Below are 55,968 nucleotides of genomic sequence, written 5' to 3'. Positions count from 1 at the left end.
CGACATCTGCCGTCCCATTTTGCCCTGGTTTCACTGCTGTTCCGCCGTTGCCGCCCACCTCTCCGGAGGCGAGGCGGCGGGTGGCCGGAGGGATAGAGGGCGGTTACGGGGCGTCCGCGTGGCAGGGGGCGGACGCAGAATGGGCCGGGAGGAGGGGAACGTGAGCAGACGATCTCGCAGACGCCGTGCCTTGCCCAGCGGGGCTCTCGCCTGGCCGCCCGGATACGGGCCAGGGGAGCCGCACTGGCCCGGAGAGGGTGAGCTCCCGCCCGACGATCCCCCGGGGACCGGCGAGGGCGGCGTGCGGGAGCCGCGCCGGCCCAAGCCCGCCCCGCCGTCGCTGTCGGCCGAGGCGCTCCCGCCCGAGCCGCCCGTCCACGTCCGCAACCGTCTCGAACCACCGCCCGGCGAGGTGACCGAGCTCCTCGCGACCCGGGGCGGGGCCTGACCCGGCATTCCCGCCGGTACGCGGGGCGTGCGCGCCCGTCCCGCGTACCGGGACCGGGTGGAGAGGTGGCAGCGTAAATTCGTCCTTTCGGAGGGCACCATCCGCCGCTCCGGATGGGACCATCTATGAAGGGATTTATCCCAACATGGTGTGATGTATCCCAGCAGGACGGATATCAATGTCAGACAACGAGTTCCCTCTGGTCCAGTTCATGCGCGACGGGTTCGACCCCGTCGGTGAGCTCGGACGCATCCGGGCCGAGCACCCGGTCTTCCCCATGGAGATCCCCGGCGACCAGACCGTGTACCTGGTCACCCGCTGGGAGGACGTGCGCAGCGTCCTCGGCGATCACGAGCGCTTCAGCAACGACTTCGCCGGCGTGATCGGCCTGGGCTCCAACCAGGAGGACCCGGGCGGCCTGGGGTTCCGTGACCCGCCCGAGCACACGCGGCTGCGCAAGTACCTGACCCCCGAGTTCACCATGCGCCGCCTGCGCCGGCTGGAGCCGCGCATCGAGGCGATGGTCGAGGAGCACCTGGACCGGATCGAGGCCAAGGGCTCCCCGGTGGATCTGGTCGAGGAGTTCGCGCTGCCGATCCCGTCGCTGGTGGTGTGCGAGCTGCTCGGCGTCCCGTACGACGAGCGCGCCGACTTCGTCAAGATCAGCAAGGACCGGTTCGACTTCACGGCGGGCCCCGAGGCCTCGCTGCAGGCGATCAACGACGCCATGACGTACCTGACCGGCCTGGTCGCCCGGGAGCGGGAGAACCCCGGCGACGGACTGCTGGGCCAGCTGCTGCGCGAGCACGGCGACGAGCTCGACGACCGCACCCTCGCCAGCATGGCCGACGGCCTGCTGACCGGCGGGCACGACACCAGCACCAGCATGCTCGCGCTGGGCACCCTGTGGCTGCTGCGCAACCCCGAGCAGGCCGCCAAGGTGCGCGAGGTCGACGGCTACATCAACGACGTCGTGGAGGAGCTGCTGCGCTACATGACGGTCGTGCAGGTGGCCTTCCCCCGCTTCGCCCGCCACGACCTGGAGCTGCACGGCGTGCCGATCAAGAAGGGCGAGATGGTGCTCTGCTCGCTCACCGGCGCCAACCGCGACCCGGCCCTGGGCGAGGACATGGACCAGGTGCTGCCCGGCCGGGAGACGGCCGGCTCCCACATGGCGTTCGGCCACGGCATCCACCGCTGCATCGGCGCGCCGCTGGCGCAGATGGAGATGCGCATCGCCTTCCCGGCCCTGCTGCGCCGCTTCCCGGGGCTGCGGGTCGCGGGCGAGGTGCCGTTCAGGGAGCTCGCCATCGTCTACGGCGTCAAAGAGCTACCCGTCGCCTGGTAGAGCGGTTACGTTCACTGTGTGAACGAGCCTGTCATCGACCTCACCTCGGTCAGCGCCGTCGTGTTCGACACCGACGGCGTGGTCACCGACACCGCTCGGGGGCACGCGGCCGCCTGGAAACACGTCTTCGACGCGTTCCTGCGCGGCCGCCCGTCGGCGCCGTTCGACATCCGCGACGACTACCTGCGGCACGTGGACGGCCGCCCGCGTCTCGACGGCATCCGCACCTTCCTGGGCGCGCGCGGCATCACGCTGCCGGAGGGCTCGCCCGACGACGAGCCGGGCGCGGCCACCGTCCACGGGCTGGGCGCGGCCAAGGACCGCATCTTCATGGCCCAGGTCGACAAGTACGGCGTGGCGGCGTTCCCGTCCACCGTGGCGCTGCTGCACGAGTTGCGCCATCGCGGCGCCCGTACGGCGGCCGTCTCCGCCAGCCTGCACGGCCGCCGGCTGGTCGCCTCGGCGGGGGTGACGCACCTGTTCGACCTGCTGATCGACGGCAACGACGCGGCGCTGATGGACCTGCCGGGCAGACCCGACCCCGCGCTGCTCCTGGAGGCGGCGCGACGGCTGGCGCTGCCCGCCGCCCAGGTGGCGGTCGTGGACTCGGCGCTGGCCGGCATCGAGGCGGCGGGGAAGGGCGGGTTCGGGCTGGTCGTGGGGGTGGCCGGGGACGAGGGCGGGGCGTCCGGCACGCGCGCGGAGAGCGTGGCGGCGGCGGGCGCGGGCATGGTGGTCGCGGACCTGGGCGAGGTCGTGGTGCGCGGCCGCGTCCCCCCGATCCCGCCGGTCGCGTCCTGACGTGGGGGCGGCCGGGTCCGACCGTCTCGTCCTGGCGCCGCGCCCTACCCTTGACGGCGTGACCGTTCTCATCGACCCGCCCGACTGGCCGGGACCGCGCGGCCTGATGTGGTCGCACCTGGTCAGCGACAGCTCGCTGGAGGAGCTGCACGCCTTCGCGGCGCGGCTCGGGGTGCCGCCGCGGGCGTTCGACCGCGACCACTACGACGTGCCGGAGACCGTGCACGCCCGCGCGGTGGAGCTGGGCGCGGAGGCGGTCAGCTCGCGGGAGCTGCTGTTACGCCTGGTCGCCTCGGGCCTGCGCCGCCGTAAGCGCCGCCAGCTCCCCTGACATGTTCGCCCGCGCCGCGCGCTCCCACAGCTCCCGGGCGCGTGCGGTCCTGTAGAGACTCGGTACGGCCAGCAGGCGGCGCAGCACCTCGGCCCGCCCGGCCCGGAAGAGGTCGTCGGGCACGTGGGCGTACTCCTGCCGGATCCTGGCCGCGTACTCGTCATATCCGGGGCGGCCGAGCACGGCCAGGTCGGCGTCGCACACCATGGCGCCGTTGCGGTCGCCGCCGGCCAGCGTGTCGTGGGCGGCGGTCAGACGTACCAGGCGGGCGACCTCGGCGACCCGCGCGACGGGCACCCCACAGCGGGGCAGGCGGGCCTGCGCGAGCTGGGCGCTGCGCTCCTCGTCGCGGCCCGGCAACCCGTCGTAGACGGCGTCGTGGAACCAGGCGGCCAGGCGCACGGCCACGAGGTCGGCTGAGAGGTCGGCCGTGCGGTCGGATGCGAGGCCGGCCGCGTGGCCGGATGCGCGCCCAGATGCGGGGTCGGATGTGCGGTCGGATGTGAGGTCGGCGGCGAGGTGCCCGGGCGGGCCGGCCAGCCGGGAGATCGCGTCGAGCACGGCGGCGAGGTGGTCGAGGGTGTGGTAGCGGCGGTGCGGCTCGGACCAGCGGGCGATCAGCTCCGCCCCCGTGGCCAGGGAGGCAGGCGAATCGCCCGCGAGCGACGTCCATTCGTCGATCACGACGTAACAGTACCTTTGGTAGCGTTCCGGGTATCGAACCCGGACCGCGAGAGCCACGGCGCCTGCCCCGGTGGCGGGAGCTGCGGGCCGTCATGCCCGCCCGGCCCCGGCTGTCGATGGCGCGCCGGGTGGCGGAGGCCGCCGACGTCGCCGATCTGCGGCTGCTCGCCAGGAGGCGCGCCCCGCGCATGGTGTTCGACTACGTGGACGGCGCGGCCGAGGGCGAGCGGTCGATGGCCAGGGCCGTGGAGGCGTTCGAGCGGGTGGAGTTCAGCCCGCGGGTCCTGCGCGACGTCTCCCATGCGCCGACCGAGGTGGAGGTGCTGGGCAGGCGGATCGCGATGCCGGTCGTGCTGGGGCCCACCGGGTTCACCCGGATGATGCACCGCGAGGGCGAGCGGGCGGTGGCGCGGGCCGCCGAGCGGGCGGCGGTGCCGTACGTGCTGTCCACGATGGGCACGACGAGCGCCGCGGGCGTGGCCGCCGCGGCGCCGGGCGGGTGGAACTGGTTCCAGCTGTACGTGGTGCGCGACCGCGCCCGCAGCCTGGACTCGCTGTCGCGGGCGCGCGAGGCGGGCATGGACGTGCTGGTGGTGACCGTGGACGTGCCGGTGGCCGGGGCGCGGTTGCGCGACGTGCGCCACGGGCTGACCGTCCCGCCCTCCCTTCACTGGCGCAGCGTGCTGCAGGCGGTGCGGCATCCGGCGTGGTGGTTCGACTTCCTGACCAGCGAGCCGCTCCGGTTCGCCACGGTCGACGGCGCGCCCGGCGATCTGGCCGGGATCACGAACCTGATGTTCGACCCCTCGGTGACGGTCTCCGACCTGGAGTGGATCCGGTCGGCGTGGCAGGGCCGGCTGCTGGTCAAGGGCGTGCAGCGGGTCGAGGACGCCAAGGAGCTGGCGGCCGTCGGGGTGGACGGCATCGTGGTGTCCAACCACGGCGGCCGGCAGCTCGACCGCTCGGCCACGCCGCTGGAGCTGCTGCCGCACGTGGTGGCCGCCGTGGGCGACCGCGTGGAGGTGTTCCTGGACGGCGGGGTGCGCAGCGGGGCCGACGTGGCGGCGGCGGTCGCGCTCGGGGCGAGGGCGTGCTTCGTGGGCCGCGCCTACCTGTACGGGCTCATGGCCTGCGGCGAGGCGGGCGTGCGGCGGGTGCTCGACCTGCTGCGCGCCGAGCTCGTACGCACGCTCCAGCTGCTGGGCGCCGGCGGGGTCGGCGGGCTCGGCCCCGACCTGGTACGGCTCCGCGACTCCTAGCGAACCACCAGCGAAACGTGCCGACATGGGCGGGTATTTCGCCGCCTCCGTCACCGCTCTGCTCCTTCGCGCGGGAGACGACGGTCTCCCACCGGACGAGGAGATCGGGATGGCCACGGGAGAGTTCCAGGCGATGAGGGTGCCGGCCGAGCAGCTGGCCGGCGTGCTGCACGGCCAGGTGGTGGATCCCGGCGCGCAGCCCACGAACGTCGTGCGGCGCGACGAGGGCTGGACCGTGGATGTGAGCTGGGAGGTCACCGGTGAGCTGGTCGACTGGCTGGCCGGCCGCTGGCGGGTGGAGATCATCGCGGATCTGCTGGGAGGTGGCGAGACGCGGCACCCCTCGCCCCCGATGGAGCTGACCTTGACGCCCGGCTCCGGGCGATATACGGCCTCTGTCCCGATGCGCGGTCAGCTCGCCCCCGGCACCTATGACCTGGTGGTCAACCTCACCACCACGACCGCCGCCGGCACCGCGGGGACCTTGGGCGGATTCGTGGTGATCAGCAAGCTCGTGGTCAAGGACTGAGAGCGCGCGGCGTCCTGCAAGCCCGCCGCAAGTCGCCCGGCCTACGCTCCCGGCGGGCGGTCACCGGGGGAAGGAGGGGCCGCCGGACGTATCTGACGCCGCGGGAGAGGCTCTTGTCTCCTTGGGGCGAACCAACGGGAGACCGAATGTCCGACACTCCGATGACCGCGGACGACGTGCTGCGCATCGCGGCCTACAAGGACCGCAGCGCGGCTCTCGAGGCGATGGTCATCGCCTACAGCTACCACCGGGTCGCCGGGGACCTCGCCCGGCACCTGGGCAGGGACGCCAACAACTGGTACTGCTACGCCACCTGGACCTCCAAGGCCATCGGCGAGAGCCTCGACCTCGGTCCCGACTCGCCGTTCATCATGGACTTCAGGCGCAGGATGCGGGTGCCGTACCGCTTCAGGAGGGTGTTCAGGGCGGTGCTGCTCACGCTGCTCGGCCCCAGCTACCGCCTCGGGCTCTCGCTCGCCAACCGGGCCATCTTCCTGGAGACCGCCAGCCTCGCCGTCAACCTGTGGGACGACACCCCCGACCGCTTCCTGCGGGTGAGCCCGGAGTCGGAGCTGACGCCGCCCCCGCCGGAGTTCCTGACCGACCTGCTGGCGGAGGCCGACGACCGCTACCTGGGCGAGGCCGCGCGGCTCCTGGTGGAGGCGCGGCAGGCGGACGACCCGGCGGACCGGGCGGAGCTCATGTTCGGCGCGTGCGTGGCGCTGTCGGCCTACGAGCAGGCCCGCGCGCAGAAGGCGCTGGAGCTGGTGCTCTACCGGCCGGTGCGGTGGCTGACGCGGGTGTCGTGGCGGTCGCTGCGCTCGCTGGCGACCCGGCGGCGCTTCCCCCGCTTCCGCCTGTACGCCGCCCGGCACGAGGACCAGCCGTGGCTGACGCGCTGGCTGGAGGCCAAGTGGTCCTCGCTCTACACCCGCCACCTGTTCGCCGTGAAGACGCCGCTCAGCGACATCAGGGTGGGCCGGCCGCTCGTGGCGCCGCCGGGCGTGGACCTGGCCACGGCGTGGGCGCCGATCAGGAACGAGAGGGTGCGCAAGCTGGCCGAGGAGTTCGTCCCCGAGGACCGCGAGGCCGCCATGGCCGGGGTGGCGGACTGGGTGTCCTACCCCGACCGGATGCGCTTCATCGTCAGCTACTTCCGCGTCTACCAGCAGGTCGGCGCGCTCTACGACGTGCCCTTCGCCAAGGACGTCGCCGACGGGCTGGCCGAGGAGATGGAGCGCGGGCTGCTGCCGGAGGCGGTCAGTGACATGCTCGGGCGCAGGAGGTACCGGTATCCGGCCGAGTCGGACCCGGACGCGTTCGAGATGGCGCACTTCGACTTCGAGCCGTTCCTGGAGGCGATCCAGCTCGACCCCTCGCAGAAGTGAGCGGGGGAAGCGCGCGTCAGTCCAGGAAGTCGCGGGTGATCTCGCGGGCTTGAAGGAGCCCGCGCAGCCTCGCGAAACAGCGGGCACGGGTGGGCCCGATGCTCCCGACCGGTCTGCCCAGCCTGCGCGCCACGTCCACGTAGTGCGGCTCGGAGGTTTCCGTGAGCGCCCTGAACAGCACCCGCTGCGCCGCCGGCAGCTCCTCGACCAGCTCCGCCAGCGTGCCGGCCAGCCAGATCCTGGCCAGCTCCCTGTCCACGTCGTCCGTGCTGCCCAGCGAGTCGAGGTCGGCCGTGCAGACCTCCCTCGTCCGCCGGGTGAGCTTGAGGCACTCGCGGAAGGCGATCGTGGCCAGCCAGCCCGCCATGCGCCGGCCGTCCTCCACGCTGCCGAGGTTCTGCCAGGCCAGCAGCCAGGTGGTCTGGAGCACGTCCTGGGCGTCCTCGTGGCCGAGCCTGAACCTGCGGATGCGCGCCCTGAGCATGGGGCTGAACTCCTCGACCAGCCGCTCCCACGCCTCGGCGTCGCCGTCCTGGGCGGCCGAGACCAGAGCCGCCGTGTCGGGGCGGGTGTCCACGTGCATGTCGTTCTCCCTGCCGGGCCGGGTACTCGGGGGGTCGCCATCGCCGGCCGGCACCCCCACGGTGCTCCGGGTGCTCGGCGGGGGCTGTCTCGCGCGTGACAGTCCCGATGTGTTCCGCGTCACACCGGGGGGATCGCCCGCCGCCTGCTGCCCGTGCGGGGGTTGCGGCCTAAAGTTCTTGCATGAGCGGGTTCCCCCACGATGTCCGGCCGGTCGCCTCCGTGCTGGCGGACAGCCCGCTGTTCCGCGTGCTCGGGGAGCGCGGCATCGAGAGCGCGGCGCGGGCCGGGCTGTCGAGGCGTTACCGGGCCGGGCAGGTCATCATCCACCAGGGCGACCCGGGCGAGTCCCTGTACGTCGTGCTGGACGGCCTGGTGAAGGTGGTGTTCACGACCGAGCACGGCGACGAGATCGTGCTCAACATGCTGCGCCGCGGCGACGCCTTCGGCGAGATGGCGCTGCTGGACGGCTCGCCGCGCTCGGCCTCGGTCATGACGGTGCGGCCCGCCTGGGTGTTCGCGCTGCCCAGGCCGCGGCTGCTGGAGCTCATGCGGGAGCACCCCGGGCTGGCCGACGAGTTCCTGCGCCTGCTCGGCCACATGGTGCGCCGGCTCACCGACCAGGCCGCCGACCTGGCCTTCCTCGATCTCGGCGGGCGGCTGTCGAAGCTGCTGCTGCAACTGGCCGAGCGGCACGGCCGCCCCGGCGAGGTGGTGGACCTGCCCGGGCTGACCCAGTCCGACCTCGCCGCGCTGGTGGGCGCGTCGCGGCCCGCGGTCAACCGGGCGCTGCAGTCACTCGTGGCGGCGAACCTCATCGCCGTCGAAGGGCGTGTGATCACGCTGCTGGACGTCGCCGCCCTGCGGAAACGGGGCGGCCTCTGAACGAATTCTGGAGTACGGGGTAGATGAGCGATCAGGAACGCTGGCCGGCCGAGAGGTTCCGGCAGCTGAGACAGCAGGCCGACCCGGACATCGACAAGGTGGTGACCGCCTATCTGGAGGGCCAGCCGCCGGGGCGCGGGCCGCTGGAGCTGGTGAAGGCGGTGGTCCAGGAGCTGGCGGTGGCCAAGCGGGAGTCCAGGGCGCCGTCGGGAGAGCCGCCCGCGTCGGAGATCTTCGACGCCATCGACTTCGCGGCCGACCTGCCCGAGTGGGGCGACGACCGCGAGCTGCTGGCCAAGGGCCAGGCCGTGTTCGCCGACTACGGGCTCTACCAGGCGGCGGCGCTGTTCTGCAAGTGCCTGCCGATGGCGTACGTGGAGGTGTCCAGCGCCAAGGTGCTGGCCGGCGTCTCCCAGCTGGCCACGCACGGCCTGACCCGCCGGGTGGCCGAGACGGGGCAGATGCTGGTCGACGTGATGGGGCTCAAGGCCACCAACAGCCTGGAGCCCGGCCGTCCCGGTCACACCACGGCGATCGGGCTGCGGATCCTGCACGCGTTCGTGCGCGCGCTGGTGAACGAGCGCTACGCCGACCACTGGGACACCGGGCGGTACGGCCCGCCGGTCAACCAGGAGCTCCTGCTGGCGACGATCTTCGACTTCTCCGTGGTGACGTGGGAGGCTCTGGAGAGCATGGGTGTGACGCTGTCGGAGGACCAGCGCGCGGCCCACCTCTACACGTGGAGCGTGTTCGGCCACCTCATGGGTGTGGAGGCCTGCCGCGACGCGCCTCTCACGCTCGACGACGTCGACCCGGTCAGCCGGCGCCTGGGCCGCCTCTACGAGTCCAGTGACGAGGGCCGCCTGCTGATGGCCAGGCTCCTGTCGGAGATGGAGGACTTCATGCACCTGGGCTGGCGCAAGCTGCCGCGCAGCCTGGTGCACTGGATCTTCCGCGACGCCGCGTACGGCGCCGACCGGGTGCCCGAGCTGCTGGGCGTGCCCAAGCCGGCCTGGTGGTGCACGGCCCTGTTCACCGTGGTGCGCGCCGCGAACCGGCACGCCAGGCTCGCGGGCCCGGCCGACGGGGTGGTGCGCTGGCTGGGGCGCAAGGTGGGGCGGCAGATCGTCGTCTCCCTGATCGACCGCCACTCCGGCGGGCAGGCCGCGTTCCGGATCCCCGAGGAGCTGGCGAGCGCGTGGCGGATCAGGCAGTCGCGCCCGGCGTTCAAGGCCCGCGCGATCCGCCGCGCCGTCCGCGGCACGCTACGGGCGCCCGTGAGGGGGAGGCCGCGCACGTGACGACTCCCCGCGCCCCCGGCACGCTCACCACGGCGACGATCCTGTTCACCGACGTGGTCAGCTCGACCGCCCTGCGGGTCAGGCTCGGCGAGGAACGCGCCAACGACGTCTTCCGCCGCCTCTACCAGTTGCTGCGCTCGGTGGCGACGGCCCAGGGCGCCACGTTCACCAAGAGCCTGGGCGACGGGCTGATGGCGGTGTTCGACTCGGCCACGGCCGGGCTCGACGCGGTCATCGCGATGCAGCAGGCGGTGGCCGACGAGAACGAGCGGGCCATGGAGAAGATCTCCGTCAGGGCCGCGCTCGGCGCCGGCGACGTGTGCTGGGGCCACGACGACGTGAGCGGGCTGCCGACCGTCGAGGCGGCCCGCCTGGTCGCCGTCGCCGAGGGCGGCCAGGTGCTCTGCACCGACCTGGTGCGGCGGCTGGCGCAGGGGCGCGGCAGGCACGAGTTCAAGGACCTGGGGCGGCTGCCGGGCAAGGGGCTGCGCGAGCCGATGCACACGTACGAGCTGCACTGGCAGAGCGCCGAGCACCACGAGGTGGCCGGGCTGGCTCCCTGGCTGGACGACGGCCACGTGCTGCCGTTCGTCGGAAGGGAGGAGCAGGTGCGGGCGCTCGACGGGGAGCTGGCGGCGGCCGAGTTCGGCAGCGGGCTGGTGATCCTGCAGGGCGAGCCGGGGGTCGGCAAGACCCGGCTGGCGTCGGAGGTGGCCAGGCGGGCGCTCAAGCGGCAGTTCACGGTGCTGGCGGGGCGGTGCACGGACCCGGCGCGGCAGGCGTACGAACCGATCGCCGGGGCGGTGGAGCGGCTGGCCCGCACCTCGCCCGCGCTGCTGCTGCGGGCCGGGGTCGACCAGCGGTGCGGCCAGCTCGTCCGGCTCGCGCCCGCGCTGGCCGCTCCCCCGCTGTCGCTGGCGGTGCCGCCGGCCACCGAGCCCGTCTCCGAGCGCTACCACCTGATGGCCGCGGCCCGCACGCTGCTGGAGCGGCTGGCGACCGTACGCCCGGTGCTGCTGGTGATCGACGACCTGCAGTGGGCGACGCTGGAGTCGCTGCGCATGCTGAACGCCCTCCTGTGGGACGCCGAGGCCCTGCCGCTGCTGGTGCTGGCCACCTCGCGGCCCCTGCCGGTCGAGTCGGCCATGCCGGAGCTGCACCAGCTGACCGCCGACGCCCGCACGATCCAGGTCCCGGCCTTCGGGCCCGACGAGGTCTCCCGCGCGCTGGCGCAGGTGCGCGGCGGCGGCGACTCCGAGCAGCTGCACCGCGTCACCGGCGGCAACGCGTTCCTCATCAGCGAGGTCGTCAGGGAGCTGGGCGCGGGCAAGGACCTCGAGACGCTGGCCGTGCCCGACTCGGTGACGCGGATGGTGGTGGCGCGGCTGGCACGGCTGCACCCCGACGCCCGGGACCTGATGAACCTGCTGGCCGTCGGCGAGCGCATGGAGCCGGCCGAGCTGCGGGCCGGGCTGGGCCTCGACGAGGCGCGGTTCGTGGCCGCGGTGGAGGAGGCCATGGGCGCGGGCCTGGTGACCGTGGCCGACGGCGGGCCCTGCCAGTTCTCCCACGAGCTGACCAGGAACGCCCTCTACGCCACGCTGTCGGCCCCGCGTGCCGGGCTGCTGCACGGGCGGGTGGCCGACGCGCTGTGCGAGGTCGATCCGCATGCCGTGGAGACCCGCCCGTACGTCGTGGCCGCCCACCTCCTGGCCGCCGCCGAGCACGGCCGCGACCCGGCCCGCGTCGCCGCCGCGACCGAGGCGGGCGTGCGCGCGGCGCAGCACGCGCTGGCCGGGCTGGCGCACCGCGAGGCGGTCACCTGGTACCAGCGGGTGCTCGACCTGCTGCCGTCCTTCCCCGGGGGCACGCCGGAACGGCGCGCGGAGCTGCTGGTGGAGTGCGGCAGGGCGATGTGGCTGGCCGGCGACCCCGGCGCCCGGCAGACGCTGGCGCTGGCCGCCGACGCGGCCAGGGAGTGCGGGCGCGACGACCTGATCGTCCTGGCGGCCCTCGGCGGCGACCGGGGCTTCTCCACCATCTCGGCGGCGCCCGACGAGCAGCGCATCGCGCTGCTGACCGAGGCGCGCAGGCTGGTCGACTCCACCGATCTGAGCACCAGGGCGCTGCTGGCGGCCCAGCTGGCCTCCGAGTTGATCTGGGCGCCCGACGGGGAGCGCCGGTTCGCGCTGAGCGACGAGGCGGTGGCGCTGGCGCGAAAGTCGGGCGACCCGCGCACGCTCGCCGGCGTTCTGGGGCTGCGCAGCCTGACCATCATCCCGGCCGACCCGCCGCACCAGCGCCACCGCGACGGCGACGAGATGCTGGAGGCCGCCCGGCGCACGGGCGACGACCTGGCGCTGTTCCACGCGTACGTGCAGCGCACTCCCCCGGTCCTCGACGACGGCGACGTGGCCAGGGCCGCGACCCTGCTCGGCCAGGCCGACGAGCTGGCGCGCCGGCTGGCCCAGCCGCACCTCAACTGGCTGATCGGCTACTCCAGGGCCGGGCTGACCCTCATGCAGGGCGACCTGGCGCAGGCCGAGGCGGAGGCGGTCGCGGCCATGCGGCTCGGGTCGGAGATCGGCCGCCGGCTGGAGGCCGTGGCCATCTTCTCCGAGCAGATCTCCGAGATCCGGCGGCTGCAGGGCCGGCTGTGGGAGCTGCGCGACCGGCTGCGCCGCGCCGCCCAGGCGCCGCGCCTCGACCCGGTGCACGCGGTGCTGCGCTACCTGTGCGAGATGGCCGACGAGCAGGCCGCTCCCCTGCTGGAGCGCATCCTCGCCTACGGGGGCGCGGCGCCGCCCCGCAACATGGCGCACCGGCCCGCCCTCGACAACCTCGCCGTGGCCGCCGCCCGGCTCGGGAGGGCGGAGCTGGCGGAGCAGCTGTACGACGCGCTGGCCTCCGGCGGGGAGACCTTCGGCCACGGCACGGTGGCCCACCACTGCGGGCACCACTACCTGGCGCACCTGTGCGTGGCGATGGGCTCGCCACGGCGGGCCGCCGAGCACTTCGAGGCGGCGGCCGAGGTGCACGAGCGGCGCGGGGTGCCGCTCATGCTGGCGGAGTCGCTGCTGGACTGGGCCGACCTGCTGGAGGACGGCTCGGCGGGCGGGCCGAAACCGGCGGACCTTCGCCAGTGGTGTGCCTCTCTCCTCCCCGGGCGCGGCGCCCTGCTGCTGGAGCGGCGGCTGCGCGGGCAGGAGCCGGGCCTTCGGGAGGAACGGTGAGGATCTGGCGGCTCGCCCGGGAGCACCTGGGCACGGTGGCCGTGCTGTCCGTGCTGGCGTTGAGCGCCTGCGCGCTGGTGGCGGGCCTGCCCAGGGCCATGCAGGCGTCGTACGACGAGGCACTGCGCCGCGCCCTGACCGCGGCCCCCGCCGTGCTGGCCGACCTGACCGTGACCGCGGAGTCCCGCTCGCGCGAGGACGACCTGCGCGAACGCGCCCAGTTCGGCTCCCGCGACCGCCTCTGGCACGAAATCGTGCCCGCGCGGCTGCGCCCGCTGGTGGCCTCCGGCGGCCACATGAGCGCCAAGACCTACCGCACGCCGATCACCGGCACGAGCGGCCAGGCGTACATCAATCTGGGCTGGCTCTCCGACGCCGGCCGGCGCGTGGACTGGGTCAGGGGGCGGGCGCCCGGCGCGCCCGCGACCATGCGCTACGAGGGCCGCACGATCCCCGTGTTCGAGGTCGGGATCGTCGAGGAGGCCCTGGCCGAGATGGGTCTGCGGCTCGGCCAGACGAAGATCGTCGGCGAGAGCGACTACGCCGCCGTGCGGATCGCCGGCGTCTTCCGCGCCAAGGACCCCGCCGACCGCTCCTGGGGACACAACGCCGACATCCTGCACGTCCAGCGGCTGGAGCCGCTCCAGAAGCACATCACCGCGCTGATCCCCGACGCCGGGCTGAGCGTGCTCAGCGGCGAGGGCCGCAACCTGACCTACCGCTGGGTCCTGCCCGTGAACGCGCGGGCGGCCCGCGCGGCGGCCGTGCCCGATCTCCAGGCGGCGGTCGCCGACTTCGACCGTGCGGTGGCGCTGCGCTCCACCGGCGCGCCCGGCCCCTACCACGTGCAGACCGGGCTGCCCAAGCTGCTCGGCGACTTCCAGGCCGAGCTGTCCACCGCGCGGACCGTGATGTCCCTGGTGCTGGCCGGGCTCCTCGCCGTCGCGCTCGGCGTGATCGTGCTGGCCGTGGGGCTCCTGGCGGGCCGGCTGGACCACACGCTGACGCTGGCGCGGGCGCGCGGCGGCTCGCTCCGGCAGGTGGCGGGCACGGCGGCGGCGCTGACCGGGCTGGCCGTGGCGCCCGGCGCGGCGATGGGGTACGCGCTGTCGTACCTGGTGCCCGGGCCCGTGCCGCCGATCGTGCACGCCGGGCCGGCGATCGTGGTGCTGGTGTCCGTCGGCTTCGCCGCCGTGCGCCTGGCTATCGCGCACCGCCTGCCGCTGCGCGAGCGGCGCGACGACGTGGCCGCCGCCCGGCCCTCCGCCCGGCGGATCACGCTGGAGGCGCTGGTCGTGGTGCTCGCGCTGGCCGCGACGTACCTGCTGCGCGCCCGCGGGCTGGGCGCCTCCACCGGGCCGGACCCGTTCCTGCTGGCGGTGCCGGTGGCCTTGACCGCCGCGGTGGCCGTGATCACGCTGCGCTGCTGCGCGTACCCGCTGCGGCTGCTCGCCCGGCTGGCCGCGCGCGGCCGGGCCGCGGTGCCGTTCCTGGGGCTGACCAGGGCGGCCAGGGCGCGCTCCGGCAGCGTGCTGCCCGTGCTGGTGCTGCTGCCCGCGCTCGGCGTGTCGGTGTTCGCGGCAGTGGTCTCCGACGGGATCTCCGGCACCCAGTGGCTGGCGTCCTGGCAGCAGGTCGGCGCGCCGATCAAGGTGACCTCCGACATCGAGATCCCGGCCGCCGAGATCGAGCGGGTGCGCGCCCTGCCCGGGGTGGAGCAGGTCGTGCCCGCGCAGACCGGCGAGGTGCAGGTCGGGTACGGCGGCGAGTGGGCCGGCGCCATCGCCGTGGACGTGAACCGGTGGCGGCGGGTCCTCGCCGACGCCCCGGTCGGCCTGCCCGCCCTGTCCGGCGGGGCGCTCGTCTCTCCCGAGCTGCGGGGGCGGGGCACGTTCGAGATCGGCTGGCAGTCGCGGCTGACCCTGGCCACGCGGGGCGTGATCGCGTCGGTGCCCGGCTTCTACACCGAGGGCAAGTTCCTGGTCGTGCCGATCGGCGTGCAGCTGCGGCCCGCCGTGAACACGCTGCTGATCAAGGGCGACGCCTCGCCCGCCGAGCTGGCGCGGCTCGTCCCGTCGGCCACCGTGACGTCCCAGGAGGCGGCGCTGGCGGCCATCCGTGACGATCCGCTGACGAGCGCGGTGCGCTGGGCGCTGGTGGTGGTGACGGCCGCGCTGGCCGCGTACGCGCTGGCCGCCGTCGTCCTGTCGCTGGTCGCCGGGGCGGCCGAGCGGGCCAGGGCGGTGTCGTTCCTGCGCACCCTGGGGCTGTCGGAGCGGCAGGCGCGCCGGCTGACCGTGCTGGAGATCCTGCCCCTGATCCTCGTCACCGGCCTGGTCGGGCTCGGGCTCGGCCTGCTGCTGCCGGTCGCGCTCGGGCCCGCCGTCGACCTGTCGCCGTACGCCGGTGACCTGCCGGTCGGCGACTACCCGCTCGACCTGTTCCTGCCGAGCGCGCTGGCGGCCGGGCTGGCCGGCGTCGCCGTGCTCGGCGCGTACGCCCACACCCTCGTCAGCCGCCGCCGCGGCCTCGGCGCCGTCCTCCGCGTGGGAGACCTCGCCTGACTGATCCCAGCTTGAGTGATCGCAGCCTGGGTGATCGTGCGCCTGGCCGCGCAGAGCGGCTCCCAGCCCTGCCCCACCTCGAACACCAGCAGCCGCTCCGCCGGGATCGCCGCCTTCACCTCGGCCACGTGCCGCTCGAAGACGCCGAGCACGTGCGCCCGGTCGCCGATGCGGCCGTCGAAGACGCGGTCCATGACGGTCGCCCAGGCCATGCGCGGGTAGAGCACGAAGTCGGGGGAACGGCGGGCCACCAGCCGGCGGATCATCCGGCGGCGCGGCGACGGCCGGCGCGCCGCCAGGGCGCTGCGGAGTAACGATCGCGTGCCCGTGCGCCTGAAACCGGCGCCGATCATCGGACGAGGACACGGGCGAGGCCGGGCACGCGTTCGTCGTCCCGGCCGCCGGCCGTACCCCGGACCGCGCCGCCCTGACCGCGCTCGTACGCGACGAGCTGGGCGCGGACAGCGTGCCCCGGACGATCACGATTGTCCCGGCCGTCCCGCTCGCCACCAGCGGAAAGCCCGACGAACGCGCCCTCTCTGAGCAAATTCTGAGAATTGCCCGCCAACACTGAGTTGTCCGTTCAACCACATCGCTGTGACGGAGGCGTCAGTGCCGGACACGACCCTGGACCACCTGGTGATCGGCGCGGGCCCGGCGGGCCTGCAACTGGGCCACTTCCTGCAGGAGCAGGGACGCGACTACCTGATCCTGGAGGCGGGTCCCGCCCCCGGCCAGTTCTTCCGCACCTACCCGCGCCATCGCACGCTCATCTCGATCAACAAGCGGCACACCGGGTGGGACGACCCCGAGTTGAACCTCAGGATGGACTGGAACTCGCTGCTGTCGGACGACCCCGGGCTGCTGTTCACCCGCTACAGCGACCGGTACTGGCCGCACGCCGACGACCTGGTGCGCTACCTGGCCGACTTCGCCCGGGTGCGCGGGCTGCGCGTCGCCTACGACTCGCGCGTGGTCCGCGTGGAGCGCCCGGGCGATTTCCTGGTGACGGACCAGGCCGGCCGTACGTACCAGGCGAAGCAGGTCGTCGTCGCCACCGGCCTCACCCAGCAGAACATCCCGCCCATCCCCGGCATCGAGACGGCCGAGACGTACGGCACCGCCTCCGTGGACCCCGCCGACTACACGAACCAGCGGGTGCTCATCCTCGGCAAGGCCAACTCGGCCTTCGAGACGGCCGACAACCTGATCGAGACCGCCGCCGTCATCCACGTCGCGGGCCCCCACTCGGTGCGGCTGGCCTGGCGCACCCACTTCGTCGGCCACCTGCGCGCGTTCAACAACAACTTCCTCGACACCTACCAGCTCAAGCTCCAGAACGCGATCCTCGACGGCGACGTCAAGCGCATCGAGCGCAGGCCGGACGGCACCTACCTGGTGACGGTGTCCTTCGCCCGGGTGAACGAGGTCACCAAGGACATCCCGTACGACCACGTGATCGTCTGCACCGGCTTCCGCTTCGACCCCTCCATCTTCGGCGACGACTGCCGCCCCGAACTCGCGATCAACGACAGGTTCCCGGCGCTCACCCCCGCCTACGAGTCCGTCAACGTGCCGGGGCTCTACTTCGCCGGCACGATCACGCAGTCGCGCGACTTCAAGCAGGGCACCACCGGCTTCATCCACGGCTTCCGGTACGCCGTGCGCGCCCTGCACCGCGTCCTGGAGCAGCGCCACCACGGCGTGCCCTGGCCCGCCAGGGAACTGCCCGCCGACCCGGCGGCGCTCGCGGCGGCCGTCATCGAGCGGGTCAACCGCACCTCCGCGCTGTGGCAGCAGTTCGGCGTGCTGGCCGACGTCATCGTGGTCGACGGCGGTTCCGCCCGCTACCTGGAGGAGGTGCCGCACGACCTGCAGGGACCGCCCGTCGGCGACCGCGGCCACTTCACGATCACCCTGGAGTACGGCCCGCGGCACGACCAGATCGACCCCTTCGACATCGAGGTGGGCCGCATCAGCCAGAGCGACGCGGCCCGCGCCCACGAGGGCCACTACCTGCACCCCGTGGTCCGCCACCACGTGCCCGGCCACGAACCGGTCGTCCACCACATCACCGAGAACCTGGAGAACGAGTGGAACTCCCCTGAGATCCACGTTGAGCCGCTGTGCGCCTTCTTCGCCCGCCGCACCGCGCACGTGCCGGCCTGATGGAGCGGTGGACCCTGCGCGAGTTCGAGGCCGCGGCCCGCGAGCGCCTCGATCCCGCCCACTACGACTACTTCGCCGGCGGGGCGGGTGACGAGATCACCGTGCGGGCGAACGAGGCCGCGTTCGCGCGGCTCGGCCTGCTGCCCCGGGTGCTGCGCGGCGCGGCCAAGCTCCAGACCGGCGTGACCCTGCTCGGCAGCCGCGCCGCCATGCCGGTGCTGGTGGCGCCGACCGCGTTCCATCGGCTCGCCGACCCGGAGGGCGAGCGCGCCACGGCCCGCGCGGCCGCGGCCGCCGAGACGATCATGATCGTGAGCATGGCGTCCACGGTCGCCGTCGGGGACGTGGCCGCCGCCGCGCCCGGCGCCGAGCTCTGGTTCCAGCTGTACCTGCAACCGGACGAATCCTTCACCGAGACCGTCGTGCGCCGCGCCGAGGCGGCCGGGTGCCGGGCGCTGGTCGTCACCGCCGACTCGCCCGTGCACGGCCGGCGCGAGCGGGACCTGCGCAACGGCTTCCTCGACCTGCCCGAGCATCTGTGCTGCGAGAACATGAGGGACGGGGACCGGGTGCGGCCGATCGTCATGTCGCCCGAGCTGTCGTGGCGCCACCTCGACCGGCTGCGCGAGATGACCTCCCTGCCGATCGTCGTCAAGGGCGTCGCCCATCCGGAGGACGCCCGGATCGCGCTCGACCACGGCATCTCGGCGATCATGGTGTCCAACCACGGCGGACGGCAGCTCGACACCGTGCCCGCCGCCGTCGACCTGCTGCCGGACATCGTCGCCGCCGTCGGCGGAGCCGTACCGGTGCTGCTGGACGGCGGCGTCCGGCGCGGCACCGACGTGCTCAAGGCGCTCGCGCTGGGCGCCGCCGCCGTGGCCGTCGGACGCCCGGTGATCTGGGGGCTCGCGGCGGGCGGCGAGCGCGGGGTGGCCAGCGTGCTCGCCCTGCTGCGCGCCGAGGTCGAGCAGGCGCTCACCCTGTGCGGCTGCGCCTGCCTCGCCGACCTCGACGCGGGGATGGTGCGCCGGCCATGCTGATCGCCGCCCTCGCGCTGGCACTCGCCGCCCTCGCCGGCCTGCCGTGGTGGCTGCCGGGACGGATCGTGGCGCTGCGCGTGCGCCTGTTCAACCGCATCAACGGCGACGAGGGCATCCCCGTGCCCGGCGACCTCGTGGGCGTCGACCGCTTCAGGGAGGTCTACTCCCACCCGGCCGCCGGCGGGCGGAGCCGGGGCGCCGCGCTGTCCGACCTGTTCTGGTACTGGCTGTCGCCCGGCCCCGAGATGCACCAGGAGCACCTGGAGGCGGGCGAGCGCTACGACGCCGTGGCCAGGACCACGCGGCGGCTGCTCGCCGTGCCGCGGGTGCGGGCCGAGGAACTGACGCGCCGCTGCGCCGCCCGCGCGCTGACGGGCCTGCGGGGGCCGGTGCGGCTGCGCGACGTGATGATGCCGCTGTGGGCGGAGTTCGCGTACGAGCTGGTCTTCGCCGAGCCGTGCCCGCGCGAGGCCCGCGACCTGATCACCGGCAACGCCGACGACGTGGTCTCCTCGCTCAAGTGCACCGGCCTGCGCCACATGAAGCGCCGCCTGCGCCTGACCCGCTACCTGCTCGGCCGCCTGTCACAGGTGCGCGTCCCGCTGCCCGACGGGCTGACACCCCTGGAGCAGGCGTACTACCTGCAGGGAGCCTTCTTCAACACCGCCGTCGTCCAGCTGTCGGAGGCCATGGCCCACCTGCTCATGGTCCTCGCCCGGCATCCCGCCGCGCAGCAGGAGGCGCGTACGGGTGACGACCGCCACCTCGACCACGTGATCGACGAGACGTTGCGGCTCTACCCCCTCTTCGGCATCGCCCACCGCATCACCACCGCCGGCATCCCGCTCGGCGAGCACGACACCATCCCCGCCGGGTCGGTGCTCTGCTTCGACTACCCCGCCTTCCACCGGGCCGGATTCGACGACCCCGACCGCTTCGACCCCTCCCGCTTCGACGGGCCGTCCCGGGAGCTCAACCACATCCCGTTCGGCGTCGCCGCCAACCGCCCCTGCCCCGCCTGGCGCCTCGCCCCCATCGCCATGCGGACCGCGGCGCGCGAGGTTCTGCGCCGCTACGTCCTGGACACCTCGGCCACCCACACCCGCTCCCTGCCCAACCGGGGACCGTGCCTGCTCACCCCGGTGGGCGAGCCGCGCCGGGTGCGGGCCGCGCTCGCCCTCATGCGGGTCCGCGACCGCTGGGAGGACGTCTGGCGCAGCCTCGTCCAGCTGGTCCTCGGCACGTACATGGTGTGGGACGCCCGCCGCCGCCGGCTCTGCCACCGCCACTTCCACGACCTTGCGGAGAACCGAGATGCCCGTCGCGTCCCCTGATCCGAACCTCGGCATCGTGCTCGAGGTCATGCCCGCCCTCGTCGTCATCCTCATCACGGCCGCGCTCTGCGGCCGGCTGGCACAGCTGGTGATGCAGCCCCGCGTGCTCGGCGAGATGGTCGCCGGCGTGCTGCTCGGCCCGACGCTGTTCGGCCAGCTCTTCCCCGAGGCGCAGGCCGCCCTGTTCCCCCAGGAGGTCAGGCCGGTCCTGTACGTGCTCAGCACCATCGGACTGACGCTCTACATGTTCCTGGTCGGGGCCGGCCTCGACCACGGCTCCGGCACCCCCGGCGAGATCCGCAGGGCCTCCGCGCTGGCCGTCTCCGGCATCCTCCCGTCGCTGCTGCTCGGCTTCGGCACCGGCCTCCTCCTGTACGACCTGCTCTCCCGCCCCGACGTCGGCCCGCTCCAGTTCGGGCTGTTCCTCGGCGGCGCGCTGTCGCTGACCGCCTTCCCCATGCTGGCCAGGATCCTGTACGAGCGCGGCCTGGAGCACTCGCCCCTCGGCCGCCTCACCCTCCTGGCCGCCTCCTTCGACGACGCGCTGGCCTGGTGCCTGCTCGCCGTCCTGTCCGCCATGCACCTAGGCAGCGGCCCCGCGGGCGCCCTGCCCACCCTCGCGCTGACCGCCGTGTTCGCCGTCGTGATGCTCAAGGTCGTCGCGCCGCTGCTGCGGCCCCTGGGCAGGAGCGTGGCCGCCACCGGCCGGCTCGGCCCCACCGGCATGTACGTCGTCATCCTCGTCCCGCTCGCGGCCGGCTGGCTGACGGACTGGATCGGCGTCTACTCCGTCTTCGGCGGCTTCTTCGCCGGCCTGGCCATGCCCCGCAACGCCGCCTTCCGCCAGGCGCTGCACGGACGCATGATGGAGATCGTCTCGACGCTGCTGCTGCCGACGTTCTTCACCTTCTCCGGCCTCAACACCCACCTCGGCGGCATCGCGGGCGGCGCCCTGCTGGCCGCGTTCGGGCTGATCCTGCTCGCCGGGTTCTGCGGCAAGTACTTCGGGTGCGCGCTGGCCATGCGCTGGATGGGCTTCGGGCGGCGCGAGTCGTACGCGGTGGGCGCCCTCATGAACTCCCGCGGCCTGATGATCCTCATCTTCATCAACATCGGCCTGGCCCAAGGCATGATCACCGACGAGCTGTTCGCCATGCTCGTGCTCGTGGCCGTCATCACCACGGCCGCCGCCCTGCCCCTCTACAAGATCGCCCTGCCGGGACGCCTGGAAAATTTCACCAAAGTGGCCGAACCGGGCGAGCTGGTCAAGACCAATCCGCAGTGATCCCGCAGGCAGGCCGGTCGGCCGCCGGTCAGCCACCCGAGTGGATCTGGCAATTCCGGCGGCGGTGGTGTAACCGTGGTCACGTGGCTGCTACATCGAGTACGGCCCGCCGGCTGCTGATCGTCGAGGACGACCGCGAACTCGGTCACATGCTGGTCGACCTGTTCACCGAGCAGGGATACTCCGTCGACCTCGCCATGGAGGGGCAGCGCGGCCTGCACCTGGGGCTGAGCCGCCCGTACGACGCGCTGATCGTCGATCGCGGCCTGCCCGCGCTCGACGGCATCGACCTGCTGCGGCGGCTGCGCCGCCAGGCCGTCACCACGCCCGCGCTCGTGCTGACCGCCTTCGGCTCGCTGGCCGACCGGGTCGCGGGGCTCGACGCGGGCGCGGAGGACTACCTGGTCAAGCCGTTCGAGATCGAGGAGCTGCTGGCCAGGGTGCGGGCCCTGCACCGCAGGAACATCGACCAGGCCACGCTCCTGCCGCTCGGCTCCGGCTGGCTCGACTCCGAGTCGCAGATCGTCCGGCTGCCGAGCGGGGAGCAGGTGGCGCTGTCGGGCCAGGAGTGCCGGCTGCTCAGCGCCCTGGCCGCCCGGCCGACGCAGGTGCACACCCGCACGTCGCTCCGGCAGCGGGTCTTCGACGGTGCCGAGAAGGAGTCGATCGTGGACACGTACGTCTACTACCTGCGCAACAAGCTGGGCGCGGGGGTCGTCTGCACGGTCCGGGGCGTCGGCTACCGCCTGGGCGCGCTGTGATCCTGCCGAAGCGGCGGCTGCCGCCCGGGCGCGTCGTGAACCCGCCGGAGCGGCGGCCTCCGAGACGGGGCGCCCTCGCTCGGCTGCAGGCCGACGAGCAGGGCCACGCGGTGGAGCGGCGGCTGCTGAGGCGGGCCCGCCACCGCCTCACCGTGCAGGTCGCGGGCGCGATCTCCGTGCTCCTGCTCCTCGTCGGCGTGCTGGTCTTCTGCTTCATGACGCACCAGCAGTCCGACGCGGCGCGACGCGACCTCGCCGCCGCCGTGTCCGGCGGGTCCCTGGCCCACCCTCCTCCCTGCGTGTGGCTCTACGAGGTACGCGACGGCGCCGTACGCAGCTCTCCCGGCGCGCCGCGCGAGCTCCCGGTGAGCCTGGCCGCGACCTCCTCGGCGCTGGTCGAGGAGGTCCAGGTCGCCGGGCGCGCCTACCTCATCCGTACGCAGCGGCGCGGCGACACGACCGTCCAGGCGGCGATGGACCTGCGCTACCAGGCCGCCGAACGCGGGCGCCTGCTGCGCACCCTCGGCGCCGCCGAGATCGCCGGGCTGGTGGCCGCGCTGCTGGTCGGCCAGGTCATCTCGCGCCGGGCCATCGCGCCGCTCGGCGAGGCCCTGGCGCGCCAGCGCCGCTTCGCCGCCGACCTCAGCCACGAACTGCGCACCCCGCTCACCCGCCTGCACACCCGCGCCCAGCTGCTGTCCCGGCGGATGCGCGGCGGCACCGACCCCATCCTGCTCATCGACGAGGTCGACCACCTCGTCACCGGCAGCGGCCAGCTCGGCGAGGTGGTGGCCGACCTGCTCCAGTCCGCGCAGTTCCAGCAGCTGCGCCGCCCCTTCGGCCCGGTGGACCTGGCGCTGCTGGCCTCGGAGCTGGCGGTGGCGGAGAACGCCCGGGCACAGGCGCGGGGGGTGACGATCGAGGTGCGGAGCGAGGGACCCGGCGACCACGTGGTGCTCGGCGTCGAGTCCGCGCTGCGCCGCGTCGTCTCGGCCCTGCTCGACAACGCCCTTGGCCACACCCGGTCAGGCGGCCACATCTGGCTGACCCTGTCCAGGGACCACCCCGGAGATCACCCCACCAGGAACTCTTCCAGCGACCACGCCAGAAATCACCCCAAAGAGGGCTGTGACACCGTCGTGCTCACGGTCAGGGACGACGGAACGGGACTGGACCCGGCACACGCCGAACGCCTGTTCGCCCGCTTCGTGGGCGGCGGGTTCGGCCTGGGGCTGGCGCTCGTGCGCGAGGTGGTGGCGGGTCACCACGGCACCATCACCGCCGACGGCCGCCCGGGCGCGGGCGCCACGTTCACCGTCCGCCTCCCCGCCGCCCCGGCCGGCGCCGCCGCCCCCGTGGCCCCCACCCGACCGCGAGCCGGTCTGGGAGGGCTCCTGCGGCCGTGATCGCGGGGCCCTGCTAGCGTACGGCGAATGAGTGGGCGCGCGGTTCTGGTCACGGGCGGGTCGAGAGGCATCGGACGAGCGGTCGCGGCGGCGTTCGCCGCACAGGGCGACCGGGTGGCGATCCACCACCGCGACTCCGAGAAGGACGCGCTGAGCCTCCTGGCGGAGCTGCCCGGCCAGGGACACACCGTCGTACGCGCCGACCTCGCCGACCCCGAGGCCGTGCGCCGCATGGTCGACGAGGCGGCCGGCGCGCTGGGCGGCATCGACGTCCTCGTCAACAACGCCGGCGTCTTCCTCGCCCACCCGATCACCGAGACCTCCTACGAGGAGTGGCAGGCGACCTGGCGGCGCACCCTCGACGTCAACCTCGTGGGCCCCGCCAACGTCACCTGGTGCGCCGTCCGCCACATGCCCGCCGGAGGCCGGGTGATCAACGTCTCCTCGCGCGGCGCGTACCGCGGCGAGCCCGACAGCCCCGCGTACGGGGCGAGCAAGGCGGGACTGAACGCGCTCGGCCAGTCACTCGCCATCGCCCTCGCGCCGCGCGGCATCGCGGTGGCGGGGGTCGCGCCCGGCTTCGTCGAGACCGACATGACGAACGAGCACCTCAAGGCGCCGCGCGGGGCGGAGATCCGCGCCCAGAGCCCGTTCGGCCGGGTGGCCCGCCCCACGGAGATCGCCGCCGCCGTCGTCTACCTCGCCTCCCCCGCCGCCGAATGGGCCAGCGGCGCCGTGCTCGACCTCAACGGCGCCTCCTACCTGCGCTGAGGCCCGGGGCGTGGGGGCGCGCCGCCGCGAAGCAGGGCCGGTTCAGCGGTAGAGCGCCCCTCGGGCTGCATCTCTGACGGACTTGGCCACGCGGTGAGCGGCCTGCTCCAGCTCGGCCTGGACCTTCTCCACGTCCGCCGCTTCGATCTCCCCCTCCATGCAGGGCAGCCGCCGGACCCGCTCCATCCGCAGATACGTCGGCGGATGCGTGACGTCCACGCGGGTCCTCTCCTCCCGGGCGGCTTGGCGGCGACGTTCCACCTCCTCCTCCGGGACCGCGGTCACGCCGGCCCGCAGATCGCCCCACAGATCCGACGCCCGTACGACGGCCGCGCTCGGTTCCAGGAAGTCCTCGGCCGACGGCGTGCGGGTGGTGAACGCGTCGAGCATCGAGACCATGGCCCGCGAGCCCGCCACGCGCGCGCCCAGCTCGTCCGCCCGGTATTCAGCACGCTGCGATGAGCGGTACATCAGCAGTTCCAGCACGAGGATGAGGAGCCGTACGGGAAGACCGGCCAGCGCCAGCAGCGCGCCGGCCATGCGATAGTCCAGACCCCTGTCATCGTGCGGGTCGAATCGCGTTATTTCGTATAACTCCACGAGGGAGTGCAGCGCGGTGCCCACGACGAGCCCGTGCCTGGCGTCGCCGTTGCCGAAATGGGCCATCTCGTGGGCGAGAATGGCGACGCGCTCCCGCGGCGTGAGAATCAGCCACAGCGGATAACCGATCACGACCAGCTGCCGGCGCCGCCATCCGTAGGTGGTGACCGCCGCGTTCACCATGCCGTTGAGGGCGACGATATTGGCTCTCGGAGCTCCCACCCGATCGGCGATCCGGTCGAGCAGGGCGTACAGGTTCGGGGCCTCCTCGCGGGTCAGAGGCTGGATGTCAGGGGGGAGCCGGGGAACGCGGGGGCGGACCAGCCAGGCGAAGCCGAGAGCCACGACCCCTGCGAGCAGCGCGAAGACCGTCATGCGGGACAGCAGGTATACGCCGATGACGAGAAAGGCCGGACCGAGGAGATGAACCAGGCAGGCCACGACATAGGAGGCGATATGTGCCAGACCCACCGATAAGCCCGACGCCGGAAATGACCTAGAGGACATGACACAGCACTGTGGCAGAGCGCGAACACGTCGGAGTCACGATCCAGTCTTCATGCCGGCGTGCTGTTCGATCAGCAGGCCGGCGCGATCGTCATGGATCGGATCTTCCCAGGTAACGACCATGGAGATGGACTGTCACTCAGTTAGTCACTTGGAAGATCAAAGGGCCACACCTCGTGTTGAGATGTGGCCCTTGACTGTGGTGGGCGATACTGGGATCGAACCAGTGACCTCTTCGGTGTGAACGAAGCGCTCTCCCGCTGAGCTAATCGCCCGCCCTGCCGGCCCTCGCGGTGCCGACGGGGAAAACCATACCGCACTCTGGCGCCTGCTGGCGAAGCGAAGCGGTCGGGTGATGGTTCGGAGGGGGTGCAGGGGGTTGCCGGGGCGAGTTGGAGCGGCGACGGGGAGGGATTCGGGTGAAACGCGGCGGTTGCCCATCGGCACGGCGGGTCGGTGGCATACCATCGTCCTGTCCCGGTTGGCATCGGTCGCGATCTTTTGGCAAGAAACGTTCATGGTCGGCGCGCCGGGACTGGCTCCGCAGCACGCAAAACCCTTGTAAATACGACCCGATTGATGCCGTTTAGCCTGGTAGATGCCTAAATGTCCAGCTGTGATGTGCGTTACAGAAGGCCCTTGGAGCGGAATCTTTCCTACTGGTTTCTTCGTTCCGCGTCATAGCTCAGGACGAAGTCCGTCAGAGCAGTGAAAGCCCCGAAGAGGGGACCTACGACGAAAAGGTTTGGCTGACGATGAACAGCACCACCGTCTCCGCCGAGCTTGGCCTTCGGCTTGTGGTCCCCGACCGTACTACCGTCCCCCTGCTCGCCGGACTGAGTTACACAGCCGACGATCCGTACGCCATCCGCATGGCCTTCCACGTAGGGAACGACGAACCGGTCGAGTGGATCTTCGCCCGCGAGTTGCTGACCGTGGGCATCGTCAGGCGTGTCGGCGACGGCGACGTGCAGGTGTGGCCGGCGCGTGCCGACGGCGAGCGCACCCTGCACATCAGTCTCACCTCCCCGTTCGGGCAGGCGCTCTTCGAGGTGCCGCTGGCGCCGCTCACCGAGTTCCTCCATCGCACGTACGAGAAGGTGCCGGCGGGCCGGGAGACCGACTACATGGACCTGGACGCCGAGCTGACCAACATGCTCTGGCCGTCCTGACGGCTCAGGCGGGCATGTCCTCCAGGACCTTCCGCATCCGGGCGATCTCGATGCTCTGACCCGAGTACACGTCCTTGGCCAGCAGGCGCATCCGCTGGTCGCGCCCGGCTGCGAGTTCCTCCCCCGCCATCTTCACCGCGCCCTCGTGGTGCCGGGTCATCAGCTGCAGGAACATGCGGTCGAAGGCCGTGCCCCGGGCCGCCCGCAGCGCGTTCAGCTGTTCCGTCGTGGCCATGCCGTACGCCGCCGCCTGCTGATCCTCGTGCTCGTGCGCGGCGGGGGGCCGCCGGCCCAGTTCGGCCAGCCAGCCGGTCATGGTCCTGATCTCCGGGGTCTGGGCGGCGGTGATCTGGCGGGCGAAGGAGCGGATGGTGGCCGTGGTCGTGCGGTCGTCCACCAGCGCGGTCATCTCCAGGGCCTGGCGGTGATGCGGGATCATGGCCTCCGCGAAGCGCACGTCCGCGGCGACCGTCGGCGCCGGCGTCTGCCCGACCCGCTCTCCCGGCGTCGCGGTGCGGCCGGGCGCTCCCGGGCTCCCCGGTACGATGACGGGCGCTTCGGTGCCCACCGGGTCGGGACCGGCGGGGGGCTGCTGGGAGCAGGCGGCGAGGACATACGTGGTCATAACAATCGTGATGAAGACCGTGCGCGGCCGCGAATCTCCTGACATAGCTTCCATGGTGAGCTACGAGACAAAGGGGATGCGCGTTGATCTCTGCCATGTTGCGCGGAGCGTTGTTGTGCACGGTGCTGCTGGTGACCTCCGCGTGTGCGGGGAACGAGCAGCCATCCGGGGAGCCGACGCCCGCCTCCACCGCGACGCAGGGGACCGGCGCTTCCTCGGATGAGGTCATGACGAGCGAGAACGTCAAGCTCGTCGCCAACCTGCCGAGGACGGCCCCGCTGAACGGCGAGGAGGATTTCAACACCGACCTGGCGTTCCAGGGCGACTACGTGTACGTGGGCAACTTCGGCGGATTCGCGATCTATGACATCGCCGACCCCACCAAGCCTCAGCTCGTGAGCCAGGTGGCCTGCCCGGCGCAGCAGAACGACGTCACCGTGTACGGTGACCTGCTCGTCCTGTCGGTCGACCACCCGGTCGGCGGTCCCGAGTGCGACGCGAGCGACGGCCGCGAGTGGGAGGGCCTGCGCATCTTCAACATCAGCGACAAGAAGAGCCCCGAGTACGTCGGCGCGGTGGCGACCGAGTGCGGCTCGCACACGCACACGATGGTCCCCGCCGGGGAGACGCTGTACGTGTACGTCTCCTCTCCCGGCCCCGAGCCCGACTCGGCGACCTGCCCGGCACCCCACGAGCTCATCCAGATCGTAGAAATCCCGACAAAGGCCCCCGAGTCCGCAAAAATCGTGGCGAAGCCGAATATCTTCCCTGAGCGGCATCACTCCGAGCTCGCCTCCGGCTGCCACGACATCACCGCGTACCCCGAGAAGAACCTCGCCGCGGCCGCCTGCTTCGGCGACGGCGTGCTGCTCGACATCTCCGACCCGGTCAACCCGAAGGTGCTCCAGCAGATCACCGACACGGAGAACTTCCAGATCTGGCACTCGGCGACCTTCAACAACGACGCGACCAAGGTCGTCTTCAGCGACGAGCTGGGCGGCGGCGTCCAGGCCACCTGCGACCGCACCACGCCGTCCACGAAGGGCGCCGACGCCGTGTACGACCTGGTCGACGGCAAGCTGGAGCGGCGCGGCTACTTCAAGATCCCCCGGGAGCAGCAGCCCGACGAGAACTGCGTGGCCCACAACGGCTCGCTGATCCCGGTGCCGGGCAAGGACATCATGGTGCAGTCGTGGTACCAGGGCGGCGTGTCGATCTGGGACTTCACCGACTCCGCCGACCCGAAGGAGATCGGCTACTTCGAGCGCGGCCCCTACCCGGGCGGCGGCATCGCGGGCACCTGGTCGGCGTACTACTACAACGGCTACATCTACTCGAGCGACATCCGGGAGGGGCTGGACGTCCTGCGGATCGACGACCCGCTCACCGACCCGGCCAAGCAGGTCAAGATGGACGATTTCAACGTACAGACCCAGAAGTCGTACTGATCCCCCAAGGCCCGGGGGACGGTTCAGCGTGGCGCCGCGATCCTGTCCCCCTCGCGCCACTTCTTGTACGTCGTGGCGTAGGTGGAGGCCAGCTCCGTGCCGCTGATGGACACGCGCCAGGACAGCAGGAAGCTCTTGGGCCGGTTGGCGGCGTCGAGTTCGAGGTTCCAGCTCAGGCGGGTGTCCTCCAGGTCGCTCAGCTTCCAGCCCGCCGGGCCCGCGAGCTGCTGCTGGATGGTGGTTGGGGCGTTCTGCGTCAGCAGGCCGCCGGAATAACGGCGGCCCGCCCTGCTGACCCCCGTCGTGTGCGCGACGAGGGCGAAGACGACGCCGGGAGCGGACATGGCGACGATCATGTCGATGTAGGCCCGGCCGTCGTGCTCGGCGTCCACCCCGAGGCGCTTGCGGTCGATGTACAGGTCGTGCGAGCTGGCCGCCCGCATGACCACCTCCATCGGCTCCAGGCCGGGGGCGGTGACGTGCATGTCGAAATCGCAGCTGCCGTCGCTGTATCCGGCGTCGGGCAGGAAGCGGATCCGGCCGCTCGCCGTGGGCTGGAAGTCGCTCTGCGAGAGGCCGCCCTCGAACGTCATGTCGGCCATCGGGCGCACCGAGATCGCGGTCTCCATGGCGATGGCGAGCTTCTGGCCGTTGGCGGGCGGCGCGGTGATCGGTTCCTCGGCCGCCGGGGAGTCGCTCGGAGTCGCGTCCTGCCCGGTCGGGGTCCCCGCTTCTTCTGAGGGGGTGCCGGTTTGGGGCGGGGCCGTCGTGCTGCCCGCTCCGGTGGCCGATAAGGCCGTCGTCCCCGGACCCTGGGGTACGGATCGCGCGCCGGCGGACGTGCGCCACCACACCACACCGCCCGTGGCCAGCGCCGCCACGGTGACCGAGCCCAGCCCGAGCAGCACGGCCCGCCGCCCCACCCGCCCGTCCGCCACCGCCCCTGGACCGGCCGTGTCCTGGCCGGGCACGCCCGCGCTCGCCGGGGAGGGTACGGGGGCCGGGGTGGAAGGCTCGTGCCCGGTGGCGGAGTGCGCCGCGGAGGCGCCGGGTGGCAGGGTGCCGAGGCCGGACGCGACGGAGCCCGGGACGGCGGGGCCGGAGGGGGCGGACGACGACAGATCGGGGGATTCGCCCAGGAGCTCCAACAGCACCGTGCGGGCGGTGGGCCGCCGCGCGGGGTCCTTGGCCAGGCAGCGCAGCACGATCCCGCGCAGCGGCTCCGCGAGGTCGCCCAGGTCCGGTTCGCCGTTCAGGATCCGGTACGCCACCGCCGGGAACGTGTCGCTCCCGAACGGCGGCCGGCCCGTCGCCGCGAACGTGATCGTCGAGCCCCACGCGAACATGTCCGACGCGGGCCCCACCGTGGACTCCGAGAGCTGCTCCGGCGACATGTACGGCGGCGTGCCCATGGCCGTGCCCCTGGTCGCGGAGGCGTCCACCAGCCGGGAGACGCCGAAGTCGATCACCCGGGGCCCGTCCGGCCCCAGCAGCACGTTGGCCGGTTTGAAGTCGCGGTGCACCACCCCGGCCCGGTGGATGGCGGCCAGGGCGGTGACGGTGCCGATGGCGAGCCGGGTCAGAGCGGCGCCGCGCACCGGCCCCGCCGAGGACAGGGCCGCCGACAGGGCGGGGCCGTCGATGTACTCGCTGGCGACGTACGGCGGGTCGTGGTCGAGGTCGGCGACCAGCACCCGGGCGGTGCAGAACTCGTCGACCTTCCGCGCGGCGGCCAGCTCGCGCGCGAAGGCCCGGTCGATGCCGCCGGTCATCACCTTGACGGCGGCCCGCCCGCCGTCGGGCGACTCGGCCAGGTAGACGACACCCTGCCCGCCCTGGCCGAGGCGGCCCACGACGCGGAACTCCCCCACTGCCGTGGGGTCACCGGGACGGAGCGGACCGACTGCCACACATGCCTCACAAGATCAGTTGCGGGGCACGAGCGTACCTCACCGCCCGGCGGTGAGCCGCCGCGAAGCCCGGTGGGTGCTCAGGGATTGAGGTCGGCCGCGGAGCGCTCGGCGAAGACGCGCATGGCCTTCGTGGTGATCGGGCCGGGCGCGACCGGCAGCTCCGTGTCGTCGACCAGCTTGATCGGCTGCACGTCACGGGTGGTGGAGGTGAGGAACGCCTCCTCCGCCTCGTACAGGGCCGACAGCGGCACGTCGGTCTCCTCGGCGCCGCACCATTCGAGCACCAGCGCCCGGGTGACCCCGGCCAGGCAGCCGGACTCGAGCGTCGGGGTGAGCAGGCGCCCGTCGCGGACGATGAAGATGTTGGAGCCGGTGCCCTCGCAGAGGTTGCCCGCCAGGTTGCCGAAGATGGCCTCGCCGCCGCCGCGCTTCTTCGCGTGCAGCAGGGCCTTGGCGTTGTCGCCGTACGAGGTGCTCTTGACCCCGGACAGGGCGCCGCGCTCGTTGCGCGGCCAGGGCACGACGGCGACGTTGGCGGTGGCCGGGAACGGCTTCTGCTCGTCCACGATGACGACGGAGGTGGTGCCCTGGTTGCCGCGGTCGGAGCCGAGCGGGCCGGGGCCGCTGGTGTAGGTGACGCGGATGCGGCCGAGCGACCAGGCGGGCGCGACCTCCAGGAGCTTGCCGATGCCGTCGGCGATGGCCTCGACGTCGGGCTCGGGCAGGTCCATGCGCTGGGCGGAGAGCGCCAGCCGGTCGAGGTGGCGGGTGAGCGCGAACGACCGGCCGTCCACGATCTTGATCGTCTCGAAGACGCCGTCGCCGACCATGAGCCCGTGGTCGAACACCGACACGCTGGCCTGCGCGGGGTCGATCAGCTCGCCGTTGACCCAGACGGGGATGTCCATTCATTTCCTCCTGTGGATGCCAGTGAGATGAGCCTGGCTGCCTTGAGCTCGGTCTCGAGCCATTCGCGCCCGGGGTCGCTGCCCCAGGTGATGCCCGCTCCTGTGCCGAACCGGATCTCGCCTCCCGAGATCCAGAACGTGCGGATGCCCACGGCCAGCGCCGCCCGGCGGCGGTCGGCGTCGACCCAGCCCACGGCCCCACAGTACGGCCCCCGGGGGGCTGGTTCGAGCTCATTGATGATGCGCAGGGCCGATGACTTGGGCGCGCCGGTGACGGAGCCGGGCGGGAAGGTGGCGGCGAACAGCTCCGGCCAGCCCGCGCCCGGCGCCAGCCTGGCCCGGACCGTGGAGACGAGGTGGACGAGCCCGGGATGCTCCTCGACGGCGCAGAGCGCGGGCACCTCGACCGAGCCGACCGCGGCCACCCGGCCGAGGTCGTTGCGGACGAGGTCGACGATCATCACGTTCTCGGCGTAGTCCTTCTCCAGCAGGTCGGCGGCGGTGACGCCGGTGCCCTTGATGGGCCCGGACTCGACGACGTCGCCGTCGCGCGACAGGTAGAGCTCGGGCGAGGCCGAGACCACGCTGAGCCCGGGGACCCGGATGAGCGCGGAGTAGGGGGCCGGGTTTCCGGCGGCCAGGCGGGCGGCCAGGGCGAGCGGGTCGGCGTCGGGCGGGACGGGGGCGGTCAAAATCCGGCAAAGGTTGGCCTGGTAGACCTCGCCGCGCTCGATGGCGGAGCGGATGGCGCGCACGCCGCGCTCGTAGGCGGCCCGGTCGAGGGAGCTGCGCCACTGCCCGGGGCGCGGGCCGTACCAGGGGGCGGCGGGCGCGGGCATGGGCCACTCGCGCACCCGGTCGAACCGGGCGCACGTCACCTTGCCCTCGTAGTCGACGACGACGGCCCACCAGCCCTCGCCGTCGAGCGCGGCCAGGTCGGAGGTCACGTCACGCAGCCCGGTCGCGCACAGACCGCCTAAAAAGGCGAAGCCGTCGTACACGCTTCCCATTCTCCCAGCATTTCGGCGAGCTCCAGCGCCGCGGGCAGTGGCGTCTCGGGCAGAGCCGCGTACACCTTGCGCGCGGGGGCCATGCCCCGCAGTGGCCGCAGCACCAGCGCGGGCGGCACGGCCCGCGCGGCGAGCTCCGGCACGAGCGTCACGCCCAGCCCGGCCGCGACGAACCCGAACTTGCCCGACCATTCGGCCACCCGCGGCCCGCCGCGCGGCCTGAAGCCGGCCGCCGCGCACGCGGTCACCAGCAGCGTCGGCTGCCCGCGCGGGGCGGCCTCGATCCACGTCTCCCCGGCGAGGTCGCGCAGGTCCACGTCGGCGTCGCCGGCCAGCGGGTGCCCGCCGGGCAGGGCGACGTAGAGCCGGTCCTCGCGCAGCAGCACCGTACGGGGGGCCTCGGCGGGCAGCCCGGCCGGGTAGTCGCTGATCACGGCCACGTCGAGCGCGCCCGCGCGCAGCCGGTCCATCAGGCGGGCCGTGAGCCCCTCGGTCACGCGCAGCTCGACGCCGGGCCGCCGCTCGGTGAAGCGCCTGAGCGTGCCGGGCACCAGGTCGACGTTGGCCGTGGCGAAGGCGCCGACCCGCAGCGTGCCGCCCCACCCGCCGTGGATGGCGGCCAGTTCCTCGCCCGCGCGCTCCAGGCGGTCGAGCACGGCGACGGCGTGCCGGTGCAGCGCCTCGCCGGCGGGCGTCAGGCGCACCCCTCGGGCCAGGCGCTCGAAGAGCGGCCCTCCGGCGGCGCGCTCCAGCGCGGCGACGCGGCGGGAGACCGCCGACTGGGTGTAGCCGAGCAGCTCGGCGGCGGCGGTGAACGAGCCCTCGGCGGCGATCTCGTGGAGCAGCCGCAGGGCTCCGGGGTCGAAGGCATTCACATCACGCATGGCTGGTATGCAATCTAGTCGTTTGTGGAATGCCTGGCACTGCCGATTCACTGAACGCGTGATTGCTTTCCTCGGACAAGGACGCATGGGCGTCCTCATGGCCCGGCGGCTGGAGCCGGCCGGGCACAAGGTGACGGCGTGGCGGCGCGGGACGGGCGTGACGCCCGCGGCGGCGGTGGACGGCGCGGAGCTGGTCATCACGATGCTCAGCGACCCGGCCGCGGTGCGTGAGGTGCTGTCGGCGGCGCTGCCGGGGCTGCGGCCCGGCGTGACGGTGGTGGAGATGTCCACGATCGGGCCCGAGGCGGTGCGCGAGCTGCGCGCGCTGCTGCCGCCCGAGGTGGGGCTGGTGGACGCGCCGGTGCTGGGCAGCGTGGGCCCGGCGGCCGAGGGCACGCTGACCGTGCTGGCCGGTGGCGACGTGTCGGGCTGCCGCGAGGTGCTGTCGGTGTTCGGAAGCGTGCGGGAGCTGGGCCCGCTGGGTTCGGGCGCGGCCATGAAACTCGCCGTCATGAGCGCGCTCGTGCCCGCCCAGGTGCTGCTGGCGGAGACGTTCGCGTACGGCGTGGCGCACGGCGTGGACCGTGACGCGCTGATCGACGTGCTGTCCGGCACCCCGCTGGGCACGCTCGCGGAGCGGCTGCGCGTGCCGCCGACGGAGACCCGCTACTCGCTGGCCCACGCGGCCAAGGACCTGGAACTGGCCGCCTGGGCGGGCGCGCCGGTGGCCGGCGCCGCCAGGGCCAGGCTCCAGGACGCGCGGGCGGCGGGGCTCGGAGAGCGCGACGTGACGGCCATCGCCGAACACGTCGGAGGGGGTACGCGCCCCCGCGCGGTCCCGGTGAACGTGGCGACGGTCCCGGCCACGAACGGCGCGTACTCGCACGCCGTTCGCGCCGGTGACCTGCTCTACGTCTCCGGCCAGGCCGCCTTCGACGAGCAGGGGAACGTGGTCGGCGAGGGCGACATGACGGCCCAGGCCGAGCACGTCTTCCAGGTCGTCTCCCGCATCCTCGCCGATCAGGGGGCGACGTTCGGCGACATCGCGTTCATCCGGACGTACCTGACGGACATGGACAAGCGCGTCGAGTACGGGCGGGTCCGGCGGAAGTACATCACCGGCACGCCTCCGGCCAGCACGACCGTGGAGGTGCCGAGGCTGTTCATGCCGGGCCTGCTGCTGGAGGTGGACCTCGTGGTCGCGCTCACGCCAGCGGGCCGGTGACCGACTCCGCCGCCGCCACCACGCCGCCGTCGGCCACCAGGCGCACGGCGCAGTCGATCTCCGGCGCCAGGAACCGGTCGGGGCCCGGCGCGGGCACGGTCTCGCGCAGCGCCCTGACCACGGCCGCCGTCGCGGGCGCCGGCTCCAGCGGGGCGCGCAGGTCGAGCGCGCGGGCGGCGGTGAGCACCTCGACGGCCAGCACGCGGGTGAGCCCGTCGACCGATCTGCGCAGCTTGCGCGCCGCCGACCAGCCCATGGACACGTGGTCCTCCTGCATGGCCGAGCTGGGGATGGAGTCGACGCTGGCGGGCACGGCCAGGCGCTTGAGCTCGGAGACGATGGCCGCCTGGGTGTACTGGGCGATCATGTGGCCCGAGTCCACGCCGGGATCGTCGGCCAGGAACGCGGGCAGCCCGTGGTTGCGGGCCACGTCGAGGAACCGGTCGGTACGCCGTTCGGACATCGAGGCCAGGTCGGCGGCCACGACGGCCAGGAAGTCTAGCACGTACGCCACGGGCGCGCCGTGGAAGTTGCCGTTGGACTCGACGCGGCCGTCGGCCAGCACGGCCGGGTTGTCCACGGCGCTGGCCAGCTCCCGTCCGGCCACGGTGGCGGCGTGCGCGATCGTGTCGCGGGCGGCGCCGGCCACCTGCGGGGCGCAGCGCAGGGAATAGGCGTCCTGGACGCGGGTGCACGCCTCCGGGTCGCGGTGGCTGGCCATGATGCCGGAGTCGCGCAGGACCGCGGTCATGTTGGCGGCGGACAGGGCCTGCCCGGGGTGCGGCCGGAGGGCCTGCAGCTCGGGCATGAACACCCGGTCGGTGCCGAGCAGCGCCTCCACGCTCATCGCGGCGCTCACGTCGGCGGTCCGCACCAGCCTGGTGAGGTCCTCGATGGCCAGGATGAGCATGCCGAGCATGCCGTCGGTGCCGTTGATGAGGGCCAGGCCCTCCTTGGCGGCCAGCTCGACGGGCTCGATCCTGGCCTGCTTGAGCGCCTCGCCGGCCGGCAGGAGGGTGCCGGACGCGTCGCGCACGACGCCCTCGCCCATCAGGGTCAGGGCGACGTGCGCCAGCGGCGCGAGGTCGCCGGAGCAGCCGAGGCTGCCGTACTCGTGCACGACCGGGGTGATGCCCGCGCTGATCAGGGCGGCCAGGGCCTTGGCCGTGGTCGGCCTGACGCCGGTGTGGCCGGTGGCCAGCGTGTGCAGGCGCAGCAGCATGAGGGCCCGCACCACCTCGGTCTCGACCTCGGGGCCGTTGCCGGCCGCGTGGGAGCGGACCAGGGAGCGCTGCAGCTGGGCGCGGAGCGCCGGGTCGATGTGGCGGGTGGCCAGTGCGCCGAACCCGGTCGAGATGCCGTACGCGGGCTGCGGGCTCTCGGCCAGCTCGTCCACCCGCTGGCGGGCCGCGGCGATCGCGGCCAGGGCGTCGTCGGTGAGGCGTACGGGTGCTCCGTGACGGGCGACCTCGACGACGTCGCCGAAGGTGAGGGGTTCGGGACCGACGTTCACGACTCCGTTGTCGCGCATGGTGTCTCTCTCGTTGCTAGGTAACCGGCGTACCAGATGTTAGCTCCTTACCGGAGAACAGCGCCGACAACCCCTCCCTGCCCTCGTCGGTGAGGGCCACCGCGCGCGGCACCTTCCCGCGCACGTACCAGCCGCGTTCGAGGAGAACGCCGGTGATCGCCGCGCCCAGCGCGCCTCCGAGGTGCGACCTGCGCTCGGTCCAGTCCAGGCACTCGGGGGCGAAGCGCCTGCGCGACCGGCGCGCGCCCGCCACGTCCACGCCCAGGCCGGCCAGCAGCCGCTCGCCCGCGTCGGTCAGGTCGTGGGCGGCGAAGTAGCCGCCGTCCTTGAGCCGGTCGAACAGGCCCACGCCGGCCCGTCCCGCGAGGTGGTCGTAGCAGGTGCGGGCCTCCTCCAGCTGCCTGGCCTGCCGCGACTGGCGCAGCGAGCGCACGGGCGGGCGGGCGCTGACCCTGGCCAGCACCTCCAGCACCTCGGCCACGTCATGCCCGGACAGGCGGTAGTAGCGGTGGCGGCCCTGGCGCACCACGTCGACCAGCCCGCCGTCGAGCAGCCTGGCCAGGTGGGCGCTCGCGGTGGCGGCGCTCACCCCGGCCATCCTGGCCAGCTCCCCCGCCGCCAGTGCCCGCCCGCCGAGCAGGGCGGTCAGGATCGCGGCCCGCGTCGGGTCCGCGATGAGAGCGGCGACGGGCGCGATGTCGGCGTCATGAGCGATGTACTCCATGCCTCCGACGCTAGTACGCCGACATTTCGTCCCACGTCGAAGCGTCAGGCCCTCTGCCCATGCGGAAGTGCCGGCTCCCGCCGCGTGAAGGTCAGCCGTGCTTGCCGAGACCCTTGCGGATCATCTCCCGCGCCCGTTCCATCAGCGCGATCGGCGTGCCCATCAGCATGTTCTTGGTGGCCGTCTCGGTGCCGGGGTGCGGGCGCAGCGGCGCGAGGCTCTCGGCCGCCTTCACCGCCGCGGCCATGGCCCGCCGCTCGACCGTGGAGGTGCGGGCGCGCAGCTTGGCGAACTCGTACCGCTCCTCGCTGCGGGCGTGCACGGTCACGGCCGCGCGCAGCTCCTGGAGCCGCTCCCAGAACCGGGGATGGTCGACGCCGCCCTTGTGCAGCTCCAGCAGGAGCCGCTTGGCGCGGTTCTCCTCGTGCAGGCGGTCACCCACCACACCCTGCCCGTTGTCGAGCTTCCTGCGCGCGTACGGGTGGACGATCTCCTCCTCGGCCGTCTCGTGCACGGACAGCATCCGCGTCAGCCGGTCGAACGCCTCCTCCACGCGGTCCGGAGGCGCCTGCTCGACCTCGTCGAACAGGTCCCTGATCAGGCCGTGCTGGGCCATCAGCAAATCGATGACATCTTGTTCACCCACGTCGGCGCAGTACCCCGGCCCTCGCGGGGGCACGCTTCTCCTTACCGAACGCGGGCCGTTCGAGGACCGAACGCGGAGGTTGCCCGATATCGCCCCGGGTACGCGGGCGACATGGCCTTCGACCCACTCCGCGAGCGGGGCATCCCGCTGGACGAGCAGCCGCGCGACTGGCGGGCGCTGGACGTCCCGCCGATCGACCCCGACCACGCCGACCCGTACACGCGCTGCCGGATCATCGCGATGAACGGGATCGAGACGGAGGCGATCTTCTTCAGCCACCATCTCGCCCGGCACTGCCCCGACACCGGGCTGCGGCAGGAGCTGGCGAAGGTGCGCTCCATCGAGGCGCAGCAGCAGAAGGCGGTCAACTGGCTGCTGTCCGGGGTGTCGTCGGTGCTGGAGACCACGCTCGCCTACGAGCAGACGGCGGTGGAGCTGACGGCGTGGGTGGCGCGGATGGAACCGGACGCGACGTTGCGGCAGGCGTACCAGTTCGGGCTGCTGGAGCACGTCGACCACCTCTACCGGTACGCCAACCTGTACGAGACGCTCGAGCACCGCGGTGCCGACAAGATCGTGGACGGGCTGACCGAGGTGATGCCGGGGCGGCCGACGTCCCTGCACCACCGGGACCCGATGGACAACGTGCGCGAGCCGTACCGGAAGCGGACGACCGAGCCCCTGTCGCGCCTGCACGCGCTCACGGTCATGGCGGTCGAGCAGCAGACCATGAACTTCCACATGACCGCGGGACCCATGTTCGCCGAGCCGGCCGCCCGCCGGCTGTACCAGGAGGTCGCGCTGGTCGAGGAGGGGCACGTCACCCACTACGAGTCCCTGGCGGATCCGGGGGAGAGCTGGTGGGAGATGCTGCTCAACCACGAGTACAACGAGTGCTACCTGTACCACTCGTTCGTGGAGACCGAGTCCGACCCCCGGGTGCGGAGCGTGTGGGAACTGCACCTTGCCATGGAGCTGGAGCACCTGCGGCTGGCGGCCGAGCTGTTCAAGCGGTTCGACGGGCGCGACCCCGACCAGGTGCTCGCCCCGGCCTGCCCGCCGCCGGTGACGTTCGAGCCGAACCGGGCCTACCTGCGGGACCTGGCCGCCACCCAGGGCGAGCGCACCACGCTGGGCACGGGGTACGTCGAGGGCGTCCACGAGCGGTTCCAGCGGGCCCAGGAGACGATCATGGGCGGCGAGCCGGCGCCGTCGCAGCGGGTCGTCGAGGACAACCGCGCGGTCTCCGGCCAGGAGTACGTGCTGGAGACCGAGGGTCCGCGCCCGGCGGGAGTCACCAGAGCCTAGTGCCTCGCCTCGGAGGGCGCCTCCTTCGTCACGGGACGGCACATCGGGGTCAACGGCGGCCATACGTGAACGGCTCGGGCGTATTCCAGTTTGGGGACTGGGCCGAGATTCGCTAGAGTTCTCTCGTCGCCCGGTGTGAGCGGGGCGCACGCGGAAGTGGCTCAGTGGTAGAGCATCACCTTGCCAAGGTGAGGGTCGCGGGTTCGAATCCCGTCTTCCGCTCGGAGCTTCCGGCTCGGTGGCGTGGCCGAGAGGCGAGGCAGCGGCCTGCAAAGCCGTCCACACGGGTTCAAATCCCGTCGCCACCTCGTAAGGACGATTAGCTCAGCGGGAGAGCGCTTCCCTGACACGGAAGAGGTCACTGGTTCAATCCCAGTATCGTCCACCAGCTCCTGAGAAGCCCCAGATCCTGGGGCTTCTCGTCGTTTCGTCGTCAGCCCCCCGCGGGTGACCTGCCAGAACGTCGACGGATACAGAGATAAGACGTTTGTGGGCAAATCGCCTAGGGCAGCGCGTGTGCGGGCAGCGGTCCCCTGCCCTTCCCGGTCGAAAGGCTGCGGCACATGGCATTCGCATGGGGTCTTCTCGGTCATGACATAGCGGTCGATCTCGGCACCGCCAACACCCTCGTCTACGTCCGCAGGAAGGGCATCGTGCTCAACGAGCCCTCCGTCATCGCGATCAACCTGCACAGGAACACCGTCGTCGCCGTCGGCAGGGCGGCCAAGCGCATGGTGGGGCGCACTCCCCCGCACATCGCCACGATCAGGCCGCTCAAGGACGGCGTGATCGCCGACCTCGACGCCGCCGAGCGCATGCTCCGCATGTTCCTCCAGAAGGCGCATCCCAGCAGGTTCCTGGCCAAGCCGCGCGTCGTCGTGGCGGTGCCGAGCGGCACCACCTCCATCGAGCAGCGGGCCGTCAAGGAGGCCGCCTACGAGGCGGGCGCGCGCCGCGTGCACATCATCGAGGAGCCGATGGCCGCCGCCATCGGCGCCGGGCTGAAGGTCGGCGAGGCCACCGGCAACATGGTGGTCGACATCGGCGGCGGCACCACGGAGGTCGCCATCGTGTCCATGAGCGGCGTCGTGGTCGCCAGGTCGCTGCGGGTCGGCGGCGACGAGCTGGACGAGGCGATCATCACCCACACCAAGAAGGAGCACGCGCTGCTGCTCGGCGACCGTACGGCCGAGCGCCTGAAGATCGAGCTGGGCGTGGTGCGGCCCGCGCCCGTGCGCGAGTCCGACGCCCTGCCCCGGGGCCGGCACCGGGTCGGCGTCCCGCTCACCGCCGACGACGGGCCGGCGGTCGCCGTGGAGGAGGAGCCGCCGCCCGCGCCGCACCGGTGGAACCCGTTCCGGTCCAGGGCCAGGCAGCCCGACGCCGCCTCGCCCGCGGCGCCTGACGAACCGAAGACCTCCGCCCCGGTACGCGGCCGCGACCTGGTCAGCGGGCTGCCGAAGACCGCCGTCATCACCTCCGAGCAGATCAGCGAGGCCATCGAGGACCAGGTGCAGACCATCATCGACGCCGTGCAGGCGACGCTCGACCAGTGCCCGGCCGAGCTGGCCGGCGACCTGCTCGACAACGGCATCGCGCTGACCGGCGGCGGCGCCCTGTTACGCGGCCTGGCCGACCGGATGGGCGAGGCCACCGGCATGCCGATCCGGGTCGTGGACAAGCCGCTGTACTCGGTGGCGCTGGGCGCGGGCCGCTGCGTCGACCGCTTCCAGGCCATGCGGGACGTCCTGCTGCCCGAATGGTCCCGGCGGTGAGGCGGGCGTTCGTCCTGCTGGTACTCGCCTCGGGGGTGCTGCTCGTCGTGGTCGACCGTACGGTGACGCCGCTGGCTCCCGTACGGATGGCGGGGTCGGCCGTGTACGGCACGCTCCAGAACACGATCGGCGCGGTGAGCCGATCGGTCGGCGGGTGGATCGGCGGCTCCGCCGGCGGGGAGCGGCGGGTGCGGGAGCTGGAGGCGGAGAACGCGCGGCTACGGGCCGCGCTGCTGGTGGCGGAGCGCTCGGCGACGGCCTCGGGCGGGGCGGCGGCGGTGGGGGTCGCGGCGGTGGGGGTCGCGGCGCACGTGGTCGGGTTCGGGCGGGGGCGGCAGGTGAGCATCGACGCCGGGGCCGACGCGGGCGTGGTCAGGGACGTGACCGTGCTGAACGCCGACGGGCTGGTCGGCAAGGTCACCTGGGCCGGGCCCTCGACGGCCACCGTCTCCCTGGTCACCGGCGCGGGGTCGTCCGTGGGGGCGCGCATGGCGGGCTCGGGCGAGCTGGGGCTGGTCACGGGGGTGCCGGGGGACGGGACGTTGCGGCTGAGCCTGTTCGACCCGAACGCGCCGCTGAAGGTGGGCGACCGGGTCGTGACGCTGGGTTCGGAGGGCGGGCGGCCGTACGTGGCAGGGGTGCCCATCGGCACCGTCGCCGCGATCGAGCAGGCGCCGGGCGCGGCCACCCGCACGGCCCTGGTACGGCCCGCCGCCCGCCTGTCCGCCCTCGACCTCGTCACGGTGATCCTCCCGGAGCCGGACCGGTGACCGGCGGAATGCGGCCTTGCCCTGTCCTGGCCGCCCGGCCGAGCGATGCCCGTTGGCTGTCGGCCCGTGCCCGGACCGCCCTGCCGAGGGACCTCCGGGGGTCATCCTGGCCCGGCCGAGCGGCTCGGCCCAGGGATTGTCGGTGGTCATCGTGCCGCGCCCGGACCGCCCAACCGAGGGGCGCGCGGTGCTCACCGTCCTCCGGCCTGTCCGGGTTCAGGCGCGGGACAGGCGGTCGTCTTGCGAGTTCAGCGACGCAGGAGGGTGGGGCGGGTGAAGTGCGCCGGGGGGGACGGGTGGTGGGTTTCCTCCAGGACGGCCGGGAGGTGAGGTCGTGGGAGCGGTGGTGATGGTGGTGGTGGCGCCGCTGCTGCAGGTGGTGCTGGTCAACCGGTGGCCGTGGGGCGGGCCCGACCTGGTGACGCTGGCCGTGGTGTGGACGGCGCTGGGCAGGGGGCCGGTGTGGGGGTGCGCGGCCGGGCTGGTGGCCGGGCTGGCCGCCGACGTGACGCCGCCCGCCGACGGCACGGTGGGCCGGTCGGCGCTGGCGCTGGCGGTGACCGGTCTGGTGGCCGGGCACTGGCGTACGGGAAGGCCACTCCCGGTGGCCGCGGCGGGCGCCGCCATGGGCGTCCTGCTGCAGGCCGCGGCCGCCATGGCGCTCGGGGACGATCCCTGGCCGGCGGTCGTCCCCGAGCTGCCGCCCACGCTGGCCTGGACCGTGCTGCTGGGGGCGCCGGTGGGGGTGCTGATCGCGCGGCGGAAGGCCGTCCGAGCGGCGCGGGACCGGGCAGGACCGCGATCGCCGGGCCCGTTCGGGCCACCGCCGGAAAGCCGGTTCGGGTTGACGGCGCGGGGCCGGTGGGGGCCGGGCCGTGTCTAGGGCCAGGTTGTTCGTGTTGCGGCTGGCCGTGGCGGCGATGATGCTCACGCTGCTCGCCCGGCTGTGGCAGCTGCAGATCGCCGACGGCGACAGGTACGCGCGGGCCGCGGCCGACGTGCGGATCAGGACCGTGCCGTTGCCCCCGACCCGGGGCCGGATCCTCGACGTGGCCGGCCGCCCGCTGGCGACGAACAGGACCAGGCCGGTGGTCACCGTGGACGCCGTCGAGCTGGCCCACCAGCCGGACGGCGGCGAGGTGGTGCTGACCAGGCTGGGGAAGGCGCTGGGCCGGACGTACCGGCAGATGGCGGAGAAGGTGCGGCTGTGCGGGCCGGAGGTGGCGCAGCCGTGCTGGCAGGGGTCGCCGTACGAGCCGATCCCCGTCGCCGAGGGCGTGGCGGCGCTGCGGGTCAGCGAGCGCCAGCAGGACTTCCCCGGCGTGCGCACGGAGCTGCGGCCCGTCCGGGCCTACCCGTACGGCGCGGCGGCGGCGCACCTGCTCGGGTACGTGCAGGGCGCGAAGGGCCGCGACGGCCTCGAAGGCGCGTACGACCGGGAGCTGGCCGGGCGGGCGGGACGGCGCGAGGTGGCGGTGGACCATACGGGACGGGTCACCAGGACCATCCGGGAGGATCCGCCCGTACCCGGTGACACGCTGGTGACCGGCATCGACGCGCGCATCCAGGCCGTCGCCGAGGCGGCGCTGGGCCGGGCGCTGTCGAGCGCCGGCGGCTCGTCGGGCGCGGCCGTGGTGATGGAGTCGTGGACGGGGCGGGTGGTGGCGATGGCCGACCGGCCCTCGTACGACCCGGGCGTGTGGACCGACGGCGTGACGGCCGGCGAGTACCGGGAGCTGCCGCTGCTGGCGCGGGCCGTGCAGGGCGAGTGGGCGCCCGGCTCCACGTGGAAGGTCACCTCGGTGGCCGCCGCCGCGAGCGCCGGGTACGGGCTCGGCGCCACGTACGGCTGCCCGAGCGGCTACACCGTGGGCGACCGCCTGTTCAGGAACTTCGGCAGCGCCGACCTCGGCCGCATGACCATGCGCGGCGCGCTGGTGGAGTCGTGCGACACGATCTTCTACCGGCTCGCCGACGAGCTGTGGCAGCGCGGTTCGGACGCGATGCAGCGGACCGCCCGCGGGTTCGGGTTCGGGCGGCCGACCGGCGTGGACCTGCCGGGCGAGGCGGCGGGCGCGGTGCCCGGCCCGGCGTCGAAGAAGGCGCGCTGGCAGGCGACGCGGAAGGAGACCTGCCGCCGCGCGGGCAAGGGCTACCCGGAGCTGGACGACCGGGCGCGGGCCGCGTACCTGACGGCCCTGGCCAGGGAGAACTGCCGGGGCGGCAGCGTGTGGCGGGGCGGCGACGCGGCGAACTTCGCCATCGGGCAGGGCGGCGTGCTGGTGACGCCGCTGCAGCTGGCCCGGGCGTACGCGGCCGTGGCGAACGGCGGGACGCTGTTCAGCCCGCGCGTGGGGCTGAAGATCGTGCGGCCGGACGGGAGCACGGCGCGCGCCGTCGAGCCGCCCGTGGCGGGGCGGCTGCCCGCCTCCCCCGCGACGCTGGACTTCATCAGGCGGGCGCTGAGCGAGGTGCCGCGCTCGGGGACGGCGGCGGGCGCCTTCGAGGGGTTCCCGTTCGACCAGATCGCGGTGGCGGGCAAGACGGGAACGGCGGAGTCGTTCGGGCGGCGCGACACCTCCTGGTTCGCCTCCTTCGCCCCCGATCCGGCCTACACGGTGGTGGTCGTGCTGTCGGAGGGCGGCCTGGGCGCGGAGGGCGCGGCTCCGGCGGCGCGCGACATCTGGGAGGGCATCCTGGGGCTCAGGGAGCGGCGATGAGAGCGCCATGGGCGCGTACGCCGGGGGCGCCCGATCGGCGGCGGCTGGCGTGGGCGCCGGCGCTGGCCGCGCCCGACCGGGTGCTGACGCTGCTCGCGCTGGCCCTGTCGGCGATGGGGCTGCTGCTGGTGTGGTCGGCCACGCGGATGGAGGGCGACCACACGCTGCTCGTGCGGCAGGCGGTCGCCGTCGGGCTGGGGCTGGCGCTCATGTGGCTGGTCTCGCGGGTCGATCTGCGGGTGCTGCGGGCGTACGTGCCCGTGGCGTACGTGCTGGCCCTGGTCTCGCTCGCGGCCGTGCTGACCCCGCTGGGCGTGCGGGTGAACGGGGCGCACTCGTGGATCACGCTGGCGCCGGGGCTGCGGTTGCAGCCGTCCGAGCTGGCCAAGGTGGCGCTCGCGCTGGCGTTCGCGGTGCCGCTGGGCGAGCTGCGCGACGGGCAGCGGCGGCCGGGGTTCGGCGGGGTGATGCTGGCGCTGGCGCTGGCGGCGGCGCCGATCGGCCTCATCGCGCTGCAGCCCGACCTGGGGACGATGCTGGTGTTCGCGGCCATGGTCACGGGCGCCCTGCTGGTGTCGGGGGCGCCCAAGCGGTGGCTGCTGGTGCTGGCGCTCGGTGCCGCGGGCGCGGGGGCGGCGGCCTGGCGGCTGGGGCTGGTCCGGCCGTACCAGATCGAACGGCTCCTCGTGCTGGCCGACCCCGGGGCGGACCCGGGCGGTGCGGGGTACAACGCCGTCCAGGCGCGCATCGCGATCGGGTCGGGCGGCTTCTACGGCAAGGGGCTGTTCAACGGCGAGCAGACGGCCGGCCACTTCGTGCCGGAGCAGCACACCGACTTCGTCTTCACGGTCGCGGGCGAGGAGCTGGGGTTCGCCGGGGCGGCGCTCATCGTGCTGGCCGTGGGGGCGCTGCTGTGGCGCGGGCTGGCCATCGCGCGGCGCAGCGACTCGTTGTACGGGACCGTGCTGGCCGGCGGGGTGGTGTCGTGGATCGCGTTCCAGACGTTCGTGAACGTGGGCATGACCGTGGGGCTCATGCCGGTGGTGGGCGTGCCGCTGCCGTTCGTCTCCTACGGCGGCTCGGCCACGGTGGCCGGGCTGCTGGCCGTCGGGCTGCTCCAGGCGGTCCACCGCACCAGGGCCGCCGCCTAGGATGGCGTCCGAGGGGTGGCGGGCGATGAAAGTGGTGCTGTTCGGGGCGACCGGGATGATCGGGCGCGGCGTGCTCAGGGAGTGCCTGCTCGACGACCGCGTGAGCGCCGTGCTGGCGGTCGGGCGCAGCACGGTGGGCGTCGTCCATGACAAGCTGCGCGAGCTCGTCCACGCCGACCTGCTCGATCTGGCGGCCGTCGAGGGCGAGCTGGCGGGCCACGACGCGTGCTTCTTCTGCCTCGGGGTCTCCTCGGCCGGGATGAGGGAGGGCGACTACCGGCGCGTCACCTACGACCTCACGCTGAACGTGGCGAGCACGCTGGCGCGGCTCTCCCCCCACTCGACGTTCGTGTACGTCTCCGGCGCCGGCACCGACGCCCGGTCGCGCACCATGTGGGCCAGGGTCAAGGGCGAGACCGAGAACGCCCTGCTCGGGCTGCCGCTCAACGCCTACATGTTCCGGCCCGGCTACATCCAGCCCCTCCACGGCGCCACGTCCCGCACCCGGCTCTACCGCGTCGCCTATGTCGTGGCCCGGCCGCTCTATCCGCTGCTGCGGCTGATGTTCCCGTCGGCGGTCACCACGACGGAGCGGATCGGGCGGGCCATGATCGCGGTCGCCGCGCGGGGCGCGCCCCGGCGCGTCCTCGGGCCGTCCGACATCAACGCGCTCGCCTCGTAGCCACCCCCATGGTGGAATATCTCGGAGGTGCTCGGCGCTACCGTACCCGTCAAAAATTCAACAGTCATGGATGGTGACTACAGTGCAGTTCGGGATCTTCAGTGTGGGCGACGTCACCACGGACCCCACCACGGGCAGGACGCCGACCGAGCACGAGCGGATCAAGGCGATGGTGGCGATCGCGCTCAAGGCCGAGGAGGTCGGGCTCGACGTGTTCGCCACGGGCGAGCACCACAATCCGCCCTTCGTGCCCTCCTCCCCCACCACCATGCTGGGCTACGTCGCGGCCAGGACCCAGCGCCTGATCCTCTCCACGGCCACCACCCTGATCACCACCAACGACCCGGTCAAGATCGCCGAGGACTTCGCGATGCTCCAGCACCTGGCCGACGGCCGGGTGGACCTCATGCTGGGCCGCGGCAACACCGGGCCGGTCTATCCGTGGTTCGGGCAGGACATCCGGCAGGGCATCCCGCTCGCCGTGGAGAACTACGCGCTGCTGCACAAGCTCTGGCGCGAGGACGTGGTCGACTGGGAGGGCCGCTTCCGCACGCCGCTGCAGGGCTTCACGAGCACGCCGCGCCCGCTCGACGGGGTGCCGCCGTTCGTCTGGCACGGCTCCATCCGCAGCCCCGAGATCGCCGAGCAGGCCGCCTACTACGGTGACGGCTTCTTCGCCAACAACATCTTCTGGCCGAAGGAGCACTTCATCCGCCTGATCACCCTCTACCGGCAGCGGTACGCCCATTACGGCCACGGCACTCCCGAGCAGGCCGTCGTGGGCCTGGGCGGCCAGGTGTTCATGCGCAGGAACTCCCAGGACGCGGTACGCGAGTTCCGCCCGTACTTCGACAACGCCCCCGTGTACGGCCACGGCCCCTCCCTGGAGGACTTCATGGCCGAGACGCCGCTCACCGTGGGCAGCCCGCAGCAGGTCATCGACAGGACCCTGGAGTTCAGGGAGCACTTCGGAGACTACCAGCGCCAGCTGTTCCTCATGGACCACGCGGGGCTGCCGCTGAAGACCGTGCTGGAGCAGCTCGACCTGCTCGGCGAGGAGGTCGTGCCGGTGCTGCGCAAGGAGTTCGCCAAGGGCCGGCCCGAGCAGGTGCCCGGCGCGCCCACGCACGCCTCCCTGCTCGCCGCCCGGAACGCCCCCGTGACCGCCTGAACCCGCCACCGCCTGAACCCGCCACCGCCTGAACCCGCCACCGCCTGCCGCATCGTCTGACCACGGGAAGGAGACCCATGAAGCTCGCCGTCGTCACGGCCGGCCTGACCCAGCCCTCCTCCAGCCGCCTGCTCGCCGACCGCCTGGCCGAGGCCGTCACCGCGCAGGTCGAGGCCGAGGTACGCGTGATCGAGCTGCGCGACCTCGCCGTCGATGTCGCGAACGCCTTCGTGACCGGCTTCCCGAACACCAGGCTGCGCGAGGTGATCGAGGCGGTGACCGGGGCCGACGGGGTCGTCGCGGTCACGCCGATCTTCAGCGGCTCGTACAGCGGCCTGTTCAAGTCGTTCTTCGACGTGATCGACAACACCGCGCTGGAGGGCACGCCCGTGCTCATCGGCGCCACCGGCGGCACCGCCCGCCACTCGCTGGCGCTGGAGCACGCGGTGCGGCCGCTGTTCACGTACCTGCGCGCCGTCGTCGTGCCCACCGCCGTCTACGCGGCCTCCGAGGACTGGGGCGGCGCGTCCGACGATTTCACCGACGGTCTCGGCCGGCGCATCGCCCGCGCGGCCGGCGAGCTGGCCGAGCTGCTGCGGCACCGTACGCCCAAGGCGAAGGCCGGGGAGGAGGCAGAGGAGGAGGTCGTCCCGTTCGAGGAGCAATTGGCAGCGTTGCGGCCCTTGATCCAGTAAGGTCCGTCATGTGCTGACCGCCACGCTCCTGACCCTCTCCCTCGCCCTGACAGGTACGGGCCTCGCCGATCCGCACAAGAAGGACATCGCCATGCGGCTGGTGTCGAGCGCCGAGAACTCCTCGCTCGACTGGAAGGCCCAGTACGGCTACATCGAGGACATCGACGACGACCGCGGCTACACGGCCGGCATCATCGGCTTCTGCTCCGGCACCGGCGACATGCTCAAGCTGGTCCAGCTCTACACCAGGCGCGAGCCCCACAACGTCCTCGCGAAATACCTGCCCGCGCTGCGGAAGGTGAACGGCACCGACTCGCACAAGGGTCTCGGCCGCCGCTTCGTCAGGGACTGGAAGAAGGCCGCCAAGGACCCCGCCTTCCAGCGCGCCCAGAACGACGAGCGCGACCGCGTCTACTTCGACCCGGCCGTCAAGCAGGCCGAGAAGGACGGGCTGCGGGCCCTCGGCCAGTTCGTCTACTACGACGCCATGGTCATGCACGGGCCCGGCGGCGACAGGCTCAGCTTCGGCGGCATCAGGAAGAGCGCCCTGGCCAAGGCGAAGCCACCGGCGCGGGGCGGCGACGAGGCGGCGTACCTCAACGCGTTCCTCGACGCCCGGAAGAAGGCGATGAAGGCGGAGGAGGCGCACGAGGACACCAGCCGGGTGGACACCATGCAGCGCGTCTTCCTGAGGAACCGCAACCTCGACCTCAAGCCGCCGCTGACCTGGAAGGTCTACGGCGACAAGTACACGATCAAGAAGTGACGCCCCCGCCGCTCCCGCGACCGGCGGGGGCGCGGCCGGGGGTCAGCGCTTGACCGCGACCACCGAGTACGGCGTGTCGGGGGTGGGCGGGGTCGTGAAGCGGGCGTTGGGCAGGTAGAGGCGCCTGCCGTGGGCCGCGACCGTCGAGGGGACGTCGAAGCGCGGGTCGGTCAGCCGTTCCACGACCTTGCCGGACGAGCCGTCGCGGGCCAGGCCGACCACGGCGATCGCGTTGAGGCGGTTCTGCACGGCGTACAGGGTGCGGCCGGACAGCAGCAGCCCGTCGCCGTTGACCAGCGACTCGCCGCCCAGGTCCACCTCGGTGGTCACGCCGGTGGACGGGTCGGCCTCGAACAGCTTGCCGGTGTTCGACTGGACGATCAGCAGCGACCGGCGGTCGGGGCTGGGGACGATGCCGTTGGCGTTGGTGCCGGTCGTGTACTGGATGTCGCCGGACAGCGGGATCGTGACGGCCTCGTCGGGCAGCGCGCCGCCACGCCCCAGCGTGAGCTTGTAGAGCACCGGGTTCGCGGAGTCGGTGAAGTACGCCGCGTGCCGCGTCAGGACGACGTCGTTGACGAACGACGTGCCGGTGGCCAGCCGGTACGACTTGAGCACCCTCCCGGTGCGCAGGTCGATCACCCGGGCGTCGCCGCCGGTGCCCCCGGCCACGAACAGCCGGCCGCGCCTGTCGGTCTTCAGCCCGAGGGAGGGCGTGCCGGGGCCCTTGCTGATGACGGACCCCTTGCCGGTGCGCAGGTCGGCGCGGTAGATGTCGCCGGTCGCGCGGGAGCCGAGGTAGGCGTACGGGCCCGGCCCGATCTCGATGCCCTCCGGCTGGAAGCCGTTCGGCAGGGCGAACGCGTCGGGCTTGCCGCCCGCCTGCGTGGCGGGCTTCCCCGCTGCCTGGGCTGCGGGCTCTCCGGCCGCCTGCGCGGGCGCGCCGATGAGGAGCGCGGCGGCCAGGGTGCTGAGTGCGGTCTTCAGGATCGCGGATCTCATGTGGCTCACGATGGCCCAGGGCGCGGCGGGGGCAAAGGCCCAGCGACCGGCTTCACAGGGACTTTTCAGCAACCTCGCAACACCGCGGCGATCGAGGGGTAGGTTGGGACACAAGCGAACAAACGGGGTTTAGTCATGTCAAACGGTTCCCGTCACGCTCTGGGAGTGGTCGCTGGACTGCTGCTCCCGCCGCTGGTCGCCGCCGGGCTGTGGTTCGGCGTCGGCGAGATCGCGCTGAGGTCCAGCGCGGCGTTCCAGATCTCCTGGCTCGGGCTGGCCTCGGTCGCCGCGTCGGCGATCGTGCTGGCGCTGCTGGCCGGCTCGCGCCTGTCCCCCATCGCCTCCCTGCTGGGCGGCCTGGCGTTCACCGCCCTCGGCGTCGTGCCCTGGATCGAGATGCAGGGCACGCGGCTGCTGCCCGACCACTTGCTGCCGGGCGCCATGGAGACGGGGTTCCGGACGGTGTCCTACTCCGGCGTGCTGGCCTTCCTCGGGGTCGCGCTGCTGGTCGCGTCGCTGTTCCCGTCGCGGTGGCGGTCGTCGGCGGAGCCCTCCGCGTACCCGTCCGCCTACGATCCCGCGCCCTCGCCGTACCTGCCGCAGCACGGCCCCGAGGACACCACACGGCCGATGTTCCGCGATTGACCGGAACGCGGCCTGGCAGAATGCCGCCATGCGCGACACGAAGATCGTCGATTTCCTGACCGAGCTGGCGGAGCGGGTGCCCGCGCCGGGCGGCGGCGCGACGGCCGCCCTGCACGCGGCGCAGGCCGCCGCGCTCCTCGGCATGGTGGCCCGTTACACGACCGGCGAGCGCTATGCCGGCCACGCCGAGACCGTCGTCGGGGTGCTGTCCGAGACCGACGCTCTACGCGCCAGAGGCCTGCGGCTGGCGGAGGAGGACGCGGCGGCGTTCACCGCGGTCACCGACGCCTACCGGCTGCCCAAGGGCGAGGAGCGCAGCGCCGCCATCGCCAGGGCGCTCGCCGGGGCGGCCGAGCCGCCCGCCCGCGTGATCGAGGCCGCCACGCGCGTCATCGAGCTGTGCGAGGTGCTACTGCCGTTCTGCAACCGCAACGTCCTCAGCGACGTGGGCGCCGCCGCCGAGGCGGCGCGCGCCGCGCTCACCACGGCCAGGCTCAACGTCGAGATCAACCTGGCCGGCATCAAGGACCAGCGGGTACGCGAGGAGCTGAACGCGCGCGTCGCCGGCGTGGACGCGGCCGTCGCCAGGGCAGACTGGGTGACCGCCGAGGTACGCGAGGAGATCACCCAGTGAAGACGCTCAGCGGGAAGGAGCTGGCGGCCGCCATCAGGGCCCAGACGGAGGCCGAGGCCGCCGCCGGGCCGCAGCCGCGCCTGGCCGTGGTGGTGGCGACGGACGACGAGGCGAGCCTGTGGTACGTCCGGTCGATCGCCAAGGCGGCGGCCGGCGTGGGCATCGCCTGCGACCTGGTCGACCTCGGCCCGCGGGCCGAGCCCGAGCGGATCGCCGAGACGCTGGCCAAGCTCAGCGCCGACGCCAACGTGCACGGCGTCATGCTGCAGACCCCGCTTCCCGCGGGCGCGTCCGCGCAGCAGCTGGCGGCCGGCATCGACCCGCGCAAGGACGTCGACGGCGCCAACCCGCTCTCGCTCGGCCGCCTGGCCGCCGGGCTGCCCGCGTTCGCGCCCGCCACGGCGGCGGCCGTGATGGCGCTGCTCGACCACTACGAGGTGGACCTGGCGGGCCGGCGGGCGGTGGTGGTCGGCCGCTCGACCGTGGTGGGCAAGCCGCTGGCCCACCTGCTGCTCGACCGGCACGCCACCGTCACCGTCTGCCACTCGCGCACCCGCGACCTGGCCTCCGTCACCTCCACCGCCGAGGTGCTGGTCGCGGCGGTGGGCCGGCCGGCGCTGATCGGCGCCGGGCACGTCGCGCCGGGTGCCGTGGTGATCGACGTCGGCACCAACCCGACCGACGACGGCGGGCTGGTGGGCGACGTCGACTTCGACGCGGTGGCCGAGGTGGCGGGCGCCCTCACCCCCGTTCCTGGCGGGGTCGGCCCCGTGACGACCGCGCTGCTGCTCCGCCACACGGCCCGCGCGGCCAACCTGCCATGACGCTCCGTCACGCCACCGACATGACGCCTGGTCACGCCACCGACGGAACACCTGGTCACGCTGCCGCCGGGACGTCCGCCGCGCCCCGGCGATCTCCGCGCCCCGGCGGTCGCCGCCCCTCCGACGGTCTCCGCGCCCCGGCGGTCTTCGCCCCTCCGACGGTCTCCGTGCCCCGGCGGTCGCCGCTCCTCCGCGAGCGGCCGTCCGCACGCCGCCGGCGGACCTCCCCATGCCAGGCAAAGGACGTCCTCCCTGTCACCGGCCTGCACACTTCACCGGCCGGTCTTCGCATAAGGATGGAGATCTCACATGGGTGAGGTTCTGATCGTTCAGAACAGCAGGAGCGGCGGCCCCAGCCGGTTCGGCGGGTGGCTGGAGGACGCCGGGCTGGCGCTGGACGTGGTCCTCGCCCACGAGGGCGCGCCGCTGCCCCGCCGCCTCGACCACGCCGCCCTGATCGTGCTCGGCGGCGGCTACCTGCCCGGCGACGACGAGCGGGCGCCCTGGCTGGCGGACGCCCGGCGGCTCGTGGGCCAGGCGCTGGAGGAGGAGGTGCCGATGTTCGGCATCTGCCTGGGCGGCCAGATGCTGGCGCAGGTCGCGGGCGGCGAGGTGAGCGGCGACACCGGCGCGCCGGAGAACGGCAGCCTTCCCGTCACGATCCGCCCCGAGGCCGCCGCCGACCCGCTCTTCCACGGCCTGCCGGAGGCGGTGCCGGCGGTCGAGCACCACAAGGACGCGGTCACCCGGCTGCCGGGCGGGGCGGTCTGGCTGGCGGAGACGGCCGCGTGCCCGTACCAGGCATTCCGGGTGGGCGAGCGGGCCTGGGGCGTGCAGTTCCACCCCGAGGTGCTGCCCGCGCGCATCAGGGAGTGGCGGGCGGACGGCTTCGACCCCGACGAGGTGTACGCGCGGGCGGTGGCGGACGAGCCGGTGTCCACGCCGATCTGGCACCGGGTCGCCACCCGCTTCGCCGCGCTCGCCACCGAATCCTCCGGCGCCGCGCGGGAGGTCGGCGCCAGACAGGCCTGATCGCCGCCTGCACCCTCCGCCCCCGGCCGCGCGGCGTGCGGTGAGGGCATACCGTAGGCGGGTGCAGGTCAAGCAGCTTCACCCATGGCCCGGCAGCGTCGCCGAGGCGCAGGCCCTCCAGGACCGGCTCCGCGGGCAGGTCGAGCTCACAGGACCCACCGACTTCAGGCTGGTGGCGGGGCTGGACGTGCACTATCGGGGCGACGAGCTGACGGCCGCCGTGGTCGTGCTCGACCCGGGCGCGCCGGAGCCGGTGGAGCAGGTGGTGGTCGAGGGCAGGGTGGCGTTCCCGTACGTGCCGGGGCTGTTCGCCTTCCGCGAGTTGCCCGCCCTGGTGGAGGCGCTCGAACGGCTCACGGTCACGCCCGACCTGCTGGTCTGCGACGGGTACGGGCTGGCGCACCCGCGCGGCTTCGGCCTGGCCTGCCACCTGGGCGTGCTGACCGGCGTGCCCGCGCTCGGAGTGGGCAAGACGCCGTTCGTCGGCACGTACGAGACGCCGGGGCCGGAGCGGGGCGACTGGTCCCCGATCGTCCACGAGGGCGCCGTGGTCGGCCGGGCGCTGCGCACGCGGCCGGGCGTCAAGCCGGTGTACGTCTCCCAGGGGCACCGCATCTCCCTGGACACGGCCACCGGCCAGACGCTCCGCCTCGCCTCCCGCTACCGCCTGCCCGAGCCGATCCGCCACGCCGACCACCTGGCCCGCCACCCCGCCTGACCCCGGCTCATGCCCCGTTCATGACCGTACGGCCGTCGCCGCCCGGCGGCGGGTCAGCGACGCCAGGCCCAGACGAGGAGCCAGACGCTGAGCCCGAAGATCGTCATGCCGAGCGGCACGTGCACCGCCATCACGCCGGAGCCGCCCATCGCGGACTGGACGAAGCCGAGCAGCAGCACCAGCAGGCTGACCAGTGCCGGCCAGCCCGCTCCGCGACCCGGCCGCCAGACCAGGACGGCGGCGATGAGTTGCAGCAGCCCCAGCCCGTGCACGACGAACGACCCCATGCCGTGCGCGCCCGCCGCTCCCCCGCTCATCAGCTGCCCGGCCGTGACGGCCTGCACCAGCACGGACAGCGTGTTCAGCACGACGACGACCTTGAACGCGGTCATGTACGCGCCGCCCTTGGCGACCTGGCTTACCACAGGACCTCTCCTTTGACCTCGGGGGTGAAGGCCTCCAGGATCGTCCCGGGCCGCCGCCCGCGCATCCGCCGGTCGTCGTCATCCCCGCTACGCCGCCGGTCGTACGCCCGGCCGTCAGACCCCGGCGTGGGAGAGCGGCGGCAGGACGGCCTGGGCGTCGGCGCCGCCGAACCAGAGGCCGATCATGAACGTCGCCGTCGCCTCCAGCAGCGCGGCCCGTTCGAGCCCGCCGCCGTCCACGGGCGTGCAGCCGAGGTCGGTGACCAGCGCGCGCACGGCCGCCAGGGCCGCCGGATCGTCACCGCACAGCGGCACGGCCAGCGGCCGCCCGTCGAACACCGGCGGCGTCATCCGCCACACGTCAACGTGGCAGAGGTTGAACGCCTTCACCACATGCGCCCCCGTGTGTTCGCGGATCATCGGGGCGATGGGACGGGCAGGGTCGTGCCCGCCGGGGCCTTCGGCGTTGGCGACGTCGATGAGCGGCTTGCCACGCAGCGCCGCACCGGCGGCCCTCAGCACGTCGCCCAGCCCGGCCTGCCGGACCGCCACCATCGTCACCTCCCCGAACTCCGCCGCCTCCGCCCAGTTCCCCGCCCGCACGGCCGCGCCGCGGGCCGTCTCGGTCATCCGGGCGGCGCGGTGCGCGGTGGTGGCGGCGTCCCGGCCGCTGATCATCACCTCGTGCCCGGCCCTCGCCCACTGCGTGCCCAGGGCGTCCGCCATTCCGCCCGCCCCGAGTATCCCGATACGCATGTCTGTCCTCCTGCGTGTGAACTGGTAGGAGAAAGACTGTAGAAAGCGCGTCACGCACCATCCGGTGCCCAACGGAGGCTCACGTGTTCATCGCCGACTGTCAGGCCAGGCTGGCCTTCGACCTGATGGCCAACACCTGGAACGCGGTCGTCCTCTGGGCGCTGCGCCACGGCCCGCGCCGCCCCGGGCGGCTGCGCGAGGAGATCGGCGGCATCAGCACGAAGGTGCTCACCGAGACGCTGCGGCGCCTGGAGTTCAACGGCCTGGTCTCGCGCCGCGCGTACGCCGAGGCCCCGCCCCGCGTGGAGTACGAGCTGACCGAGCTGGGCCGCACCCTGCTCGGCCCGATCGAGGCGTTCGGGATCTGGGCGCACGACCACGGCGACGAGGTCATGGCCGCCCAGGATCGCTGGGAGCATGATTAAAGCTTTCTCATTATACAGAGCGTTACTCAACAACTACTCCGGGTAGCTAAACGTCGGTTGCTCGTTACCGTTCGCTACCCAGGAGGTTCCATGCTCGTCTCCCCACGCCGGATCGTCGCCGCCGCAGCCGTCGCGGGCGGCCTCACCCTGCTCGCCGCCCCCGCCGCGCACGCCGTGGTCGACCCCCTCCACGTCATCTCCTGCCTGGCCGAGACCGGCGCCGACATCACGACGTTGATCGACCCCGCCGCCCCCGGCGTGCCCGCCGAGGTGCCGGCCGTGCACTGCCTGCAGCCGTGACGGCCTGACCCCCTTGCCCCCGCAGGCGGCGCGGCCTGGTCGCCGCGCCGCCGGGCACCCGGCCCCGCCGCTCGGCTCCCCCCGCAGCGCGATCCCCCGTTCACCTGACAGCGCCAGAGCAAGGAGATCCTTTGAAGGCCCGAGTCCTGACCGCCGCCGCCCTCGCGCTGGCGGCTGCCGCGCTCCCCGTCTCCCTCGACCGCCTCACCGGTGGCCCGCCCCTCGTCCAGGTGGAGACCTGGGTCCAGCACATCAACGTCATGACGTCCTAGTGCGACTCGCTCAGGTGCCCGCGGCCGAGCCTCAGGACGAGTCACGCACCATGATCGGACACGTCGGCTACTTCATGTTCCTCAGCCGGTGGATCCAGGCGCCGCTCTACATGGGGCTGATCATCGCCCAGATCGTCTACACGTGGCGGTTCATGCTGGAGCTGCTCCATCTGGTCGAGCTCGGCTTCGGCGGCTCGCCCCCCGAGACCACCGTCATGCTGATCGTCCTCGGCCTGGTGGACGTCGTCATGGTGTCCAACCTGCTCATCATGGTCATCATCGGCGGCTACGAGACGTTCGTCTCGCGCCTGCGCATCGACGGCCATCCCGACCAGCCCCAGTGGCTGTCCCACGTCAACGCCAACGTGCTCAAGGTCAAGCTGGCCATGGCGATCATCGGCATCTCGTCCGTCCACCTCCTGCAGATCTTCATCAACGCCTCCATGCCGTCCATCACCGAAAGGGAGCTGCTTTGGAAAACACTGATCCACCTGACCTTCGTGGTCTCGGCGCTGGCGCTGGCGCTGATCGACCGGATCATGGCGGGCGCGCGGCGCTACCAGGAGACGAACGGCGGCGGTG

54 protein-coding genes, 4 tRNA genes and 2 pseudogenes (1 of these 60 cut by a window edge) are annotated in these 55,968 nt (G+C 73.1%); 44 read left to right on the top strand and 16 right to left on the bottom strand.

The window, feature by feature from the left end; translation table 11 throughout:
- Positions 1-160 precede the first annotated feature (160 nt).
- The 4 genes from FH608_RS23245 (at position 161) to FH608_RS23230 (ending at position 2,928) form a co-directional block, all read left to right on the top strand.
- A complete protein-coding gene (locus FH608_RS23245) occupies positions 161-448 on the top strand; it encodes a hypothetical protein (RefSeq protein WP_139632667.1) in 288 nt (95 codons plus the stop codon).
- A gap of 178 nt (positions 449-626) precedes the next feature.
- Entirely contained in the window at positions 627-1,796 is a 1,170-nt protein-coding gene (locus tag FH608_RS23240) for a cytochrome P450 (RefSeq protein ID WP_139632666.1), read from the top strand.
- Positions 1,797-1,814: 18 nt separating this feature from the next.
- Positions 1,815-2,597, top strand: a complete 783-nt coding sequence (locus tag FH608_RS23235) for an HAD family hydrolase (RefSeq protein ID WP_139632665.1) — start codon at positions 1,815-1,817, stop codon at positions 2,595-2,597.
- 58 nt (positions 2,598-2,655) lie between these two features.
- Positions 2,656-2,928, top strand: coding sequence for a DUF4031 domain-containing protein (locus tag FH608_RS23230; protein WP_139632664.1), 273 nt, complete (start codon positions 2,656-2,658; stop codon positions 2,926-2,928).
- On the opposite strand, the gene FH608_RS23225 is transcribed toward FH608_RS23230, so the two are convergent.
- Positions 2,875-3,612 carry an HD domain-containing protein gene (locus FH608_RS23225; protein WP_139632663.1) on the bottom strand — a complete coding sequence of 246 codons (738 nt, stop codon included), beginning with the start codon at positions 3,610-3,612 and terminating at the stop codon, positions 2,875-2,877. The two genes, FH608_RS23230 and FH608_RS23225, sit on opposite strands and share 54 nt — an antisense overlap.
- A 92-nt stretch (positions 3,613-3,704) precedes the next feature.
- Here FH608_RS23225 and FH608_RS23220 point away from each other — a divergent pair, with 92 nt between their 5' ends.
- The 3 genes from FH608_RS23220 to FH608_RS23210 all read left to right on the top strand — a co-directional run bounded on the left by FH608_RS23220 (position 3,705) and on the right by FH608_RS23210 (position 6,788).
- Complete coding sequence (locus tag FH608_RS23220; protein WP_139632662.1) at positions 3,705-4,871, top strand: alpha-hydroxy acid oxidase; 1,167 nt, start codon at positions 3,705-3,707, stop codon at positions 4,869-4,871.
- 25 nt (positions 4,872-4,896) lie between these two features.
- The gene (locus FH608_RS23215; protein WP_139632661.1) at positions 4,897-5,400 is read left to right on the top strand and encodes a hypothetical protein; all 504 of its coding nucleotides are present in this window, start codon (positions 4,897-4,899) and stop codon (positions 5,398-5,400) included.
- Between the two features lie 146 nt (positions 5,401-5,546).
- Positions 5,547-6,788 carry a hypothetical protein gene (locus FH608_RS23210; protein ID WP_139632660.1) on the top strand — a complete coding sequence of 414 codons (1,242 nt, stop codon included), beginning with the start codon at positions 5,547-5,549 and terminating at the stop codon, positions 6,786-6,788.
- Positions 6,789-6,804: 16 nt separating this feature from the next.
- Here FH608_RS23210 and FH608_RS23205 read toward each other — a convergent pair whose 3' ends face one another.
- Positions 6,805-7,371: an RNA polymerase sigma factor gene (locus FH608_RS23205; RefSeq protein ID WP_139632659.1), complete on the bottom strand. Its 567-nt coding sequence runs from the start codon at positions 7,369-7,371 to the stop codon at positions 6,805-6,807.
- 182 nt (positions 7,372-7,553) lie between these two features.
- Here FH608_RS23205 and FH608_RS23200 point away from each other — a divergent pair, with 182 nt between their 5' ends.
- Genes FH608_RS23200 through FH608_RS54200 form a run of 4 tightly spaced genes read left to right on the top strand, consistent with a single transcriptional unit; the run spans position 7,554 to position 15,353 of the window.
- Positions 7,554-8,255: a Crp/Fnr family transcriptional regulator gene (locus FH608_RS23200; RefSeq protein ID WP_139632658.1), complete on the top strand. Its 702-nt coding sequence runs from the start codon at positions 7,554-7,556 to the stop codon at positions 8,253-8,255.
- Positions 8,256-8,278: 23 nt separating this feature from the next.
- A complete protein-coding gene (locus tag FH608_RS23195; protein ID WP_139632657.1) occupies positions 8,279-9,556 on the top strand; it encodes an oxygenase MpaB family protein in 1,278 nt (425 codons plus the stop codon).
- A complete protein-coding gene (locus FH608_RS23190; RefSeq protein ID WP_139632656.1) occupies positions 9,553-12,789 on the top strand; it encodes an ATP-binding protein in 3,237 nt (1,078 codons plus the stop codon). The genes FH608_RS23195 and FH608_RS23190 overlap by 4 nt, the downstream gene beginning before the upstream one ends.
- Positions 12,786-15,353: an FtsX-like permease family protein gene (locus tag FH608_RS54200; RefSeq protein ID WP_139632655.1), complete on the top strand. Its 2,568-nt coding sequence runs from the start codon at positions 12,786-12,788 to the stop codon at positions 15,351-15,353. Before FH608_RS23190 ends, FH608_RS54200 begins: the two co-directional genes overlap by 4 nt.
- A 59-nt stretch (positions 15,354-15,412) precedes the next feature.
- Here the strand turns inward: FH608_RS54200 and FH608_RS54195 are convergent.
- Positions 15,413-15,565: pseudogene (locus FH608_RS54195) on the bottom strand (sulfotransferase); the annotation flags it as partial.
- 200 nt (positions 15,566-15,765) lie between these two features.
- Between FH608_RS54195 and FH608_RS54435 the strand changes: the two are divergent.
- The 8 genes and pseudogenes from FH608_RS54435 to FH608_RS23145 form a co-directional block, all read left to right on the top strand.
- Positions 15,766-15,927 (top strand): annotated as a pseudogene (locus FH608_RS54435) (hypothetical protein); the annotation flags it as partial.
- 38 nt (positions 15,928-15,965) lie between these two features.
- Complete coding sequence (locus FH608_RS23175) at positions 15,966-17,522, top strand: NAD(P)-binding domain-containing protein (RefSeq protein ID WP_226899800.1); 1,557 nt, start codon at positions 15,966-15,968, stop codon at positions 17,520-17,522.
- A complete protein-coding gene (locus FH608_RS23170) occupies positions 17,522-18,565 on the top strand; it encodes an alpha-hydroxy acid oxidase (RefSeq protein WP_139632654.1) in 1,044 nt (347 codons plus the stop codon). Before FH608_RS23175 ends, FH608_RS23170 begins: the two co-directional genes overlap by 1 nt.
- Positions 18,559-19,899: a cytochrome P450 gene (locus FH608_RS23165; RefSeq protein ID WP_139632653.1), complete on the top strand. Its 1,341-nt coding sequence runs from the start codon at positions 18,559-18,561 to the stop codon at positions 19,897-19,899. Before FH608_RS23170 ends, FH608_RS23165 begins: the two co-directional genes overlap by 7 nt.
- Complete coding sequence (locus FH608_RS23160) at positions 19,880-21,184, top strand: cation:proton antiporter (protein ID WP_139632652.1); 1,305 nt, start codon at positions 19,880-19,882, stop codon at positions 21,182-21,184. Before FH608_RS23165 ends, FH608_RS23160 begins: the two co-directional genes overlap by 20 nt.
- 83 nt (positions 21,185-21,267) lie before the next feature.
- Complete coding sequence (locus FH608_RS23155; protein WP_226899799.1) at positions 21,268-21,945, top strand: response regulator transcription factor; 678 nt, start codon at positions 21,268-21,270, stop codon at positions 21,943-21,945.
- Positions 21,942-23,351 carry a sensor histidine kinase gene (locus tag FH608_RS23150; protein ID WP_226899798.1) on the top strand — a complete coding sequence of 470 codons (1,410 nt, stop codon included), beginning with the start codon at positions 21,942-21,944 and terminating at the stop codon, positions 23,349-23,351. The genes FH608_RS23155 and FH608_RS23150 overlap by 4 nt, the downstream gene beginning before the upstream one ends.
- Positions 23,352-23,378: 27 nt before the next feature.
- Positions 23,379-24,122, top strand: a complete 744-nt coding sequence (locus tag FH608_RS23145) for an SDR family NAD(P)-dependent oxidoreductase (protein WP_139632651.1) — start codon at positions 23,379-23,381, stop codon at positions 24,120-24,122.
- Between the two features lie 42 nt (positions 24,123-24,164).
- Here FH608_RS23145 and FH608_RS23140 read toward each other — a convergent pair whose 3' ends face one another.
- Entirely contained in the window at positions 24,165-25,193 is a 1,029-nt protein-coding gene (locus tag FH608_RS23140; RefSeq protein WP_193318571.1) for a M48 family metallopeptidase, read from the bottom strand.
- 236 nt (positions 25,194-25,429) lie between these two features.
- Positions 25,430-25,504: transfer RNA gene (locus tag FH608_RS23135), tRNA-Val, on the bottom strand.
- Between the two features lie 480 nt (positions 25,505-25,984).
- Here FH608_RS23135 and FH608_RS23130 point away from each other — a divergent pair.
- Positions 25,985-26,401 carry an SsgA family sporulation/cell division regulator gene (locus FH608_RS23130; RefSeq protein ID WP_103958541.1) on the top strand — a complete coding sequence of 139 codons (417 nt, stop codon included), beginning with the start codon at positions 25,985-25,987 and terminating at the stop codon, positions 26,399-26,401.
- Positions 26,402-26,405: 4 nt separating this feature from the next.
- Here the strand turns inward: FH608_RS23130 and FH608_RS23125 are convergent, their stop codons facing one another.
- On the bottom strand, positions 26,406-27,026 hold the full coding sequence (locus FH608_RS23125; RefSeq protein WP_139632649.1) for a DUF305 domain-containing protein: 621 nt from the start codon (positions 27,024-27,026) through the stop codon (positions 26,406-26,408).
- Positions 27,027-27,253: 227 nt separating this feature from the next.
- Here FH608_RS23125 and FH608_RS23120 point away from each other — a divergent pair, with 227 nt between their 5' ends.
- Positions 27,254-28,474: an LVIVD repeat-containing protein gene (locus tag FH608_RS23120; protein ID WP_226899797.1), complete on the top strand. Its 1,221-nt coding sequence runs from the start codon at positions 27,254-27,256 to the stop codon at positions 28,472-28,474.
- A 23-nt stretch (positions 28,475-28,497) separates the two neighbouring features.
- On the opposite strand, the gene FH608_RS23115 is transcribed toward FH608_RS23120, so the two are convergent.
- From FH608_RS23115 to FH608_RS23100, 4 genes are all read right to left on the bottom strand, one after another.
- The gene (locus FH608_RS23115) at positions 28,498-30,384 is read right to left on the bottom strand and encodes a serine/threonine-protein kinase (RefSeq protein WP_139632647.1); all 1,887 of its coding nucleotides are present in this window, start codon (positions 30,382-30,384) and stop codon (positions 28,498-28,500) included.
- A gap of 80 nt (positions 30,385-30,464) precedes the next feature.
- Positions 30,465-31,295 carry an aminotransferase class IV gene (locus FH608_RS23110; protein ID WP_193318570.1) on the bottom strand — a complete coding sequence of 277 codons (831 nt, stop codon included), beginning with the start codon at positions 31,293-31,295 and terminating at the stop codon, positions 30,465-30,467.
- The gene (locus FH608_RS23105) at positions 31,262-32,305 is read right to left on the bottom strand and encodes a chorismate-binding protein (RefSeq protein ID WP_139632646.1); all 1,044 of its coding nucleotides are present in this window, start codon (positions 32,303-32,305) and stop codon (positions 31,262-31,264) included. Before FH608_RS23105 ends, FH608_RS23110 begins: the two co-directional genes overlap by 34 nt.
- Entirely contained in the window at positions 32,272-33,189 is a 918-nt protein-coding gene (locus tag FH608_RS23100) for a LysR family transcriptional regulator (protein WP_139632645.1), read from the bottom strand. Before FH608_RS23100 ends, FH608_RS23105 begins: the two co-directional genes overlap by 34 nt.
- Here FH608_RS23100 and FH608_RS23095 point away from each other — a divergent pair.
- Positions 33,188-34,414, top strand: a complete 1,227-nt coding sequence (locus FH608_RS23095) for a Rid family hydrolase (protein ID WP_317135576.1) — start codon at positions 33,188-33,190, stop codon at positions 34,412-34,414. The genes FH608_RS23100 and FH608_RS23095 overlap by 2 nt on opposite strands.
- Here FH608_RS23095 and hutH read toward each other — a convergent pair.
- The 3 genes from hutH to FH608_RS23080 form a co-directional block, all read right to left on the bottom strand.
- Complete coding sequence (gene hutH, locus FH608_RS23090) at positions 34,395-35,945, bottom strand: histidine ammonia-lyase (RefSeq protein WP_139632643.1); 1,551 nt, start codon at positions 35,943-35,945, stop codon at positions 34,395-34,397. The genes FH608_RS23095 and hutH overlap by 20 nt on opposite strands.
- A gap of 16 nt (positions 35,946-35,961) precedes the next feature.
- A complete protein-coding gene (locus FH608_RS23085; protein WP_139632642.1) occupies positions 35,962-36,669 on the bottom strand; it encodes an ArsR/SmtB family transcription factor in 708 nt (235 codons plus the stop codon).
- A 91-nt stretch (positions 36,670-36,760) separates the two neighbouring features.
- Complete coding sequence (locus FH608_RS23080) at positions 36,761-37,315, bottom strand: hemerythrin domain-containing protein (protein WP_139632641.1); 555 nt, start codon at positions 37,313-37,315, stop codon at positions 36,761-36,763.
- A gap of 111 nt (positions 37,316-37,426) precedes the next feature.
- On the opposite strand from FH608_RS23080, the gene FH608_RS23075 reads away from it, so the two are divergent.
- The 13 genes from FH608_RS23075 (at position 37,427) to FH608_RS23015 (ending at position 48,353) form a co-directional block, all read left to right on the top strand.
- Entirely contained in the window at positions 37,427-38,623 is a 1,197-nt protein-coding gene (locus tag FH608_RS23075) for a hypothetical protein (protein WP_139632640.1), read from the top strand.
- Positions 38,624-38,773: 150 nt separating this feature from the next.
- Positions 38,774-38,845, top strand: a tRNA-Gly gene (locus tag FH608_RS23070).
- 15 nt (positions 38,846-38,860) lie between these two features.
- Positions 38,861-38,931: transfer RNA gene (locus FH608_RS23065), tRNA-Cys, on the top strand.
- 5 nt (positions 38,932-38,936) lie between these two features.
- Positions 38,937-39,011: transfer RNA gene (locus FH608_RS23060), tRNA-Val, on the top strand.
- A 175-nt stretch (positions 39,012-39,186) separates the two neighbouring features.
- Positions 39,187-40,398 (top strand): rod shape-determining protein, encoded by a 1,212-nt coding sequence (gene mreB / locus FH608_RS23055; RefSeq protein ID WP_139632639.1) that lies wholly within the window; start codon positions 39,187-39,189, stop codon positions 40,396-40,398.
- The gene (mreC, locus tag FH608_RS23050; protein ID WP_193318569.1) at positions 40,395-41,168 is read left to right on the top strand and encodes a rod shape-determining protein MreC; all 774 of its coding nucleotides are present in this window, start codon (positions 40,395-40,397) and stop codon (positions 41,166-41,168) included. Before mreB ends, mreC begins: the two co-directional genes overlap by 4 nt.
- 334 nt (positions 41,169-41,502) lie before the next feature.
- On the top strand, positions 41,503-42,051 hold the full coding sequence (locus FH608_RS23045; protein ID WP_139632637.1) for a rod shape-determining protein MreD: 549 nt from the start codon (positions 41,503-41,505) through the stop codon (positions 42,049-42,051).
- Positions 42,044-43,888 carry a penicillin-binding protein 2 gene (gene mrdA, locus FH608_RS23040; protein ID WP_226899796.1) on the top strand — a complete coding sequence of 615 codons (1,845 nt, stop codon included), beginning with the start codon at positions 42,044-42,046 and terminating at the stop codon, positions 43,886-43,888. Before FH608_RS23045 ends, mrdA begins: the two co-directional genes overlap by 8 nt.
- Positions 43,885-45,039: a rod shape-determining protein RodA gene (rodA, locus tag FH608_RS23035; RefSeq protein WP_139632636.1), complete on the top strand. Its 1,155-nt coding sequence runs from the start codon at positions 43,885-43,887 to the stop codon at positions 45,037-45,039. The genes mrdA and rodA overlap by 4 nt, the downstream gene beginning before the upstream one ends.
- 25 nt (positions 45,040-45,064) lie before the next feature.
- Positions 45,065-45,721, top strand: coding sequence for an NAD(P)H-binding protein (locus FH608_RS23030; RefSeq protein ID WP_139632635.1), 657 nt, complete (start codon positions 45,065-45,067; stop codon positions 45,719-45,721).
- An 82-nt stretch (positions 45,722-45,803) separates the two neighbouring features.
- Positions 45,804-46,892 carry an LLM class flavin-dependent oxidoreductase gene (locus FH608_RS23025; RefSeq protein ID WP_139632634.1) on the top strand — a complete coding sequence of 363 codons (1,089 nt, stop codon included), beginning with the start codon at positions 45,804-45,806 and terminating at the stop codon, positions 46,890-46,892.
- Between the two features lie 77 nt (positions 46,893-46,969).
- Positions 46,970-47,587, top strand: coding sequence for an FMN reductase (locus FH608_RS23020; RefSeq protein ID WP_139632633.1), 618 nt, complete (start codon positions 46,970-46,972; stop codon positions 47,585-47,587).
- Positions 47,588-47,597: 10 nt separating this feature from the next.
- Entirely contained in the window at positions 47,598-48,353 is a 756-nt protein-coding gene (locus tag FH608_RS23015) for a chitosanase (RefSeq protein WP_317135575.1), read from the top strand.
- 42 nt (positions 48,354-48,395) lie between these two features.
- On the opposite strand, the gene FH608_RS23010 is transcribed toward FH608_RS23015, so the two are convergent.
- Entirely contained in the window at positions 48,396-49,355 is a 960-nt protein-coding gene (locus FH608_RS23010; RefSeq protein WP_139632632.1) for an SMP-30/gluconolactonase/LRE family protein, read from the bottom strand.
- A 165-nt stretch (positions 49,356-49,520) separates the two neighbouring features.
- Here FH608_RS23010 and FH608_RS23005 point away from each other — a divergent pair, with 165 nt between their 5' ends.
- The 5 genes from FH608_RS23005 (at position 49,521) to FH608_RS22985 (ending at position 53,208) form a co-directional block, all read left to right on the top strand.
- Positions 49,521-50,000 (top strand): hypothetical protein, encoded by a 480-nt coding sequence (locus tag FH608_RS23005; protein WP_139632631.1) that lies wholly within the window; start codon positions 49,521-49,523, stop codon positions 49,998-50,000.
- Positions 50,001-50,028: 28 nt separating this feature from the next.
- Complete coding sequence (locus FH608_RS23000) at positions 50,029-50,634, top strand: cyclodeaminase/cyclohydrolase family protein (protein ID WP_139632630.1); 606 nt, start codon at positions 50,029-50,031, stop codon at positions 50,632-50,634.
- Positions 50,631-51,458 carry a bifunctional 5,10-methylenetetrahydrofolate dehydrogenase/5,10-methenyltetrahydrofolate cyclohydrolase gene (locus tag FH608_RS22995; protein WP_139632629.1) on the top strand — a complete coding sequence of 276 codons (828 nt, stop codon included), beginning with the start codon at positions 50,631-50,633 and terminating at the stop codon, positions 51,456-51,458. The genes FH608_RS23000 and FH608_RS22995 overlap by 4 nt, the downstream gene beginning before the upstream one ends.
- Positions 51,459-51,767: 309 nt before the next feature.
- The gene (locus FH608_RS22990) at positions 51,768-52,490 is read left to right on the top strand and encodes a type 1 glutamine amidotransferase (RefSeq protein ID WP_139632628.1); all 723 of its coding nucleotides are present in this window, start codon (positions 51,768-51,770) and stop codon (positions 52,488-52,490) included.
- Positions 52,491-52,551: 61 nt separating this feature from the next.
- Positions 52,552-53,208, top strand: a complete 657-nt coding sequence (locus FH608_RS22985) for an endonuclease V (protein WP_139632627.1) — start codon at positions 52,552-52,554, stop codon at positions 53,206-53,208.
- 53 nt (positions 53,209-53,261) lie between these two features.
- On the opposite strand, the gene FH608_RS22980 is transcribed toward FH608_RS22985, so the two are convergent.
- Both FH608_RS22980 and FH608_RS22975 read right to left on the bottom strand, forming a co-directional pair.
- Complete coding sequence (locus FH608_RS22980) at positions 53,262-53,633, bottom strand: hypothetical protein (RefSeq protein ID WP_139632626.1); 372 nt, start codon at positions 53,631-53,633, stop codon at positions 53,262-53,264.
- A 114-nt stretch (positions 53,634-53,747) separates the two neighbouring features.
- The gene (locus FH608_RS22975) at positions 53,748-54,389 is read right to left on the bottom strand and encodes an NADPH-dependent F420 reductase (RefSeq protein ID WP_139632625.1); all 642 of its coding nucleotides are present in this window, start codon (positions 54,387-54,389) and stop codon (positions 53,748-53,750) included.
- A gap of 83 nt (positions 54,390-54,472) precedes the next feature.
- On the opposite strand from FH608_RS22975, the gene FH608_RS22970 reads away from it, so the two are divergent.
- From FH608_RS22970 to FH608_RS22960, 4 genes are all read left to right on the top strand, one after another.
- Positions 54,473-54,814 (top strand): winged helix-turn-helix transcriptional regulator, encoded by a 342-nt coding sequence (locus FH608_RS22970; RefSeq protein WP_226899795.1) that lies wholly within the window; start codon positions 54,473-54,475, stop codon positions 54,812-54,814.
- Between the two features lie 90 nt (positions 54,815-54,904).
- Positions 54,905-55,114, top strand: a complete 210-nt coding sequence (locus FH608_RS22965) for a hypothetical protein (RefSeq protein ID WP_139632624.1) — start codon at positions 54,905-54,907, stop codon at positions 55,112-55,114.
- 131 nt (positions 55,115-55,245) lie between these two features.
- Complete coding sequence (locus tag FH608_RS51600) at positions 55,246-55,386, top strand: hypothetical protein (protein WP_153264020.1); 141 nt, start codon at positions 55,246-55,248, stop codon at positions 55,384-55,386.
- Between the two features lie 50 nt (positions 55,387-55,436).
- Positions 55,437-55,968 carry the 5' portion of a TIGR00645 family protein gene (locus tag FH608_RS22960; RefSeq protein WP_139632623.1) on the top strand. It continues 41 nt past the right edge of the window, so only the first 532 of its 573 coding nucleotides appear in the window; the start codon lies at positions 55,437-55,439; the stop codon falls past the right edge of the window.

The sequence above is a fragment of the Nonomuraea phyllanthi genome, assembly GCF_006334985.2.
Taxonomy (GTDB): Bacteria; Actinomycetota; Actinomycetes; order Streptosporangiales; family Streptosporangiaceae; genus Nonomuraea; species Nonomuraea phyllanthi.
Note: the sequence above shows the minus strand (reverse complement) of the source record. Positions and strands in the feature narration are given on the sequence as shown.

Excerpts from the sequence above, each read along its gene's own strand:
- FH608_RS23240 (WP_139632666.1), top strand. The coding sequence starts at position 627 with ATGTCAGACAACGAGTTCCCTCTGGTCCAGTTCATGCGCGACGGGTTC.
- FH608_RS23220 (WP_139632662.1), top strand. The coding sequence starts at position 3,705 with ATGCCCGCCCGGCCCCGGCTGTCGATGGCGCGCCGGGTGGCGGAGGCC.
- FH608_RS23215 (WP_139632661.1), top strand. The coding sequence starts at position 4,897 with ATGGGCGGGTATTTCGCCGCCTCCGTCACCGCTCTGCTCCTTCGCGCG.
- FH608_RS23210 (WP_139632660.1), top strand. The coding sequence starts at position 5,547 with ATGTCCGACACTCCGATGACCGCGGACGACGTGCTGCGCATCGCGGCC.
- FH608_RS23205 (WP_139632659.1), bottom strand. The coding sequence starts at position 7,371 with ATGCACGTGGACACCCGCCCCGACACGGCGGCTCTGGTCTCGGCCGCC.
- FH608_RS23200 (WP_139632658.1), top strand. The coding sequence starts at position 7,554 with ATGAGCGGGTTCCCCCACGATGTCCGGCCGGTCGCCTCCGTGCTGGCG.
- FH608_RS23195 (WP_139632657.1), top strand. The coding sequence starts at position 8,279 with ATGAGCGATCAGGAACGCTGGCCGGCCGAGAGGTTCCGGCAGCTGAGA.
- FH608_RS23170 (WP_139632654.1), top strand. The coding sequence starts at position 17,522 with ATGGAGCGGTGGACCCTGCGCGAGTTCGAGGCCGCGGCCCGCGAGCGC.
- FH608_RS23165 (WP_139632653.1), top strand. The coding sequence starts at position 18,559 with ATGCTGATCGCCGCCCTCGCGCTGGCACTCGCCGCCCTCGCCGGCCTG.
- FH608_RS23160 (WP_139632652.1), top strand. The coding sequence starts at position 19,880 with ATGCCCGTCGCGTCCCCTGATCCGAACCTCGGCATCGTGCTCGAGGTC.
- FH608_RS23145 (WP_139632651.1), top strand. The coding sequence starts at position 23,379 with ATGAGTGGGCGCGCGGTTCTGGTCACGGGCGGGTCGAGAGGCATCGGA.
- FH608_RS23130 (WP_103958541.1), top strand. The coding sequence starts at position 25,985 with ATGAACAGCACCACCGTCTCCGCCGAGCTTGGCCTTCGGCTTGTGGTC.
- FH608_RS23125 (WP_139632649.1), bottom strand. The coding sequence starts at position 27,026 with ATGACCACGTATGTCCTCGCCGCCTGCTCCCAGCAGCCCCCCGCCGGT.
- FH608_RS23120 (WP_226899797.1), top strand. The coding sequence starts at position 27,254 with ATGACGAGCGAGAACGTCAAGCTCGTCGCCAACCTGCCGAGGACGGCC.
- FH608_RS23110 (WP_193318570.1), bottom strand. The coding sequence starts at position 31,295 with ATGGACATCCCCGTCTGGGTCAACGGCGAGCTGATCGACCCCGCGCAG.
- FH608_RS23105 (WP_139632646.1), bottom strand. The coding sequence starts at position 32,305 with ATGGGAAGCGTGTACGACGGCTTCGCCTTTTTAGGCGGTCTGTGCGCG.
- FH608_RS23095 (WP_317135576.1), top strand. The coding sequence starts at position 33,188 with ATGGCTGGTATGCAATCTAGTCGTTTGTGGAATGCCTGGCACTGCCGA.
- FH608_RS23100 (WP_139632645.1), bottom strand. The coding sequence starts at position 33,189 with ATGCGTGATGTGAATGCCTTCGACCCCGGAGCCCTGCGGCTGCTCCAC.
- hutH (WP_139632643.1), bottom strand. The coding sequence starts at position 35,945 with ATGCGCGACAACGGAGTCGTGAACGTCGGTCCCGAACCCCTCACCTTC.
- FH608_RS23085 (WP_139632642.1), bottom strand. The coding sequence starts at position 36,669 with ATGGAGTACATCGCTCATGACGCCGACATCGCGCCCGTCGCCGCTCTC.
- FH608_RS23075 (WP_139632640.1), top strand. The coding sequence starts at position 37,427 with ATGGCCTTCGACCCACTCCGCGAGCGGGGCATCCCGCTGGACGAGCAG.
- mreB (WP_139632639.1), top strand. The coding sequence starts at position 39,187 with ATGGCATTCGCATGGGGTCTTCTCGGTCATGACATAGCGGTCGATCTC.
- rodA (WP_139632636.1), top strand. The coding sequence starts at position 43,885 with ATGAGAGCGCCATGGGCGCGTACGCCGGGGGCGCCCGATCGGCGGCGG.
- FH608_RS23030 (WP_139632635.1), top strand. The coding sequence starts at position 45,065 with ATGAAAGTGGTGCTGTTCGGGGCGACCGGGATGATCGGGCGCGGCGTG.
- FH608_RS23020 (WP_139632633.1), top strand. The coding sequence starts at position 46,970 with ATGAAGCTCGCCGTCGTCACGGCCGGCCTGACCCAGCCCTCCTCCAGC.
- FH608_RS23010 (WP_139632632.1), bottom strand. The coding sequence starts at position 49,355 with ATGAGATCCGCGATCCTGAAGACCGCACTCAGCACCCTGGCCGCCGCG.
- FH608_RS23000 (WP_139632630.1), top strand. The coding sequence starts at position 50,029 with ATGCGCGACACGAAGATCGTCGATTTCCTGACCGAGCTGGCGGAGCGG.
- FH608_RS22990 (WP_139632628.1), top strand. The coding sequence starts at position 51,768 with ATGGGTGAGGTTCTGATCGTTCAGAACAGCAGGAGCGGCGGCCCCAGC.
- FH608_RS22975 (WP_139632625.1), bottom strand. The coding sequence starts at position 54,389 with ATGCGTATCGGGATACTCGGGGCGGGCGGAATGGCGGACGCCCTGGGC.
- FH608_RS22965 (WP_139632624.1), top strand. The coding sequence starts at position 54,905 with ATGCTCGTCTCCCCACGCCGGATCGTCGCCGCCGCAGCCGTCGCGGGC.